51 protein-coding genes, 3 tRNA genes, 3 rRNA genes and 1 pseudogene (2 of these 58 cut by a window edge) are annotated in these 57,671 nt (G+C 48.4%); 36 read left to right on the top strand and 22 right to left on the bottom strand.

Annotated features, from left to right (window positions below; translation table 11 throughout):
- The 4 genes from FAH67_RS06740 to FAH67_RS06725 all read right to left on the bottom strand — a co-directional run.
- Nucleotides 1-745, bottom strand: the 5' portion of a protein-coding gene (locus FAH67_RS06740; RefSeq protein ID WP_003679357.1) for a TolC family protein. 638 nt of this gene lie to the left of the window's left edge; only the first 745 of its 1,383 coding nucleotides appear in the window; the start codon lies at nt 743-745; its stop codon lies off the left edge, out of view.
- 75 nt (nt 746-820) lie between these two features.
- Nucleotides 821-1,111 carry a helix-hairpin-helix domain-containing protein gene (locus FAH67_RS06735; protein WP_003679355.1) on the bottom strand — a complete coding sequence of 97 codons (291 nt, stop codon included), beginning with the start codon at nt 1,109-1,111 and terminating at the stop codon, nt 821-823.
- A gap of 37 nt (nt 1,112-1,148) precedes the next feature.
- On the bottom strand, nt 1,149-3,086 hold the full coding sequence (locus tag FAH67_RS06730; RefSeq protein ID WP_003679353.1) for a MacB family efflux pump subunit: 1,938 nt from the start codon (nt 3,084-3,086) through the stop codon (nt 1,149-1,151).
- Between the two features lie 81 nt (nt 3,087-3,167).
- On the bottom strand, nt 3,168-4,349 hold the full coding sequence (locus tag FAH67_RS06725; protein ID WP_003679351.1) for an efflux RND transporter periplasmic adaptor subunit: 1,182 nt from the start codon (nt 4,347-4,349) through the stop codon (nt 3,168-3,170).
- Between the two features lie 290 nt (nt 4,350-4,639).
- Here FAH67_RS06725 and FAH67_RS06720 point away from each other — a divergent pair, with 290 nt between their 5' ends.
- On the top strand, nt 4,640-5,062 hold the full coding sequence (locus FAH67_RS06720) for a type IV pilin protein (protein WP_003679349.1): 423 nt from the start codon (nt 4,640-4,642) through the stop codon (nt 5,060-5,062).
- A 117-nt stretch (nt 5,063-5,179) separates the two neighbouring features.
- On the opposite strand, the gene nusB is transcribed toward FAH67_RS06720, so the two are convergent.
- The 3 genes from nusB to FAH67_RS06705 form a co-directional block, all read right to left on the bottom strand.
- Nucleotides 5,180-5,608 carry a transcription antitermination factor NusB gene (nusB, locus tag FAH67_RS06715; RefSeq protein WP_003679347.1) on the bottom strand — a complete coding sequence of 143 codons (429 nt, stop codon included), beginning with the start codon at nt 5,606-5,608 and terminating at the stop codon, nt 5,180-5,182.
- Between the two features lie 121 nt (nt 5,609-5,729).
- Nucleotides 5,730-6,209, bottom strand: coding sequence for a 6,7-dimethyl-8-ribityllumazine synthase (gene ribH / locus FAH67_RS06710; protein ID WP_003679346.1), 480 nt, complete (start codon nt 6,207-6,209; stop codon nt 5,730-5,732).
- Between the two features lie 93 nt (nt 6,210-6,302).
- The gene (locus FAH67_RS06705) at nt 6,303-6,626 is read right to left on the bottom strand and encodes a DUF2185 domain-containing protein (protein WP_003748560.1); all 324 of its coding nucleotides are present in this window, start codon (nt 6,624-6,626) and stop codon (nt 6,303-6,305) included.
- Between the two features lie 253 nt (nt 6,627-6,879).
- Here FAH67_RS06705 and rnc point away from each other — a divergent pair, with 253 nt between their 5' ends.
- Both rnc and era read left to right on the top strand, forming a co-directional pair.
- Nucleotides 6,880-7,599, top strand: a complete 720-nt coding sequence (gene rnc / locus FAH67_RS06700; RefSeq protein ID WP_003679344.1) for a ribonuclease III — start codon at nt 6,880-6,882, stop codon at nt 7,597-7,599.
- Between the two features lie 64 nt (nt 7,600-7,663).
- Nucleotides 7,664-8,593, top strand: coding sequence for a GTPase Era (gene era / locus FAH67_RS06695; RefSeq protein ID WP_003679342.1), 930 nt, complete (start codon nt 7,664-7,666; stop codon nt 8,591-8,593).
- 56 nt (nt 8,594-8,649) lie between these two features.
- Here era and coaBC read toward each other — a convergent pair whose 3' ends face one another.
- On the bottom strand, nt 8,650-9,828 hold the full coding sequence (gene coaBC, locus FAH67_RS06690; RefSeq protein WP_039863525.1) for a bifunctional phosphopantothenoylcysteine decarboxylase/phosphopantothenate--cysteine ligase CoaBC: 1,179 nt from the start codon (nt 9,826-9,828) through the stop codon (nt 8,650-8,652).
- A gap of 45 nt (nt 9,829-9,873) precedes the next feature.
- On the bottom strand, nt 9,874-11,103 hold the full coding sequence (locus FAH67_RS06685) for a tetratricopeptide repeat protein (protein WP_003679338.1): 1,230 nt from the start codon (nt 11,101-11,103) through the stop codon (nt 9,874-9,876).
- Between the two features lie 525 nt (nt 11,104-11,628).
- On the opposite strand from FAH67_RS06685, the gene FAH67_RS06675 reads away from it, so the two are divergent.
- The 12 genes from FAH67_RS06675 to apaG all read left to right on the top strand — a co-directional run bounded on the left by FAH67_RS06675 (nt 11,629) and on the right by apaG (nt 22,958).
- A 16S ribosomal RNA gene (locus tag FAH67_RS06675) occupies nt 11,629-13,169 on the top strand.
- Nucleotides 13,170-13,274: 105 nt separating this feature from the next.
- A tRNA-Ile gene (locus FAH67_RS06670) sits at nt 13,275-13,351 on the top strand.
- A 5-nt stretch (nt 13,352-13,356) separates the two neighbouring features.
- Nucleotides 13,357-13,432, top strand: a tRNA-Ala gene (locus FAH67_RS06665).
- A gap of 348 nt (nt 13,433-13,780) precedes the next feature.
- Nucleotides 13,781-16,669: ribosomal RNA gene (locus FAH67_RS06660) — 23S ribosomal RNA — on the top strand.
- A gap of 96 nt (nt 16,670-16,765) precedes the next feature.
- Nucleotides 16,766-16,879: ribosomal RNA gene (gene rrf / locus FAH67_RS06655) — 5S ribosomal RNA — on the top strand.
- The 16S, 23S and 5S rRNA genes sit together here with 2 tRNA genes alongside, the layout of an rRNA operon.
- A gap of 300 nt (nt 16,880-17,179) precedes the next feature.
- Nucleotides 17,180-17,467 carry a ComEA family DNA-binding protein gene (locus FAH67_RS06650; RefSeq protein WP_039863774.1) on the top strand — a complete coding sequence of 96 codons (288 nt, stop codon included), beginning with the start codon at nt 17,180-17,182 and terminating at the stop codon, nt 17,465-17,467.
- A gap of 433 nt (nt 17,468-17,900) precedes the next feature.
- Nucleotides 17,901-18,749, top strand: coding sequence for a presqualene diphosphate synthase HpnD (gene hpnD, locus FAH67_RS06640; RefSeq protein WP_003682586.1), 849 nt, complete (start codon nt 17,901-17,903; stop codon nt 18,747-18,749).
- Nucleotides 18,746-20,053 (top strand): hydroxysqualene dehydroxylase HpnE, encoded by a 1,308-nt coding sequence (gene hpnE / locus FAH67_RS06635; protein ID WP_003682584.1) that lies wholly within the window; start codon nt 18,746-18,748, stop codon nt 20,051-20,053. Before hpnD ends, hpnE begins: the two co-directional genes overlap by 4 nt.
- A gap of 95 nt (nt 20,054-20,148) precedes the next feature.
- A complete protein-coding gene (locus FAH67_RS06630; RefSeq protein ID WP_003682583.1) occupies nt 20,149-20,868 on the top strand; it encodes an SDR family oxidoreductase in 720 nt (239 codons plus the stop codon).
- A 187-nt stretch (nt 20,869-21,055) separates the two neighbouring features.
- The gene (gene thiL / locus FAH67_RS06625) at nt 21,056-22,012 is read left to right on the top strand and encodes a thiamine-phosphate kinase (RefSeq protein WP_003682580.1); all 957 of its coding nucleotides are present in this window, start codon (nt 21,056-21,058) and stop codon (nt 22,010-22,012) included.
- Nucleotides 22,005-22,493, top strand: coding sequence for a phosphatidylglycerophosphatase A family protein (locus FAH67_RS06620; protein WP_039864429.1), 489 nt, complete (start codon nt 22,005-22,007; stop codon nt 22,491-22,493). The genes thiL and FAH67_RS06620 overlap by 8 nt, the downstream gene beginning before the upstream one ends.
- Before the next feature lie 96 nt (nt 22,494-22,589).
- Entirely contained in the window at nt 22,590-22,958 is a 369-nt protein-coding gene (gene apaG / locus FAH67_RS06615) for a Co2+/Mg2+ efflux protein ApaG (protein WP_003682575.1), read from the top strand.
- Nucleotides 22,959-23,024: 66 nt separating this feature from the next.
- On the opposite strand, the gene FAH67_RS06610 is transcribed toward apaG, so the two are convergent.
- The 4 genes from FAH67_RS06610 to FAH67_RS12395 are packed head-to-tail and all read right to left on the bottom strand — an operon-like array spanning nt 23,025 to nt 24,147.
- A complete protein-coding gene (locus FAH67_RS06610) occupies nt 23,025-23,210 on the bottom strand; it encodes a DUF2288 family protein (RefSeq protein ID WP_003682573.1) in 186 nt (61 codons plus the stop codon).
- Between the two features lie 24 nt (nt 23,211-23,234).
- Complete coding sequence (locus tag FAH67_RS06605; protein ID WP_003682572.1) at nt 23,235-23,594, bottom strand: hypothetical protein; 360 nt, start codon at nt 23,592-23,594, stop codon at nt 23,235-23,237.
- Nucleotides 23,591-23,995, bottom strand: coding sequence for a hypothetical protein (locus tag FAH67_RS06600; RefSeq protein WP_112890836.1), 405 nt, complete (start codon nt 23,993-23,995; stop codon nt 23,591-23,593). Before FAH67_RS06600 ends, FAH67_RS06605 begins: the two co-directional genes overlap by 4 nt.
- On the bottom strand, nt 23,932-24,147 hold the full coding sequence (locus FAH67_RS12395; protein ID WP_232500838.1) for a DUF2288 family protein: 216 nt from the start codon (nt 24,145-24,147) through the stop codon (nt 23,932-23,934). Before FAH67_RS12395 ends, FAH67_RS06600 begins: the two co-directional genes overlap by 64 nt.
- Nucleotides 24,148-24,417: 270 nt before the next feature.
- On the opposite strand from FAH67_RS12395, the gene FAH67_RS06590 reads away from it, so the two are divergent.
- From FAH67_RS06590 to FAH67_RS06575, 4 genes are all read left to right on the top strand, one after another.
- Nucleotides 24,418-25,143, top strand: a complete 726-nt coding sequence (locus tag FAH67_RS06590; RefSeq protein ID WP_003682566.1) for a metal ABC transporter ATP-binding protein — start codon at nt 24,418-24,420, stop codon at nt 25,141-25,143.
- A gap of 76 nt (nt 25,144-25,219) precedes the next feature.
- The gene (locus FAH67_RS06585) at nt 25,220-26,095 is read left to right on the top strand and encodes a metal ABC transporter permease (RefSeq protein ID WP_003682564.1); all 876 of its coding nucleotides are present in this window, start codon (nt 25,220-25,222) and stop codon (nt 26,093-26,095) included.
- Nucleotides 26,096-26,174: 79 nt separating this feature from the next.
- Nucleotides 26,175-27,080 (top strand): metal ABC transporter solute-binding protein, Zn/Mn family, encoded by a 906-nt coding sequence (locus FAH67_RS06580; RefSeq protein WP_049336292.1) that lies wholly within the window; start codon nt 26,175-26,177, stop codon nt 27,078-27,080.
- Between the two features lie 267 nt (nt 27,081-27,347).
- Nucleotides 27,348-28,685: a sodium-dependent transporter gene (locus FAH67_RS06575; protein ID WP_003682559.1), complete on the top strand. Its 1,338-nt coding sequence runs from the start codon at nt 27,348-27,350 to the stop codon at nt 28,683-28,685.
- Between the two features lie 129 nt (nt 28,686-28,814).
- Here FAH67_RS06575 and FAH67_RS06570 read toward each other — a convergent pair whose 3' ends face one another.
- On the bottom strand, nt 28,815-30,935 hold the full coding sequence (locus FAH67_RS06570) for a TonB-dependent receptor domain-containing protein (RefSeq protein WP_039864418.1): 2,121 nt from the start codon (nt 30,933-30,935) through the stop codon (nt 28,815-28,817).
- 427 nt (nt 30,936-31,362) lie between these two features.
- Here FAH67_RS06570 and FAH67_RS06565 point away from each other — a divergent pair, with 427 nt between their 5' ends.
- Nucleotides 31,363-32,136, top strand: a complete 774-nt coding sequence (locus FAH67_RS06565; protein WP_115287612.1) for a FadR/GntR family transcriptional regulator — start codon at nt 31,363-31,365, stop codon at nt 32,134-32,136.
- A gap of 109 nt (nt 32,137-32,245) precedes the next feature.
- On the top strand, nt 32,246-33,439 hold the full coding sequence (locus tag FAH67_RS06560) for an amino acid aminotransferase (RefSeq protein ID WP_039864416.1): 1,194 nt from the start codon (nt 32,246-32,248) through the stop codon (nt 33,437-33,439).
- Between the two features lie 91 nt (nt 33,440-33,530).
- Here FAH67_RS06560 and FAH67_RS06555 read toward each other — a convergent pair.
- A tRNA-Arg gene (locus FAH67_RS06555) sits at nt 33,531-33,606 on the bottom strand.
- Nucleotides 33,607-33,891: 285 nt separating this feature from the next.
- Between FAH67_RS06555 and FAH67_RS06550 the strand changes: the two genes are divergently transcribed.
- Nucleotides 33,892-34,749: a c-type cytochrome gene (locus FAH67_RS06550; protein WP_003682548.1), complete on the top strand. Its 858-nt coding sequence runs from the start codon at nt 33,892-33,894 to the stop codon at nt 34,747-34,749.
- 199 nt (nt 34,750-34,948) lie between these two features.
- On the top strand, nt 34,949-36,286 hold the full coding sequence (glmM, locus tag FAH67_RS06545) for a phosphoglucosamine mutase (protein ID WP_003682546.1): 1,338 nt from the start codon (nt 34,949-34,951) through the stop codon (nt 36,284-36,286).
- A gap of 77 nt (nt 36,287-36,363) precedes the next feature.
- Here the strand turns inward: glmM and lolA are convergent, their stop codons facing one another.
- On the bottom strand, nt 36,364-36,984 hold the full coding sequence (lolA, locus tag FAH67_RS06540) for an outer membrane lipoprotein periplasmic chaperone LolA (protein ID WP_003682545.1): 621 nt from the start codon (nt 36,982-36,984) through the stop codon (nt 36,364-36,366).
- Between the two features lie 289 nt (nt 36,985-37,273).
- Between lolA and FAH67_RS06535 the strand changes: the two genes are divergently transcribed.
- The 4 genes from FAH67_RS06535 to FAH67_RS06520 all read left to right on the top strand — a co-directional run bounded on the left by FAH67_RS06535 (nt 37,274) and on the right by FAH67_RS06520 (nt 41,077).
- A complete protein-coding gene (locus tag FAH67_RS06535; protein WP_003682543.1) occupies nt 37,274-38,104 on the top strand; it encodes a ferritin-like domain-containing protein in 831 nt (276 codons plus the stop codon).
- A gap of 15 nt (nt 38,105-38,119) precedes the next feature.
- Nucleotides 38,120-39,064 (top strand): cation diffusion facilitator family transporter, encoded by a 945-nt coding sequence (locus FAH67_RS06530; RefSeq protein WP_003682541.1) that lies wholly within the window; start codon nt 38,120-38,122, stop codon nt 39,062-39,064.
- Between the two features lie 69 nt (nt 39,065-39,133).
- Nucleotides 39,134-39,784 carry an HAD family hydrolase gene (locus FAH67_RS06525; protein WP_003682539.1) on the top strand — a complete coding sequence of 217 codons (651 nt, stop codon included), beginning with the start codon at nt 39,134-39,136 and terminating at the stop codon, nt 39,782-39,784.
- 99 nt (nt 39,785-39,883) lie between these two features.
- A complete protein-coding gene (locus FAH67_RS06520; protein ID WP_003682537.1) occupies nt 39,884-41,077 on the top strand; it encodes an amino acid aminotransferase in 1,194 nt (397 codons plus the stop codon).
- Between the two features lie 63 nt (nt 41,078-41,140).
- Here the strand turns inward: FAH67_RS06520 and FAH67_RS06515 are convergent, their stop codons facing one another.
- On the bottom strand, nt 41,141-41,554 hold the full coding sequence (locus FAH67_RS06515; protein WP_003682536.1) for a YqaA family protein: 414 nt from the start codon (nt 41,552-41,554) through the stop codon (nt 41,141-41,143).
- Nucleotides 41,555-41,862: 308 nt separating this feature from the next.
- Between FAH67_RS06515 and FAH67_RS06510 the strand changes: the two genes are divergently transcribed.
- The 4 genes from FAH67_RS06510 (at nt 41,863) to nth (ending at nt 46,089) form a co-directional block, all read left to right on the top strand.
- Nucleotides 41,863-43,050 (top strand): sugar MFS transporter, encoded by a 1,188-nt coding sequence (locus tag FAH67_RS06510; RefSeq protein WP_232500839.1) that lies wholly within the window; start codon nt 41,863-41,865, stop codon nt 43,048-43,050.
- A gap of 89 nt (nt 43,051-43,139) precedes the next feature.
- Nucleotides 43,140-43,763: an alpha/beta fold hydrolase gene (locus tag FAH67_RS06505; protein WP_003682529.1), complete on the top strand. Its 624-nt coding sequence runs from the start codon at nt 43,140-43,142 to the stop codon at nt 43,761-43,763.
- A 180-nt stretch (nt 43,764-43,943) separates the two neighbouring features.
- Nucleotides 43,944-45,323, top strand: coding sequence for a Na+/H+ antiporter NhaC (nhaC, locus tag FAH67_RS06495; protein WP_039864415.1), 1,380 nt, complete (start codon nt 43,944-43,946; stop codon nt 45,321-45,323).
- Between the two features lie 136 nt (nt 45,324-45,459).
- On the top strand, nt 45,460-46,089 hold the full coding sequence (gene nth, locus FAH67_RS06490) for an endonuclease III (protein ID WP_003682524.1): 630 nt from the start codon (nt 45,460-45,462) through the stop codon (nt 46,087-46,089).
- A 57-nt stretch (nt 46,090-46,146) separates the two neighbouring features.
- Here nth and putA read toward each other — a convergent pair whose 3' ends face one another.
- The 5 genes and pseudogenes from putA to FAH67_RS11820 all read right to left on the bottom strand — a co-directional run bounded on the left by putA (nt 46,147) and on the right by FAH67_RS11820 (nt 53,087).
- Nucleotides 46,147-49,755 (bottom strand): bifunctional proline dehydrogenase/L-glutamate gamma-semialdehyde dehydrogenase PutA, encoded by a 3,609-nt coding sequence (gene putA / locus FAH67_RS06485; protein ID WP_003682523.1) that lies wholly within the window; start codon nt 49,753-49,755, stop codon nt 46,147-46,149.
- A gap of 224 nt (nt 49,756-49,979) precedes the next feature.
- On the bottom strand, nt 49,980-51,506 hold the full coding sequence (putP, locus tag FAH67_RS06480; protein ID WP_039864413.1) for a sodium/proline symporter PutP: 1,527 nt from the start codon (nt 51,504-51,506) through the stop codon (nt 49,980-49,982).
- A gap of 456 nt (nt 51,507-51,962) precedes the next feature.
- Nucleotides 51,963-52,304, bottom strand: a pseudogene (locus tag FAH67_RS06475) (formate/nitrite transporter family protein); the annotation flags it as partial.
- Between the two features lie 19 nt (nt 52,305-52,323).
- Entirely contained in the window at nt 52,324-52,806 is a 483-nt protein-coding gene (locus tag FAH67_RS11825; protein WP_112890822.1) for a transposase, read from the bottom strand.
- Between the two features lie 17 nt (nt 52,807-52,823).
- Entirely contained in the window at nt 52,824-53,087 is a 264-nt protein-coding gene (locus FAH67_RS11820; protein ID WP_112890679.1) for a transposase, read from the bottom strand.
- Nucleotides 53,088-53,338: 251 nt separating this feature from the next.
- Between FAH67_RS11820 and mafA the strand changes: the two genes are divergently transcribed.
- The 5 genes from mafA to FAH67_RS06435 form a co-directional block, all read left to right on the top strand.
- Entirely contained in the window at nt 53,339-54,280 is a 942-nt protein-coding gene (gene mafA, locus FAH67_RS06455) for an adhesin MafA (protein WP_003680267.1), read from the top strand.
- Nucleotides 54,281-54,283: 3 nt separating this feature from the next.
- The gene (gene mafB / locus FAH67_RS06450) at nt 54,284-56,074 is read left to right on the top strand and encodes a polymorphic toxin MafB class 1 (RefSeq protein ID WP_039863798.1); all 1,791 of its coding nucleotides are present in this window, start codon (nt 54,284-54,286) and stop codon (nt 56,072-56,074) included.
- 9 nt (nt 56,075-56,083) lie between these two features.
- Nucleotides 56,084-56,311, top strand: coding sequence for a hypothetical protein (locus FAH67_RS06445; protein ID WP_002236686.1), 228 nt, complete (start codon nt 56,084-56,086; stop codon nt 56,309-56,311).
- 126 nt (nt 56,312-56,437) lie between these two features.
- On the top strand, nt 56,438-56,980 hold the full coding sequence (locus FAH67_RS06440) for a suppressor of fused domain protein (protein WP_003680261.1): 543 nt from the start codon (nt 56,438-56,440) through the stop codon (nt 56,978-56,980).
- A gap of 134 nt (nt 56,981-57,114) precedes the next feature.
- Nucleotides 57,115-57,671: the 5' portion of an HINT domain-containing protein gene (locus tag FAH67_RS06435; protein ID WP_003680259.1), read on the top strand. Its footprint extends 73 nt past the window's final position; only the first 557 of its 630 coding nucleotides appear in the window; its start codon is at nt 57,115-57,117; its stop codon lies off the right edge, out of view.

Below are 57,671 nucleotides of genomic sequence, written 5' to 3'. Positions count from 1 at the left end.
TTAAATTCAACAAATTACGCAAAACCTGTTTTTGCGTATCCAAATTGTTTTGCAAAGACAACAGGCTGTTTTCTGCGTTCAACAATGACTGTTTGGCTTGGGTCGGCTGGCTGGAGTCGGCACGGCCGTAGCGAAACTTGGTATTCGCAATGAGGTTGATTTCCTGATATTGCTTCAGCGATTTTTTTGCCAACTCGATGGCTTCGTTCAGATAGGCGATATTGAAATACGCATCGGCGACATTATTAATCAAAGTCAGGCGTGTATTGGCCATGTCTTCATGCGTGGCTTGGTATTCCCATACCTGCGCATCGGCAGTGGCACTGAGTTTGCGCCACAAATCCAATTCGTAGCTCAAACCGAGCTGGCTGCTGAAGGTATTGCCGTGGCTGCCGGTTTTCAGGTTTTTAGAAGCGTTCGCGCCCAACGAGCCGCTGAACGAAGGCACCAAATCCGCACCCAAAATATTGGCTTGGTACAAAGCCTTGTTGACGCTGATGGCGGCTTGTTTCAAATCGACATTGTTCGCCAACGCCTGCTCCATCAGCGTATTAAGCTGCTGGCTTTGGTAGATTTCCCACCAGTTGCCGTTTACATCGTAGCGGTCGGCAGTTTCCGCCGCACTCATGACTTGGCCGGTCGCTTCCAGCGTCAGGTTTGGATTGGCTTTAGGTGCGGCGCACGCACTTAGGGCAAGGGCGAGCGACAGGGATAATGCCGTCTGAAAAAAAGGTTTTTTCTGCATATCGTATCTTTCGGTTTAAGGTTTCAGACGACCTGAAAGGTAGCGAGGTCGTCTGAACAATCTCATCGGCTGCGTTTATTTATCGGCTAAAAACGCTTTTCTCTGTTCCGTAAAATGCCACCACGGCTTCGGTTCGTTCCCCTGCATAAAATCAACCAGTGACAGAAAAATATCGATCATGCAGGGATCGTGTCGGGTTGAGGTCAGGCTGCACAGGCGGTCGTACATTTCGTAAGCGTCCCGCCCCGCCAAATCCTGCGGCTGCGTAATGCCGAGCAAAGCCAAATCCTCTGCCACGGCTTTGCCGACATTGGGCAGGTCGGTCAGCGTGTTCAACTTGTTTCGTTGTACTTTGTCGGGACTCATGTTTTAGCCTTTGGTTTGGAAGCCGTCTGAAACATAATCAATCCTGAGCCAGCGCATCAATCGGGTTGAGCTTGGAAGCTTTATTGGCAGGCATAAAGCCAAACGCGACGCCGATGGCGGTGGAGCAGACCACTGCGCCGATGACGGAAGTCATGGAAATGCTCATCGGGAAGTCGGTGACAAAGTAGTTGAACACCAGGCTGATGCTTGCGGACAACAATACGCCTGACAGGCCGCCAATGATACAGATTAAAACGGCCTCAATCAGGAACTGTTGCAAAATATTGTTGCGGCGTGCGCCGATTGCCATACGGACGCCGATTTCTTTGGTACGCTCGGTAACGGAGACCAGCATGATGTTCATCACGCCGATACCGCCGACCACCAAAGAGATGACCGCGATGGAAGAAATCAGCAGCGTCATGGTGCCGGTTGTGCTTTCCACCATTTCTTTGATGCTGTCGCTGTTGTTCATAAAGAAATCTTCTGTACCGTGGCGTGCTTTCAGCAGCTCGGTCAGGCTTTTTTCGGCAACTTGCGTGTTGGCATCGTCTTTGATTTTGACAACGATGGAATTGGTATGGCTCTCGCCGGTAATTTGGTGCATAACCGTTGTGTACGGCGACCAAAGCATCAGCGAGTCGGAATTGCCGAACGAGTTGTCATCCTTTTTCATAATGCCGATGACGGTTAGCGGGCGTTTTTTGAAGAGGATGGTTTTGCCTAAAGGATTGACGCCTTCGCCGAAGAGTTTGGTTTTGGTGTTTTGGTCGATGACGACGACTTGGGCATCGGTTTTTACATCGTCATCATCAAACAGACGGCCTTCTTCCAATTTCAAACCGCGCACGTCGAAATATTGTTCGCCTACGCCGTAAAGCGAGGCGGTCAGGTCGGTGTTGCGGTAGGTCAAGGTACCGCCGGAGTTGGTTTGAGGGGTGGCGGAGGCGACGTAGCTTTGTTGGCTGATGGCTTTTGCGTCATTAATCGTCAGCGTTTTGATCCGTCCGCTGCGGCGGTCGCCAAAACCACGGCCGGGGAAGATGCTGATGGTGTTTGTGCCCATCGAGTTGATGTCTTCCAAGATTTTTTGTTGCGAGCCATTACCCAATGCCACTACCGATACCACCGAAGCGATACCGATGATAATCCCCAGCATGGTCAGCAGCGAACGCATTTTGTGCGCCATAATCGCCTGTACCGACATTTTGAATGCTTCCATAAATTGATCGTAATAAAACGACCAGGAAGCTTTTTCTTTAATCCTCTCCACTTTGCTTGGCGGGATGTCGGGATTTTTAGACGTATCCGAAATAATCTGACCGTCGCGGATTTCGATGACGCGGTTTGCGTTTGCCGCAATGCCCGGATCGTGGGTGACCATAATCACGGTATGTCCGTCTTCGTGCAGCTTATGGATGATTTCCATCACGTTTTTACCGCTGGCGGTATCCAATGCGCCGGTCGGCTCGTCGGCAAAGATGATTTCGCCGCCGTTCATCAACGCGCGGGCAATCGAAACGCGCTGTTGCTGACCGCCGGAAAGTTCGCTGGGTTTGTTGCCTTCTTTATTTTGCAAACCCAAATCGCCCAACAGTTTTTTCGCACGTTCCGCGCGCTCTTTACTGTCCATGCCCATATATACGGCAGGCAGGGCGACGTTGTCTCGGGCGGTCAGCGAGCTTAACAGGTTGTAACGCTGGAAAATAAAGCCGAAACGCTCACGGCGCAAAGCCGCCAGCTCATCCGGCTGCATTTGCGATGTTTCGATGCCGTCGATTTGATAAGAGCCGGAAGTGGCGGTATCCAGACAGCCCAAGATATTCATCAGCGTAGATTTACCTGAACCGGACTGACCGATAATCGCCACAAAGTCGCCTTTCTCAATAGATAGGCTGACATCTTTCAATACATGCACACGGTTTTCACCGTTACCGAAAAAACGGTTGATATTCTTACATTCGATTAAACTCATAATCTTTCCGGGCGAAAAATAGAAATACAGGAACTAAGGCCGTCTGAAACACAGCCAAATCTTTCAGACGGCCTTAATCAATCAGCGAGGAGGGCCGCCGCCCATCATCGCGCGTTCGCTGCTCTTATTCTTTTCATCTGCGCTCATTTCAGAAACGATCACTTTTTCGCCTTCTTTCAAGCCGCTTTTGATTTCGGTATTCATGCTGTCTTTCAAACCGACGGTTACTTCGCGTTCTACCGCTTTATTGTCTGCACCCAAAATGCTGACATAGGTTTTGCCGTTATGCTTTTTCACGGTCAGCGTCGGTACCAGTAAGACATTCTTCACGCCGTTGATTTCGATCGTGTTTTGAGTGGTCATACCGATAGAAAGTTTGCCGTCATTATTCGGCACCAGTGCGCGGGCATAGTAGTAAATTGCATTGGAAGTCGTGTCCGTGCTGCTGGTGTAGCTGCCCAAAGACATGGTGGTCAGGCCGGGATCGACGCTGTCTAATTTCGCTTTAATCGGGGTGTCCGGCTCGGACAAAATGGTGAACGAAATATCCTGACCGGCTTTGACTTTCGTGATGTCGCCCTCGGCAATCTGCATTTTGTTTAACATGGTTTCCAGATTGGCCAGTTGGATAATGGTCGGCGTAGATTGCGCCGCATTGACGGATTGGCCTTCTTCAACAGGAATGGCGACTACGGTGCCGTCCATGGTGGCGGTAATCCGCGTGTGGCCCAGTTCGGATTCGGCTGTATTGATGGAGATTTTTGATTGTTTGATGGCGGCCTTCAGTTCGGCGACATTGGCTTTGGCTGCGGCTAAAGAGTCTTGTGCAGATTCCAAGTCTTCTTTGGAAGTTGCTTGTTCTTTCCATAAGGCAAGTTCGCGTTTATATTTTTTCTCCGCACTGGAAAGCGCGATTTCGGCAGAAACCAATTTTGCCTGATAGGTTTCCAGTTTGGATTTTTCAGTATTTAAGGTATTGATCTGATTGGTTGAGTTGATTTCCGCAATCAAATCGCCTTTTTTCACTTGCTGGCCCAGTTTTACATATAGTTTTTTAATCTGACCTGAAGCTTCCGCGCCTACGGATACCAAATTGGAAGGCGAGATTTCGCCGGTTGCCGACACGGTTTGACGAATATCGCCGCGTTTGACCACTTCTGTAATAAAAGAAGACTGAGGCTCAGGCTTCATCAAAGACCAGCCGCCGAAAGCCGCAGCTACGATAACAGCCGTACCGGCCGCCCACTTGAAAACTTTAGACATATAAAAGGAACCAATTCAATAAAATAACGTTGCAGACAAGCAACAAATGTATTGATAGAAACAAAAAAAACAACTGGATTTTACTGTAAAGAGCAAGGCCAACCAAGAGACGGTCGGCTCAAATTGAAGTTTAACTTATTGAAATAAAAAATAAAGGGTAGTAAACATTTTTCAGAACTTGCACCTCATTTACATAAATTCCCAAACTCCCTCCGAATCTGAACATTTAAGTCGCAAGAAAACTACTATAATATCCACGTCTTATTCTAATTATTCATGACATAAATACAATGAAACACCAACAAGGCTTCACGCTTATCGAGCTGCTGATAGTCGTTGTGATTGCAGCTATTCTCGCTACCATCGCATATCCGTCTTATCAAAACTACATCCGCCAAACGCGCCTTGCCGCCGTCCGCACGCAGATGCTTTATAACGCCCAACAGCTCGAACGCTACTACACTCAAAAAAGGACATTTAAGGATTTTCCTGCTAAAAATTTACAGCAGAATCAATATTTTGATATTGATTTTTCCGAAGGTACGGCTTCTATGCCTAATCCTTCCGATTCAGGTTATATTTTGAAGGCAGAGCCTAACAAAGAAACCAACGCAAATGAAACCTGTACGGTTTATTACAACGACAGCGGTATCATCTGGGCAAACAGCGACAAGCAAAACTGTCCCGGTTATGAAATGCCAAAATCAAAATAAATCGAAATATAAAAGGCCGTCTGAAATTCAGACGGCCTTTTTAATGGTTTGGCTGTATAAGCAGATTAGCCTAAACAGGGCGAAGATCAGTAATTTTGACCTGATGTGAAGCCCATCTTAGCCTTTGCGGCGCGGTTCGTCAGGGCGGATGCGGGAAGCCAGTTGGTCGAGGATGCCGTTGACGAATTTATGGCCATCGGTGCCGCCGAAAGTTTTGGTGACTTCGATGGCTTCGTTGATGATGACAGGGTAGGGGGTCTCAGGCATGGTGCTCAATTCATGACAGGCAACCAGCAAAACGGCGCGTTCGATAGGACTAAGGTCTTTCTCGTCGCGGTCGAGCAGGGGGCTGATTTTTTCCATGTATTCTGCGGCATGTGTTTGTGCGCCGAAAAACAGTTTGTTGAACAGCTCTTCATCCATATTGGATGTTTGAGACAGTTCGTGGATGTTTTTGGCGATTTCGGGAGCGGCAGTTTTGTTGATGCCTGCTTGATAAATGGCTTGTACGGCAAGCTCGCGTGCGCGGCGGCGTGGGCTTTTCATGGGTATTCCTTGTGAAGAGAGTGCCGATGGTTGTCGGCTGAATATTGAATGATTCAGACGGCCTCAATGTCATGATTGAGAGGCCGTCTGAAAATATGCGGTATTCAATACGGGGAGAAGCTTATTCTTCGTCGTCTTCGTATTGTTCTGACAAAAGATGGTTGACCAAGTTGGCACATTCTACGGCAACTTTGGCGGCATCGGAGGCTTTTTCTTCGATACGCGCAACGGCTTGTTCGTCGTTTTCAGTCGTCAGGATGGCGTTGGCGATAGGGATGTTGTAGTCAAGGGCAACGCGGCTGACACCTGAGCCGGACTCATTGGATACCAATTCAAAGTGGTAGGTTTCGCCACGAATCACAACGCCGATGGCGATCAGGGCATCGAATTGTTCGGATGAAGCGAGGTTCATCAGCGCGATAGGTACTTCAAGCGCGCCGGGAACGGTGGCAAGCGTGATGTTGTCTTCGGATACGCCCAATTCTTTTAAGGTGCGGCAGCAAACTTTGACCATTTCGCTGCCGATTTCGTTGGTAAAACGGGCTTGAACGATGCCGATGCGCAAGTTGGTGCCATCGAGGCGTGGTTCGATAATGTTCATGATGATTCCTTCAATATTTGTGAAATAGGGATTCGGCTCGGTTTCAGACGGCCTTGTTATAGGGAATGCCGTCTGAAACGAAATGGGGATGGGTTATTCTTGCGGCTGCCAATCGGCAACGGCTTGGAACTCGCCGTCTTCGTTCAATTCCCACGCACTGCCTTCTGCCTGAGTCAGCAGGGGCGCGATGTCGGGATTGTCTGCGGTAATGGCGGAGAGGCTGACAATGCTGAAGTTGTCGGGATTATCGGTGTATTCGTCGGTTTCGTCGCCGCTGAAAATACGCCAGCCGCTGTCGTTTTCAAATACGGGGGCTTCGCGGTAGAGGAAGCCGACGGGCTCGCCTTGTTCGGCGACGGTGTTGGTGACGATGCAGCGGTCGAGCGCTGCGGCCAATGCTTGGGCAAATTTGTTCATGGAGTTGACAAAGAGATGATTTGGCATGATTTTACACGATTCGCCGCTTTTCCGCACGGATGTGTGCAGGGGCGGTTTGATGGTACAATGTCGGCGAGTGCCGTCAGGTTTGAACATGACGGCTTTTGATTGTTTATCGGCTTGAGGGACGCAAGAAACAATGAGCCAAAATAAAAAAGTTGCCGATGTAGCCTTTTTATTTTGTTTCACTGCGGATGAGGCGTGCTTTCCGGCTGTTTTTTGAAAGTATGGAATGAAACCTGATTTGCTCAAAAAGCAGGCGCATCGATCGATTCAAAAGCGTCTAGGCTATGAGTTCCGCAATATGGAGCTGCTTCAGCAGGCTTTGACCCACCGCAGCTACAATGCCAAACACAATGAGCGTTTTGAATTTGTCGGCGATTCGATTTTGAACTATTCCGTGGCGCGGATGTTGTTTGACGCGTTTCCGAAATTGTCGGAAGGCGAGTTGTCGCGGATGCGCGCGGCTTTGGTAAATGAAGGCGTGTTGGCTGAAATCGCGTTGGAAATGAATGTCGGCGACGGTTTGTATTTGGGTGCCGGCGAGTTGAAGAGCGGCGGTTTCAGACGGCCTTCGATTTTGGCCGACGCGATGGAAGCGATGTTTGCGGCGGTCAGCTTTGACGCTGATTTTTCTGCGGCGGAAAAAGTGGTTCGCCATTTGTTTGCGGAACGCGTGAAACGTGCGGATTTGAATATCGGCAAGAAAGACAGTAAAACCGCTTTGCAGGAAGCCTTGCAGGCACGCCGCTTCGCCCTGCCGAAATACCGAATCGAAGAGCAGGCGGAGCAGACGGCTGATGCGATGTTTGTGATTTCCTGCGATTTGGGTGAACTTGGTTTCATCTGCAATGCACGCGGCAGCAGTCGGAAAGTGGCCGAGCAAAAAGCGGCATGTGAAGCCTTAGAATGGTTGGAACAGAAGTTTCCTTTGAAAAAAGCTAAAAAATAATATTTCAGACGGCCTTTGAGAAAATGCAAAGGCCGTCTGAAACAATCAAGAAAGTCATATATAAATGGATATCGAAACCTTTTTACAAAACGAGTCGCAACATCCGACGGATTATCGTTGTGGCTTTGTGGCCATCGTGGGTCGCCCGAATGTCGGCAAATCCACGTTGATGAACCATTTAATCGGTCAGAAAATCAGTATTACCAGTAAAAAAGCACAAACCACGCGCAACCGTGTCACCGGTATTTACACCGACGACACGGCGCAATTTGTGTTTGTCGATACGCCGGGTTTTCAAACCAATCACCGCAATGCCTTGAATGACCGTCTTAATCAAAACGTAACCGAAGCGTTGAGCGGCGTGGACGTGGTGGTTTTTGTGGTGGAAGCCATGCGCTTTACCGATGCCGACCGCGTGGTACTGAAGCAGTTGCCTAAGCATACGCCTGTGGTATTGGTGGTCAATAAAATCGATAAAGATAAAGCCAAAGACAAATTTGCGCTTGAGGCTTTTATCAATGAAGTACGCCAAGAGTTTGAATTTACCGCCAGCGAGGCAGTCAGCGCGAAACATGGCCTGCGTATTGCCAATCTGTTGGAACTGCTCAAGCCTTATCTGCCGGAAAGTATCCCGATGTATCCGGAAGATATGGTGACGGATAAATCCAGCCGATTCCTGGCGATGGAAATTGTGCGTGAAAAACTGTTCCGCTATTTGGGCGAAGAACTACCGTATGCGATGAATGTTGAAGTGGAGCAGTTTGAGGAAGAGGAAAGCGGACTGTTCCGCATTTATATCGCGGTGTTGGTCGATAAAGACAGCCAAAAGGCGATTTTGATTGGCAAGGGTGGGGAGAAATTGAAGAAAATTTCTACTGAAGCCCGCCTTGATATGGAAAAATTATTTGATACCAAAGTCTTTTTGAAGATTTGGGTGAAAGTGAAATCCGGTTGGGCAGACGATATTCGTTTCCTGCGCGAATTGGGTTTGTGATTTGATGTGTTTGAACAAAGGCCGTCTGAAAAATTTTCAGACGGCCTTTTGTTTGATTAAGCCAACAATTCAGCCAGGCGTTTGACGATTTCATCCGCTGCTTGGCGTTTGGATGTTTCCGGAAATGAGGTTTCGGCAAGGTCATCAATAATGGTGATTTGATTGGTTGGCTTGCCCATGGAAACGGAAACTTGGTTGGCCACCAGCATCGGTACGTTTTTGCGCAAACGTTTTGTCCGAGCAAATTCCAAAACCTGATGGCTTTCCGCAGCAAAGCCGACGCAGAATGGTGGAGAAGGCAGGGTGGCAACGGATGCGAGAATGTCCGGATTTTCCGTCAGTTCGATAACTGGCGGCTGATTGCCGTTTTTCTTCAGTTTCTCATTGCTGCTGTTTTTGACTTTATAGTCTGCAACGGCTGCAACGGAAATAAAGACATCTTGCTCATGGATATGGCGGTGAACTGCCTGATACATGGCTTCTGCGCTGATAGCCTGTTCGGAATGAGCCAAGCCTGCTGGCAAGGCTGTCTGAATTTGACCGTAAATCAGCGTGACTTTTGCTCCGGCAGCACGGCACGCACGCGCTAAAGCCATGCCCATTTGTCCGCTGGAAATATTGGTAATGCCGCGAACAGGATCGATGGTTTCAAACGTTGCGCCGGCTGTAATCAGAACTTTTTTGCTACTCAGTAGCTTGGGTGTCCATAAATCTTCTAGCAAATCTGCCAGATCGACCGCTTCGACCATTCTGCCTGTGCCTGTTTCGCCGCAAGCCTGTTCGCCACTGTTGGGGTAAAACACGGTAATGCCGTCTGAAACCAGTTGCTCAATATTGCGCAGGTTGGCAGGGTTGTTCCACATTTCGACATTCATTGCAGGTGCAACGGCCAAAGGACATTTTCTGGCTGCGGCCAAAGTAGTCAGCAGGTTGTCTGCCGATCCGTTGGCAATTTTGGCGATCGTATTGGCAGTGGCTGGCGCAATAAGAAATGCGTCGGCTTCACGCGTCAGGTTGATGTGCGCCATGCCGTTATTGGAAGCACCTGAATAGGTATCCGATAAAACAGGGTTGCCGGTTAAAGCTTGGAAAGTCAGTGGGGAGACAAATTCTGTCGCAGAATTCGTCATTACCACCGATACAGAATGTCCTTGCTTTTTCAGTAGTCTGACCAGTTCGCAAGATTTATACGCCGCAATACCGCCGGTAATGCCGAGGAGAATGTGTTTGCTCATAAATAATGGGTTCATTAAATGAGGTATATTAGGAATCAAATCAAATTAGATTTGTTCAATGTTGATTCTGGCCAGTTTTGCTTTAATCGCATTGCCATATCTCTTCGGCAAAAATGCTGAAACCGCCCCGTTTTTCACTTCAGTCACATAACTGCAGACTTTCAATTCAGGAACAACATTGAGCGAGTAGTCCGGATTGACCAAAGGCGAAGCACTGGAGTACAGCGTCCATCTTGCCAGACTGCTGTCTTCATAATCAGTTGTTGCGTTAAAGCTGGTGACCCCTTCGCTGAAAGTGATTTGATAATTAGGGTAGAACTCGCCGGGAATTTCGTGTGCATTACAGAAATTAAATAATCTGTCATGTGCAAACAGGTTCTGACGGATATAGGCCCACAACTCTTTTTCTAGAAAATCTTGGTCGGCAAAATGTCTGGAAGGGTAGCCCTCGTCGACAAAGTTTTGAATTCTTTCCTGCATATCTGGGACTGCACCCGCTTTAGCGCCCCACATACCTGCAAGAATTAGGGCGGTATGCGAGCCTGAGTCGCGAATAGTGTGGAATAGGGTACCACTTTTTATCCATTCGGATACGGCCGCTGCATCACGATAGCAAATGATAGAATCTGCATCACGGAAAATAACGTATTCAACCTCGGGATCATTAATGGCAAGAAAGCGCCACATCGTACCCGGCCAGTTATCCAATGGAGCGCCGACCTTAATTACTTCTGCACCATTATTTCTGAATCGTTGAATAGCTTCAGCCGATACAGAATCATCGACATAAAAACGACATGTCCAACCGGGGAAAAGCACAGGCGTAAGCTGGGTATTTAAGACAGCAGGCTCAATATATTTGGAATTATTGCCAAATAAAGAAAAGGAGATAATCCGTTTGCCGTTTTTTGGAGTTGGTGTTGGAATGATTTCATGTTCTAGGCCTGGGATGGCTTTGTCTTTTAGAACCAAAGCCTGATGACCGTAAAACCCGGTTTTTTCCCAATTATCTAGAGCGCCATAAGCATGTGCAAGTAAATCCAAAGCAGGAATATAGGTACTATCCAGCTCTAGCGTTTTCATTTCAGCCTCAATGGCTTTTTCCCATTTCAATTGCTTCAGATAGGCATAAGCAACTTTATGATGAAATTCTGCAGATTGGGGATTGAGAAGGCAAAGAATCTCAGCGCGTTTTAGCGCTTCCTCGTAATTTTCCTCTTCGATAAAAGAGTGATATGCTTGTTCAAATTTTTGTTGAATCTTTTCGTTACTCATAACGGGGACTATTCTAAATTTATGATTGTTTTATTGGAGAAAGTAGAGATTGTAAGAGTAGATAGGGCTAAAGCTCCAGTAATATAAGGATATAGAGTGTTTGAATGTGGCAAATAAGAGTAAAGCCGCAGGACTATTTATCTTAGGATGTCTGTTTTATCTATCGAACGATAAAATCTAATAAATTTTAAATTATTTAAATACAGATAGTTGTGAAAAAATTTTAATTTTTTTTGAAATTGGGTGTTGACTGGTTTTGTTTGGAGGCGTATAGTTCGGTTCTTCGCTGCTGACGCGGTGAAGAAAATGAAGCAGACAGTATAACACAGTTAGTTAGAATTATCGATAATTTTAGTTGACATTTGCTAAATATACTGTATAATTCGATTCGCTCTTTAAAAAACAGATTACCGATAAGTGTGAGTGCATTAGGCCTCACACTGTTTGAAAGACAGACAAGATGATGTTTTAGACATTGTCCTGTCGGTTTCTTTGAAGCAGACCAGAAGTTATAAGTTAGAGATTGAACATAAGAGTTTGATCCTGGCTCAGATTGAACGCTGGCGGCATGCTTTACACATGCAAGTCGGACGGCAGCACAGAGAAGCTTGCTTCTTGGGTGGCGAGTGGCGAACGGGTGAGTAATATATCGGAACGTACCGAGTAATGGGGGATAACTAATCGAAAGATTAGCTAATACCGCATATTCTCTGAGGAGGAAAGCAGGGGACCTTCGGGCCTTGCGTTATTCGAGCGGCCGATATCTGATTAGTTAGTTGGTGGGGTAAAGGCCTACCAAGGCGACGATCAGTAGCGGGTCTGAGAGGATGATCCGCCACACTGGGACTGAGACACGGCCCAGACTCCTACGGGAGGCAGCAGTGGGGAATTTTGGACAATGGGCGCAAGCCTGATCCAGCCATGCCGCGTGTCTGAAGAAGGCCTTCGGGTTGTAAAGGACTTTTGTCAGGGAAGAAAAGGCTGTTGCTAATATCGACAGCTGATGACGGTACCTGAAGAATAAGCACCGGCTAACTACGTGCCAGCAGCCGCGGTAATACGTAGGGTGCGAGCGTTAATCGGAATTACTGGGCGTAAAGCGAGCGCAGACGGTTACTTAAGCAGGATGTGAAATCCCCGGGCTCAACCCGGGAACTGCGTTCTGAACTGGGTAACTAGAGTGTGTCAGAGGGAGGTAGAATTCCACGTGTAGCAGTGAAATGCGTAGAGATGTGGAGGAATACCGATGGCGAAGGCAGCCTCCTGGGATAACACTGACGTTCATGCTCGAAAGCGTGGGTAGCAAACAGGATTAGATACCCTGGTAGTCCACGCCCTAAACGATGTCAATTAGCTGTTGGGCAACTTGATTGCTTAGTAGCGTAGCTAACGCGTGAAATTGACCGCCTGGGGAGTACGGTCGCAAGATTAAAACTCAAAGGAATTGACGGGGACCCGCACAAGCGGTGGATGATGTGGATTAATTCGATGCAACGCGAAGAACCTTACCTGGTCTTGACATGTACGGAATCCTCCAGAGACGGAGGAGTGCCTTCGGGAGCCGTAACACAGGTGCTGCATGGCTGTCGTCAGCTCGTGTCGTGAGATGTTGGGTTAAGTCCCGCAACGAGCGCAACCCTTGTCATTAGTTGCCATCATTTAGTTGGGCACTCTAATGAGACTGCCGGTGACAAGCCGGAGGAAGGTGGGGATGACGTCAAGTCCTCATGGCCCTTATGACCAGGGCTTCACACGTCATACAATGGTCGGTACAGAGGGTAGCCAAGCCGCGAGGTGGAGCCAATCTCACAAAACCGATCGTAGTCCGGATTGCACTCTGCAACTCGAGTGCATGAAGTCGGAATCGCTAGTAATCGCAGGTCAGCATACTGCGGTGAATACGTTCCCGGGTCTTGTACACACCGCCCGTCACACCATGGGAGTGGGGGATACCAGAAGTAGGTAGGGTAACCGCAAGGAGTCCGCTTACCACGGTATGCTTCATGACTGGGGTGAAGTCGTAACAAGGTAGCCGTAGGGGAACCTGCGGCTGGATCACCTCCTTTCTAGAGAAAGAAGAGGTCTGATGCATTCACACTTATCGGTAAACTGTAAAAGATGCGGAAGAGAAAAGCTTGAGTGAAGACAAGATTCGCTTAAGAAGAGAATCCGGGTTTGTAGCTCAGCTGGTTAGAGCACACGCTTGATAAGCGTGGGGTCGGAGGTTCAAGTCCTCCCAGACCCACCAAGAACGGGGGCATAGCTCAGTTGGTAGAGCACCTGCTTTGCAAGCAGGGGGTCATCGGTTCGATCCCGTTTGCCTCCACCAAGAACTTTACAAATCAAAGGAAGCCTGCTATACTTAGCAGCTTATTTTGATTTGCGAAGTGAAATATCGACGCATCGATCTTTAACAAATTGGAAAGCCGAAATCAACAAACAAAGACAATGAGTTTGTTTTGATTTTTTGTTCCTTGCAAAGGATAAAAAATCTCTCGTAAGAGAAAAGAAAACAAACACAGTATTTGGGTGATGATTGTATCGACTTAATCCTGAAACACAAAAGGCAGGATTAAGACATAACAAAGCAGTAAGCTTTATCAAAGTAGGAATTTCAAGTTTGCTTCCCTAGTCAACGGGTAGGTAAACGAAGTCAAAGAGGTTCTTGAAATGATAGAGTCAAGTGAATAAGTGCATCAGGTGGATGCCTTGGCGATGATAGGCGACGAAGGACGTGTAAGCCTGCGAAAAGCGTGGAGGAGCCGGCAATAAAGCTATGATCCCACGATGTCCGAATGGGGAAACCCACCTCTTAGGAGGTATCCTTATCTGAATACATAGGATAAGCGAAGCGAACCCGGAGAACTGAACCATCTAAGTACCCGGAGGAAAAGAAATCAACCGAGATTCCGCAAGTAGTGGCGAGCGAACGCGGAGGAGCCTGTACGTGATAACTGTCGAGATAGAAGAACAAGCTGGGAAGCTTGACCATAGTGGGTGATAGTCCCGTATTCGAAATCTCAATAGTGGTACTAAGCGTACGAAAAGTAGGGCGGGACACGTGAAATCCTGTCTGAATATGGGGGGACCATCCTCCAAGGCTAAATACTCATCATCGACCGATAGTGAACCAGTACCGTGAGGGAAAGGCGAAAAGAACCCCGGGAGGGGAGTGAAATAGAACCTGAAACCTGATGCATACAAACAGTGGGAGCACCCTTGTGGTGTGACTGCGTACCTTTTGTATAATGGGTCAACGACTTACATTCAGTAGCGAGCTTAACCGAATAGGGGAGGCGTAGGGAAACCGAGTCTTAATAGGGCGAACAGTTGCTGGGTGTAGACCCGAAACCGAGTGATCTATCCATGGCCAGGTTGAAGGTGCCGTAACAGGTACTGGAGGACCGAACCCACGCATGTTGCAAAATGCGGGGATGAGCTGTGGATAGGGGTGAAAGGCTAAACAAACTCGGAGATAGCTGGTTCTCCCCGAAAACTATTTAGGTAGTGCCTCGAGCAAGACACTGATGGGGGTAAAGCACTGTTATGGCTAGGGGGTTATTGCAACTTACCAACCCATGGCAAACTAAGAATACCATCAAGTGGTTCCTCGGGAGACAGACAGCGGGTGCTAACGTCCGTTGTCAAGAGGGAAACAACCCAGACCGCCAGCTAAGGTCCCAAATGATAGATTAAGTGGTAAACGAAGTGGGAAGGCCCAGACAGCCAGGATGTTGGCTTAGAAGCAGCCATCATTTAAAGAAAGCGTAATAGCTCACTGGTCGAGTCGTCCTGCGCGGAAGATGTAACGGGGCTCAAATCTATAACCGAAGCTGCGGATGCCAGTTTACTGGCATGGTAGGGGAGCGTTCTGTAGGCCGATGAAGGTGCATTGTAAAGTGTGCTGGAGGTATCAGAAGTGCGAATGTTGACATGAGTAGCGATAAAGCGGGTGAAAAGCCCGCTCGCCGAAAGCCCAAGGTTTCCTACGCAACGTTCATCGGCGTAGGGTGAGTCGGCCCCTAAGGCGAGGCAGAAATGCGTAGTCGATGGGAAACAGGTTAATATTCCTGTACTTGATTCAAATGCGATGTGGGGACGGAGAAGGTTAGGTTAGCAAGCTGTTGGAATAGCTTGTTTAAGCCGGTAGGTGGAAGACTTAGGCAAATCCGGGTCTTCTTAACACCGAGAAGTGATGACGAGTGTCTACGGACATGAAGTAACCGATACCACGCTTCCAGGAAAAGCCACTAAGCTTCAGTTTGAATTGAACCGTACCGCAAACCGACACAGGTGGGCAGGATGAGAATTCTAAGGCGCTTGAGAGAACTCAGGAGAAGGAACTCGGCAAATTGATACCGTAACTTCGGGAGAAGGTATGCCCTCTAAGGTTAAGGACTTGCTCCGTAAGCCCTGGAGGGTCGCAGAGAATAGGTGGCTGCGACTGTTTATTAAAAACACAGCACTCTGCTAACACGAAAGTGGACGTATAGGGTGTGACGCCTGCCCGGTGCTGGAAGGTTAATTGAAGATGTGCAAGCATCGGATCGAAGCCCCAGTAAACGGCGGCCGTAACTATAACGGTCCTAAGGTAGCGAAATTCCTTGTCGGGTAAGTTCCGACCCGCACGAATGGCGTAACGATGGCCACACTGTCTCCTCCTGAGACTCAGCGAAGTTGAAGTGGTTGTGAAGATGCAATCTACCCGCTGCTAGACGGAAAGACCCCGTGAACCTTTACTGTAGCTTTGCATTGGACTTTGAAGTCACTTGTGTAGGATAGGTGGGAGGCTTAGAAGCAGAGACGCCAGTCTCTGTGGAGCCGTCCTTGAAATACCACCCTGGTGTCTTTGAGGTTCTAACCCAGACCCGTAATCCGGGTCGGGGACCGTGCATGGTAGGCAGTTTGACTGGGGCGGTCTCCTCCCAAAGAGTAACGGAGGAGTTCGAAGGTTACCTAGGTCCGGTCGGAAATCGGACTGATAGTGCAATGGCAAAAGGTAGCTTAACTGCGAGACCGACAAGTCGAGCAGGTGCGAAAGCAGGACATAGTGATCCGGTGGTTCTGTATGGAAGGGCCATCGCTCAACGGATAAAAGGTACTCCGGGGATAACAGGCTGATTCCGCCCAAGAGTTCATATCGACGGCGGAGTTTGGCACCTCGATGTCGGCTCATCACATCCTGGGGCTGTAGTCGGTCCCAAGGGTATGGCTGTTCGCCATTTAAAGTGGTACGTGAGCTGGGTTTAAAACGTCGTGAGACAGTTTGGTCCCTATCTGCAGTGGGCGTTGGAAGTTTGACGGGGGCTGCTCCTAGTACGAGAGGACCGGAGTGGACGAACCTCTGGTGTACCGGTTGTAACGCCAGTTGCATAGCCGGGTAGCTAAGTTCGGAAGAGATAAGCGCTGAAAGCATCTAAGCGCGAAACTCGCCTGAAGATGAGACTTCCCTTGTGGTTTAACCACGCTAAAGAGTCGTTCGAGACCAGGACGTTGATAGGTGGGGTGTGGAAGCGCGGTAACGCGTGAAGCTAACCCATACTAATTGCTCGTGAGGCTTGACTCTATCATTTGAAGAACTTCAAGAGATAAAAGCTTACTGACTGATTCAGTCATCACCGAATATATTGATTAAGGCTTTACCGATTTGTAACAGTTTAAGTTTGGCGGCCATAGCGAGTTGGTCCCACGCCTTCCCATCCCGAACAGGACCGTGAAACGACTCAGCGCCGATGATAGTGTGGTTCTTCCATGTGAAAGTAGGTCACCGCCAAACACCCATTCCGAAGCCCCCGACTGATGTCGGGGGCTTTTTACATGCCTGTCGTTTCTGTCGGTTTGGTGATAGGGAGATTATGATTACCTTGTTGTTATTCTTAAACAAAAGTACCGAAGTTACGGTTAACCGTTTAGAATATTTGAAATCAAACGATATTTGCGTTAATATGTTGTAAGCATTTATGTGGGTATGAGCTGTTGCCCTATCTGCGTATGTGACAGTGTTTACAGAGTGGAATAAAACCATTCTGTAAACAGCATGACTGATTCAATCAAATATGTTATGGGAAAAAATCTGATGAAGAAATTTTTATTTGGTGCGTTTGCCGCCGTTTGTGCGGCGTTCTCTTTGGCTGCCGTGAACATCAATACTGCGTCTTCTGTCGAACTGGAGGCCTTGCCGGGTATCGGTCCGGCTAAGGCGAAATCGATTGTGGAATACCGTCAGAAGAACGGTGCGTTCAAATCGGTGGAGGAGCTGAAAAACGTGAAGGGCATCGGTGATGCGGTGCTGAACAAGTTGAAGGCGGAGGCGACGGTTTCTTCTGCTGCGCCTAAGGCCGCACAGCCTGCCGTGAAAAAATAAGTCTGACGGTTAACTGCCGTATGCCGCCCCGAGGCCGAACCGCTTGCCGGTTCGGGTTGACGGGCGGCTTTGTATGGGGCCGGCAATGAGAGCTTGGGCAAAGCGGGGCTTTACATTGGGTAAAAGGGATAAACGGATAGTCTCCTGTCGGATGGGGATATAAAAGATAAAGGGAATAAAGATATGTACTCAAAGGCATTTGACGGAATACGGAATGGGGTAACTGTGCAGAGGGGGTATTCCTTGATACAGCTGTTGGTGGTGATGCTGTTGGTTTCGATATTGGCGACGTAGAATATTAGGCCGTCTGAAAGATACTTAAGATTAGTTTTCAGACGGCCTTGTTGTAAGATGAGATTTGATATTGGCGTACTTTTTTAAATACAGATAAAATCCCTGCTAATTATTTATAACGATATTTTTAGGATACACAGTGCTTGCTTTGGATTATTGTCATCAAAAGGCTGCAGAAAGCCATTCCAGTTTTTTATCCGGCTTTCGTTTTTTATCGGTAGAAAAAAGAAATGCGATCACTGTTTTATATGCTTTTTGTCGCGAACTAGATGATGTGGTTGATGGCTGTACCGATCCAAATGTAGCTCAGATAACGTTGAATTGGTGGCGCAGTGATTTGGAGAAAGTCTTTAACAATGAGATGCCTGAGCATCCCGTTCATCAAGCTTTAAAAGATATTCGGGCAAATTTTGACTTGCCGAAGAATGAATTTGAAGCTTTGATTGATGGCATGCAGATGGATTTGGAGCAGGCTCGTTATGGTAGTTTTGATGAGTTAAAACTGTATTGCCACCGTGTTGCCGGGGTAGTGGGTTGTCTTATTGCGCGGATTTTAGGTTTTACCAATCCGAAAACTTTGGAATATGCGGACAAAATGGGTTTGGCTTTGCAGTTGACGAATATTATTCGCGATGTGGGCGAAGATGCGCGGCAGGGAAGAATTTATCTACCGATAGAGGAAATGCAGAAGTTTGACGTGCCTGCCAACGTCATTATGCAGTGCAAACCGACAGACAATTTTGTAAAATTGATGCAATTTCAAGTGAATAGGGCGCGTGAAACTTATCGTGAAGCGATGTCGCTTTTGCCGGCTGAGGATAAGAAATCGCAAAAAGTCGGCCTGATTATGGCGGCTATTTATTATGCGTTGTTGAATGAAATCGACCGTGATGGTGCGCAAAATGTTTTGATTTATAAAATTGCGATTCCTTCTCCCCGTAAAAAACGTATTGCTTTGAAAACTTGGCTGTTTGGATTTAAACCATGAATACTAAGCGTCCAAAAATTGCTGTGATTGGTGCCGGTTGGGCAGGTTTGTCTGCGGCGGTTTCCCTGATTCATCGAGCCGATATTTCTTTGTTTGAGGCCGGGAGACAGGCTGGCGGTAGGGCGCGTGCCTTGTCCGGAAAAGATGATGGATTCAGCTTTTTGGATAATGGGCAGCATATCTTGTTGGGTGCGTATCATGGTGTTCAAACTTTAATGCAACATATTGGCGTTCAACCCGAGTCAGCCTTTTTACGCCAGCCTTTGCAATGGTACATCCATGAAGGATTGCAGTTTCAGACGGCCTCTCTGCCTGCGCCTTGGCATTTGCTTGTCGGTATCCTGCGTGCGAAAAATCTTTCTTTTTCATTGAAAATCAAATTGCTGTCGGATATGTCGGCATTGCAACGTTGGGCAGCTCATCATAAAACCGATTTGACGGTTGCAAAGTGGTTGAGAACACGAAATGTTCCCCGCAGCTTACTTGGGCAATTTTGGCAACCTTTGGTTTGGGGGGCTTTAAATACGCCGTTAGAACAGGCATCGTTGCGCATCTTATGTAATGTATTGAATGATGGCTTGTGGTCTGAAAAGGAGAACAGCGATTATCTTTTGCCTAAGCAGGATTTAGGGCGGATCGTAGCCGAGCCGGCTTTGGATTTTCTGCACAAACATGGTGCAAAGATACATCTTGAAACTCGTGTTTCCCATTTAAACCATCATATTGATGGCCGAATTGAAATCAATGGTGAAGTATTTGATGCGGTGATTCTGGCTGTTGCGCCATATCATGTTGACGCGCTTTTGCCTGAAGATACGCCTGACTATATTCAGACGGCCTATCAATCGTTGCACTATCATGCGATTACCACGGTTTATTTGCGTTATGCCCAAACAGTCAAACTGCCTGCACCTTTAACCGGGTTTTCTGATGGTACGGCGCAATGGGTGTTACATCGGGGGGCGTTGGGCTTGCCGGATAATGAAGTTGCAGTCGTCATCAGCGTTTCCGATTGTACCGAGGCTTGGAAGGATAAAGATTTGGCCGAGAACATTCATGCGGACATTAAGCGGATTTGTCCGGATTTGGATAAGCCTGAAGCCGTACGCATTATTACGGAAAAACGAGCGACTACGGCGGCAACGGTTGATTTTGTACAACCTGATTTCTCATGGCTGCACCATCGCCGTATTTATCCGGCCGGCGACTATCTCCATCCGCGCTATCCGGCAACATTGGAGGCTGCGGTTCAGTCAGGCTTTGCCGCGGCTGAAAAGCTGATGCTGGATTTGCGGTTTGAATAAACTGAGGCCATCTGAATGTTCAGACGGCCTTTTTGACTTTACAAAACTTACCAAGCCGATACAATATCCGAAACCATAAAGTTCAAGGAAAAGCCATGACGACATTAGCGAACAAAACCATCTTGATTACCGGTGCATCCCAAGGCTTGGGCGAGCAGGTTGCCAAAGCCTATGCGGCTGCCGGAGCGACTGTCATTTTGGTGGCGCGTCATCAAAAGCGTTTGGAAAAAGTATATGATGCCATTGTGGCTGCCGGCAGTCCTGAGCCGTTTGCCATCTGCTTTGATTTGATGAGCGCGGAGGAGAAAGAGTTTAAGCAATTCGCGGAAACTATTGATGAAGCAACCGGCGGAAAATTGGATGGCGTGGTGCATTGTGCCAGCTATTTCTATGCCTTGTCGCCATTGGACTTTCAAACCGTATCGGAATGGGTCAACCAATACCGCATCAATACCGTTGCGCCTATGGGCTTGACCCGTGCGCTGTTCCCATTGTTGAAGCAATCCGAAGACGCTTCTGTGATTTTTGTCGGCGAAAGCCACGGCGAGAAGCCGCAAGCCTATTGGGGCGGTTTTGGTGCCTCCAAAGCCGCGCTCAATTATTTGTGTAAAGTGGCCGCGGATGAGTGGGAACGTTTTGACAACCTGCGTGCCAATGTTTTGGTGCCGGGTGCCATCAATTCGCCGCAACGTATCAAATCGCATCCGGGCGAATCGAAAAGCGAACGTAAAAACTACGAAGATGTCCTGCCGCAATTTATTTGGTGGGCAAGCCAAGAGAGCAGGGGGCGGACAGGCGAAATCGTCTATCTGTAAATATACCTGTTCAGAGTGGTTTGAAAACATGAGGCCGTCTGAAATCTATATTTTCAGACGGTCTTTAACTTATTAAGTTTTATATCTAAATAATGTTGAAGTTTGATGTTTGACGTGTTAGCAGGCAAACATCAGGCTGGCACAAAATTAGATGTAGTAATCTAAGTTATAGTTGTATTGGATAAATATGACGGAATTTGACTTTATCAGACAATATTTGCAGCGACAAAAATCGGAAGGTCTGATTTTGGGCATAGGGGACGATGCCGCTATTATTCGCCCAAGTAACGGATTTGATTTATGTTTTAGCGCTGATATGTTGGTCAAAGGCAGACATTTTTTTGAAGATGTTTTGCCTGAAGATTTGGCATGGAAAATACTTGCAGTAAATTTATCCGATATGGCCGCTATGGGCGCCAAGCCCCGTTGGGTGTTGCTTAGTGCTGCGTTGCCTGAATTGAATCAAGATTGGCTCAAACGCTTTTGCGATAGCTTTTTTGCTTTGGCTGCGCGTTTTGATACGGTGTTGATTGGTGGCGATACCACCAAAGGCGATTTGGTCTTTAATGTAACGATAGTAGGTGAAGTTCCGACAGGGCGTACCCTGCGGCGTGATGCGGCTGAAGTCGGCGACGATATTTGGGTATCTGGTCAGTTGGGTTTGGCTGCCGCTGCTTTGAACAAACATCTGGGACATTATCAATTGCCGTCTGAAATCATGGCGGTTTGCGATGATAAATTGCTCCGTCCGGAACCGCGCGTTTCATTGGGTCAGGCATTGCTGCCGTTTGCCCATGCTGCGCAAGATGTTTCAGACGGCCTGGCTCAAGATGCGGGGCATATTTTGAAAGCCTCTGCTGTCGGAGCAGAAATATTTGCCGATTGTGTGCCGTCGTTGCCTGAATTGAAAAACGTTTTGTCGCGCGAACAATGGTTGTCGGCGGTATTGGCCGGCGGCGATGACTACGAACTGATTTTTACTGCCGCTCCAGAAGACAGGGAACGCGTTTGTCAGGCAGCGGAACAAAGTGGCGTACCGGTCGCCCAAATTGGTAAAATTACTGACTCAGGCCGTCTGAATATTTTGGATGCCGAAGGCGGCGTATTGGAACTGACTTCTTTAGGATTTGATCATTTTGGCTGAACGTAAACCTACTTTTTCTTGGCTGTTGCACAAACCATTGTGTTTTTTAGGATTCGGTTTCGGCAGCGGCTTGTCGCCGGTTGCGCCGGGTACGGCCGGAACGCTGGCAGCATTACCTCTGGCTTTTGTATTGTGCCTGTTGGGCATAGACGGCTGGATATTGCTTTTATTGTGTATCGCCTTGTTTTTTTGGGGTATCCGCATTTGCGGTTATACCGAGAGGGAATTGGGCATTCAGGATTACGGCGGTATCGTCTGGGATGAAATTGTCGCGATGCTGCTGGTGCTGTCGCTGATTCCGTTCAAATGGAGCTGGTGGCTGGCGGCTTTTGTTATTTTCCGCTTGTTTGATGCGTTGAAACCATGGCCGATCAAATGGTTTGACCGGCGGATTCATGGAGGTTTAGGCATTATGCTTGATGATTTGATTGCGGCTGTGATGACCTTGATGGTCTTGGGCCTGTTTTATTGGATCGCGTAATGCGTTTTAAGTGTTTCGACCCTTTGCAAAAATAGGGCGGACACGCCGGAATGATCCGGATTGAAATAAAATAAATACCATACGGGGTAAACAATTATGAATGAAATCGAGATTAACGTGGAGCCGCGTTATATGGCCGGTCAGAGCGACGTCTATCGCGACCGTTACGCCTTCAATTATCTGATCACCATCTGCAACCGCAGTGATGAAATCATTACTTTGCGTCAGCGTTTTTGGGAAATCACTGACGGACACGGTGAGACAGAGCAGGTCGGTCATGCCGGCTTGATTGAAGAGCAACCTGTTTTGTACCCGGGCGAAGCCTATGAGTACAACAGCGGTTCGCAAATCAGCACGCCTTGGGGCAGTATCGAAGGCGCGTATGAGTTTGAAGACAGCATCGGCAAACGTTTCGTTATCGGGGTGCCGAAGCTTGAATTTAAAGCAGGCTTTACGTTGCAATAGGCCGTCTGAAAAATGAAAAACCGGAACATGGGAAATGTTCCGGTTTTGTTTTTTCAGACGGCCTTATCAGTCTTTGCAAGGCTGTACCAATACCCACGGTGCCACGACAACCGCCCACATTTCCTGCTTATCCGCTAAAAATATGCGCGCCATATCATCGCTGATGGCACCAAATTTGCCTTGTTCCATCCATTGTTTCAATGGCGCGGCTTCATCTTCGGCAACATGACGGGCGACGGCAATCAAATCCAAATCGGGCGCAACATAGAAAGCAGCCTAGTCGTGCTGGCATTGCTCGTAGATTTTATTTTCGGGATAGATATCTTTGCCCGAACGGTACCAGTCTTTCTTGCGCACGCAGGCATCGGCTCTTGACGTACCGCCGCCAATCGGGTCATAGCCGCAGGAAAACATATCGTCGAGCTTTCGCTGTCCATACAGATTCATCTGCCGCAGCATTTCATCACGCTTGGCTCTGCTGGCTTCCGGTGGAGTTTTTTTAGCAGGATAAATTTTGTCTTCGTTGCACAGTTTCCACCTGGCCGACGCATCGGGCGGCACACGGAAGCCGCTGCCGACGTTCAGGCAGCCTGAAAGCAGGACGCAGAGCATAAGGGGCAGTATCGGTTTGTTCATTTGGGGTCTCCTGATTGGGGATGATTGGGATTGGTACGGTGGTTTTGCTGTTCGAGCAAATCATAAACGCTGATACGGTGAATGGTATTAATATCATTTCCTTTTTCGCCTTTTTCTTTTGTCCGGTAACCGTCATCGACACATTGCTCTGTGCCCAGTCCCGTGCAGTTGTGGGAAGAGGATTTGCCAACAAAGATGTCCACAATCGTCCGTATCCAGCCTCTATTTTGGGTATTGGTATCGATGGTGGATCGATTACGCTCTACCCAAGTGCCGACGATATCGCGGGCGGCGATTTCTGTGCCGATAGAGCGGTTTTTATTGCTTTCGTTCCGCTCTAAGCCTTGCAGATGGCTGAGGCGGCGGTCTGATTTTTGCAAATTGGCGGCCGCGCCGAGCATATCGATATCCAAATTCGGATATTCGCCCGCTTTGTTTTCGTGTTCCAATTTGCGCAGACGGCGGCACCGCGTGCGAAGTGGGATTGCAGCTCTTCCCATGAAATGCGGGCAGTTTCGGTATTTAGTTTTTCGTTTAAGAGTGGAATAGACATAGGACAATCATCAAATAAAAAATGGATTGTAACCGATATTCGGCCTTTTGCCCGATGCCGTCTGAAAACGAAAGAAATTTACAGGGTTAACGTTATACAGTATCATTTTAATGTTTTAATTTTCTTTCAGACGGCCTGTTGTCCGTATTCGGGCAAGGGCGGTTTTAGGCTTATGAATTCTGTATTGTTGACCGGATTGCTGCAAAGGCTGCTGATTGCGCTTGTCGCATTGGCGGCGTTGTGGGCTGTATATTTTTGGGCGGTATTGCCATGAGTATCGTGGTGGAGAATCTGACGGTCAGCTATCAGCGCAGGCCGGTGGTGCACCATGTCGATATGGCGTTTGAAGATGGAAAGATGTGGACGATTTTCGGACCAAACGGCGCGGGCAAATCGACCTTGCTCAAAGCCATTATGGGCTTGCAGAAGACGGATACGGGCAGTGTGCGCTATGAAAATATGGCGCGCAAGGACATTGCTTATCTGCCGCAGCAGTCGGACATTGACCGCAGCCAGCCGATGACGGTGTTTGAACTGGCGGCGATGGGGCTGTGGTATGAAATCGGCTTTTTCGGACGCGTGAACGCGGAGCAGAAAAAGCGCGTAATGGCGGCTTTGGAACGCGTGGAAATGCAGGATTTTGCCACGCGCCAAATTGCGCACTTGTCCAATGGCCAGTTCCAACGCGTATTGTTTGCGCGGATGCTGGTGCAGGATGCCAAATTTTTGTTGCTGGACGAACCATTTAACGCGGTGGATGCGCGGACGACTTATGCGCTGTTGGAAGTTTTGCGCCAATGCCATCAGGACGGTCAGGCTGTGATTGCCGTGTTGCATGATTACGAGCAGGTAAGGGCATATTTTGCCAACACGCTGCTTTTGGCGCGTGAAAAAGTGACTGCCGGTGCGACGGAAAATGTGTTGACCGATGAATTTTTGGCACAGGCAAACCGAATGATGCAGAAACAGGAAGCGGCCGATTGGTGCGCGGTTTAATGGGCAAGGCCGTCTGAAAGTAAGTGTTTTTCAGACGGCCTAAGGCTTTCAGAGATTAATAAAAAAGCGATAAAACATGGATTTATATGATTTGGTCGTTGCGCCGTTCGCCGAATTTGACTTTATGCGCTATGCCTTGGTGTCGATTTTCTGCCTGGCATTGAGTGCGGCGCCTGTCGGTGTGTTTTTGGTAATGCGCCGCATGAGTTTGGTGGGCGATGCCTTGAGCCATGCGGTTTTGCCCGGTGCGGCCATTGGCTATATGTTTGCCGGTTTGAGTTTGCCTGCGATGAGTGTCGGCGGTTTTGCGGCCGGTTTGCTAATGGCTTTGTTGGCCGGTTTGGTCAGCCGGTTTACTTCATTGAAAGAAGACGCGAACTTTGCTGCATTTTATTTGAGCAGCCTTGCCATCGGCGTGGTTTTGGTCAGCAAAAACGGCAGCAGCGTCGATTTGCTGCATTTGCTGTTTGGCTCGGTGTTGGCGGTCGATATTCCGGCTTTGCAGCTGATTGCCGTTTCTGCGAGTGTTACTATTTTGCTGATGGCGGTTATGTTCCGCCCTCTGGTGTTGGAAAGCATAGACCCTTTGTTCCTCAAGGCTGTCGGCGGTAAGGGCGGCTTTTGGCATGTGTTGTTTTTGGTGCTGGTCGTGATGAATCTGGTTGCCGGTTTTCAGGCATTGGGTACGTTGATGTCGGTCGGCTTGATGATGTTGCCGGCGATTACCGCCAGACTGTGGGCGAAAAGCATGGGTTGGCTGATGATTTTGTCTGTCGCATTGGCTTTGCTTTGCGGCTTGGCAGGACTGTTGTTTTCCTACCATATCGAAATCCCGTCAGGCCCTGCGATTATTTTATGCTGCGGCACGCTTTACCTGATTTCCGTCGTGTTCGGTTTGGAAGGCGGCATTTTGGCAAAATGGCTGCGCCGCAAGAAACACCGCACGGCATGATTTTTCAGTCGGCCGCTTGAATAATCAGGCGGTCTGTCTTATGATGATGTTAATGTTACGTTATATCACTGGAGAGAATATGAAACATTGGAAACTCGGCATTGTTGCCGCATTATTGACCGGTGCCGCTTATGCAGCTCCTTTGCCTGTTGTGACCAGCTTCAGCATTTTGGGCGATGTGGCCAAACAGATTGGTGGAGACCGTGTGGCCGTACAAAGCTTGGTGGGCGCAAACCAAGACAGCCATGCCTACCACATGACCAGTGGCGACATCAAAAAAATCCGCAGTGCCAAATTGGTATTGCTCAACGGCTTGGGCTTGGAAGCCGCAGATGTACAGCGCGCAGTAAAACAGAGCAAAGTTCCTTTTGCCGAAGCGACCAAAGGCATTCAGGCTTTGAAAGCAGAAGAGGGCGGTCATCATCATGACCACGATCACGAAGGCCATCATCACGATCACGGCGAGTTTGACCCGCACGTTTGGACCGACCCCGTCCTGATGGGTACTTATGCGCAAAACGTTGCCAATGCGCTGATTCAAGCCGACCCTGAAGGCAAAACCTACTATCAGCAACGTTTGGGCAACTATCAAATGCAGCTGAAAAAACTGCACAGTGATGCGCAGGCTGCCTTTAATGCCGTACCTGCCGCCAAGCGTAAAGTCTTGACCGGGCATGATGCGTTCTCTTACATGGGCAAACGCTACAATATTGAATTCATCGCCCCTCAAGGCGTGAGCAGCGAAGCCGAGCCGTCTGCCAAACAAGTGGCTTCCATCATCCGCCAAATCAAACGCGAGGGCATTAAGGCGGTCTTTACTGAAAACATCAAAGACACGCGCATGATTGACCGTATTGCTAAAGAAACCGGCGTCAATGTCAGCGGACGTTTGTATTCAGATGCATTGGGTGGCGCACCGGCCAACAGCTACATCGGCATGTACCGCTACAATGTCAAAGTTTTGACCGATGCCATGAAAAAATAAAGCGGCTTAAGGATAAAGGCCGTCTGAAACCTTAAAAACGAGGTTTCAGACGGCCTTTTATATGCTTATTTTTAAAATAAACCGTCAAATTTAAAATATAAAAATAAAATTTATGCTATTAAAAGTTTAATTATCAGAAATTCATGCCAATTTGCTTGGTAAGTACGCACCATCCGTGCGAATTGCTTATCGGCTGTCCGCAAGCTACTCACGGCTTGACTTCACCCTGTTACAATTCGGCATCTTCACGTTTCTTAATATTACATTATGAGCAACCATTCATCTTGGTCATCCAAAATCGGCTTTGTGCTTGCTGCGGCAGGCTCGGCCATCGGTTTGGGTGCAATTTGGAAATTCCCTTATACGGCCGGTACAAACGGCGGCGCTGTATTTTTTCTTTTATTTTTAATTTTCACTATTTTGGTGGCCTTGCCGGTTCAATTGGCCGAGTTTTACATCGGCCGCACGGGCGGTAAAAACGCCATCGACTCCTTCAAAGTATTGCGCCCCGGTTCGCAGTGGCCGTGGGTTGGCCGCATGGGCGTGGCCGCTTGTTTTATTTTGCTGTCGTTTTACAGCGTGGTCGGCGGCTGGGTATTGAACTATGTGGTACACAGCTTTACCGGCGAAATTCATGCCGGTGCAGACTTTGAAGCCTTGTTTGGTAAAACGATTTCTTCGCCGTTTGGCTCGCTGTTTTACCAAGGATTGTTTATGCTGATTACCATTTGGGTGGTCAAAGGCGGCGTTTCAGACGGCATTGAAAAGGCAAACCGCGTGTTGATGCCGGGTTTGTTTATCCTCTTTATTGCATTGGCTATCCGTTCGCTGACTTTGCCCGGCGCAATGGACGGCGTGGCATTTTTGTTGAAACCGGATTGGTCGTATTTGAAGCCCGGCACGATGCTGACTGCTTTGGGTCAGGCGTTTTTTGCCTTGAGTATCGGCGTGTCCGCGATGATTACCTATGCTTCGTATTTGGGTAAGGATCAAGATATGTTCCGCTCCGGTCATATGATTATGTGGATGAACCTGTTTGTGTCGCTGCTGGCCGGTTTGGTGATTTTCCCTGCGGTATTTGCCTTCGGTTTTGAACCCGGTCAAGGCCCAGGTTTGATTTTTGTCGTGTTGCCTGCGGTTTTCATGAAAATGCCGATGGGTACGTATTTGTTTGCTGTGTTTATGCTGTTGGTTGTCTTTGCGACGCTGACTTCCGCGTTTTCAATGTTGGAAACTGTCATCGCCGCAACCATCCGCCAAGACGAGAAAAAGCGCAGCAGCCATGCTTGGACAATCGGTATTGCGATTTTTGTGGTCGGTATTCCTTCAGCGCTGTCTTTCGGCGTATGGAGCGATTTTAAAATTTTCGGCAAAACCATTTTTGATTTATGGGATTTTATTATTTCTGCCGTCATCATGCCGATTGGCGCGTTAAGCGTTGCCGTGTTTACAGCATGGATTCAGGACAAACAGTCTGTCCTGCGTGATGCGGGCATGGGCAGTACCATTCCGAGACAGTTGCTTTGCTTGTGGCTGGGCGTGTTGCGCTATCTTGCGCCGATTGCGATTATTGTCGTGTTCATCAACTCTTTGGGTTTGATTTAATTCGATAGTGAACAAACAGTCCGGCGTTGCATTGCTTCGCCGGACTGTTTGTTTAAAAAACATCATTAAAAATATTAAGGCCGTCTGAAAATTTTTCAGACGGCCTTTATTAGACGCGTTAAATACGCATTAGAACTTGGCTTGCAGTCTTAACCAGGCGGTGCGGCCGGGTTCGTTCACGCGGGTGGTTTTGATGCCGGCGGCAGGATCGACAAATCCTCCGCTCCTGCTGACGAATTCGGCATAGGTTTTGTTAAAGACGTTGTCCACGCCGCCTTGCAATGTGGCGTATTTGTTGAATTTCCAGCCGGCATTGACGGAAAGCACGCCGAAGCCTGCGGATGCGCCGATGTCTTGACCGACGATATTGCCTTGGCCTTTGCTGAAGCGGTTTTGTTTGGCAACGACTTTCCACAATGCACCTGCGCTGAATTTGCCGTTGTCGAAGGCAAGGGTGCTGTTCCATTCGAGCGGCGGCGTTTGTGCCAAAGGTTTGCCATCGGTACGGTTTTTACCGTAGGTATAGGCTAGGTTGCCGGATACGCTCCAATTAGGAGCGAATTCCCATTTCACTTCAATTTCGCCGCCTAGACGGATGGCGTCGATATTGCGTGCGCTTAAGTCTGGGCCATGATGATGGCTGGCGTGTCCGCCTGCTGCCGGTGTCGTCGGAGTATGGCTGCCGGCGGGCACGCCTGTTGCCGGTGCCGTCGGAGTGGGTCCTGTGTGGTGGTGTCCCATGTGATGGCTAGGTGCCGACGCGCTGCCGGCGGTATGATGCGTCATCGGTTTTGGTTCGACTATGATGAAATCGTCAACCTTGCCTGCAAATACAGAGGCGGAGACGTGCCAATTTCCGCTGTTCCAAATCAGCCCTGCATCAAGTTGGCGGTTGGTTTCTTTTCGGAGTCGGAGGTTTTCCGATTTTTTGCGTTCCCAGTAGTCGGGCGCACGCTGGGCGATGCCTAAACCTGCGTAGTATTTGGTATTGCCCGCAGTTTGCTCGAAACGGAAGAAGCCGGAAGTCAAAGGATATTTGGTTTTTTTGAGGGGATCGGAGTCTGCCTTGGTTTCGTATGTGCCTGTTACTTGGTCATGACGGAAGCCGGCAATCAATTTTTGTGCATCGTTACGTTGCCAAGCCGCTTCGGCAAAGCCGCCCAGTTGGTCAAAGCTTTGGGTAGGCTTGAAAGGAATCGAAGCGTAGTTTTCATCGCCGTTGCGTTCGGTATGGCGGTCGCGCATATAGTCGATGCCGGTTTGAAGGTTGACGTTGTCCCAATCGAAAGTGGCTTTCAGATTGCCGGTATCGGTGCGGCGTTTGGGGTTAATGGCTATCTTGCCCCTCATACCGACGGGGCGCAGGCTGTAGGTGTCCATCACGTGGTCGATTTCGCTGGAGCCGTAGCGTGCTTCGATTTCGCTCAACCACGGTGTGATATTGCGTTGGCTGATGCGGACGTTCCATGCGTCGCGGTCGAATTTGCTACCGTCCATCCCACGGTCGGCGTAGGCGGCTTTACCGCGGCTGCGTTCGTATGTGCCGGCGATGGTGGTGTTTTCGGTCGGGGTAACGCCCAACTGAACCATTTGGCTGTCGCGTTTGAAGTTGGAATGTACGCGGTTGCCTGCTCCGTCTTTATAGTCGTCGGATTCGTTGTGTGAGACATTGAGGCGGGCATAACCGTATTTGCCGCCCGCACCTGCTTCAAAGGAGGCATCGCGTCTGCCGCTGCTGCCCAATGTGGTGCTGCCGTTGAAGGAGTAGGGTTGTTCGTGGAAGGTCGGATCTTTACGGACGAAATGAACCGAACCGCTGATCAAACCCATGCCTTGGGTAACGGTTTGAGGACCTTTGGTAACGACAACTTCGTCAAAGGTGCTGGGGTGGATGTAGGAAGTGGGCGGGTCCATGCGGTTTGAACAGCCGCCGTAAACGAACTGGTCGTCTGCGTTGATGGCAAGGCGCGAGCCGCCCAAACCTCGGAACAATGGATCGCCCGAGCTGCCGCCTTTGCGGATGATGCTCATGTTGGGGACGGATTGCAGCAAATCCGCGCCGTCGCCTGCCGGTAGGGGCTGGAGGGTGGCTTTAGGATTGAATTTGACTGTGTTGGCTTTTTGCTGCTGTGTTCCGGTAACTGTTACAGGGGAAAGGGTAACTGTTTCTTCAGGTACAGGGTCAGTGTCTGCCCATGCTTGAGATACGGCTAAGACAATAGGCAAGATAAGTAATGGTGGGTATTTCATGTGGTTTCTCTCTATCATTAAGTGTTATATATAGTAATACCTAAGTAGTATATATAAAGTTTGGTAAAATTAAAACATACTGTTTTTAACTTATATCAATATTTATCATTTTATCTGCATGTTTTGCCGGTTTGTGATTTGGTTATACCAGTGATGACAAAATTTGATTTTTTTAAGCAGTTAATGAAAAACACCAATACGGTTTCAAACTTGATTATTGGGAATTTCATTAATTTAATTATTTAACTAAAAGCAAGAAGATATTTGGTATAGAAAGCGTCATTTGCTTATGATTTTCTATTGATGTTACGATTTGATAACATTTCTTGACGGAAAAATAGGGGATTGATTAGAATGAGCGGCTAATTGGTCAATCCAATTTATGGCCGTCTGAATAAAACTGTCCTTCAATCATCAGGAATACAACATGACGAAATTGGTTCGTCCGCAAAAAATCAGCGATCAGGTTTTAGCCGTTTTGGAAGAACGTATCGCTACCGGCATTTATGAAGAAGGCAGTAAATTGCCTCCCGAACGTACGCTTGCGGAAGAATTCGGTGTATCGCGTCCGTCGGTCAGGGTGGCATTGAATATCTTGCTTGCCAAGCAGGTTTTGGACGCGCGGCAGGGCGATGGCTATTATGTTTCCGTCAAGCCGCAGCAGGATTTTTTACAAAGCTGGCAGGAGTTGCTCGGCAAACATACCAATTGGGAAACAGACGTATTCGATTTCAGCTGCCACATTGAAGGCTGTATGGCGGCGCTGGCCGCCGAAAGACGGACTGATGCCGATTTGAAACGCATTGACTTCTGGCGGAAGAAGTTCGAGACGGCTTGTGAAAGCGGAAATTTGGAGCATCAAGCCGAAGCAGATGTCAGCTTCCATCAAACCATTGCCGATGCCGCACACAATATCCTATTCAGCCACCTTTCCAGTAGTCTGCTCAAAATGCTTTATCAGCAAACACGCAGTGGCATTATCTATATCCATCAAACCGAAGACCCGCGCCCGACACTGATTGCCCAGCACCGCGCTATTTTTGAAGCCGTTGCCCAGGCCAAGCCGGCGGAGGCTGCTGAAGCGGCCAAGCTGCATTTGAATTATGTCGCGCGTCGCATTTTGCAGGACAGGGAATATCAAAGCCGCAGCGAGCATGCGGATGTATTGGCAAAAAATGATTTGAAACGGGTAGATTGGTAGCGTTTAAAAATAATCAGGCCGTCTGAATTTTTCAGACGGCCTGATTTTGCAAATAAAGACTTTTAGTGCCACAATCTTCATCATTCTGTCTGAAAACAAAGGAAGCACCATGTACCGTCATGTCGAGTATTATCCGGGCGACCCGATTTTGAGTTTGGTTGAAACCTTCAAACGCGACGAGCGTCCTGAAAAAGTCAATTTGAGCATAGGCATTTATTTTGATGATGAAGGCAAAATGCCGGTTTTGGAATCTGTCCGCCGGGCAGAGGCAGTGCGTGCGGCCGTACCGCGACCATCTCCTTATCTGCCGATGGAAGGTTTGGACACTTATCGAAGCGCGGTTCAGCGTTTGTTGTTTGGCAACGATAATCCGGCATTGGCAGAAGGACGCATTGCGACCGTACAGACTTTAGGCGGCTCGGGGGCGTTGAAAGTCGGTGCCGACTTTTTGCACCGTTGGTTCCCTGATGCAAAAGCCTATGTCAGCGATCCGACGTGGGACAACCATAAAGGCATTTTTGAAGGCGCAGGTTTTGAGGTGGGGACGTACCCTTATTACAACCCTGAAACCGTCGGCGTGAAATTTGAAGAAATGACTGCGTTTTTCAAAACATTGCCGGAAAACAGCGTCTTGATCTTGCACCCATGCTGTCAAAACCCGACCGGCGTAGATATGTCGCAAGCGCAATGGGATGAGGTATTGGACATCATCAAAACGCACAAGCTGATTCCGTTTATGGATATTGCCTATCAAGGTTTCGGTGAGGATTTGGACAGCGATGCGTATGCGATCCGTAAAGCCGTCGAAATGGGTCTGCCTTTGTTTGTCAGCAACTCTTTCTCGAAAAACCTGTCGCTGTACGGCGAGCGCGTCGGCGGTTTGAGCGTAGTGTGTCCCAATAAGGAAGAAGCAGAGCTGGTGTTCGGACAGTTGAAATTTACCGTCCGCCGCATTTATTCCAGCCCTGCCGCGCATGGTGCATACATCGCTTCTGATGTGATGAACAGCGATGATTTGCGCGCTTTGTGGGAAAACGAAGTTTACGCCATGCGCGACCGCATCCGTGCCATGCGTCAGAAACTTTATGATGTTTTGACGGCCAAAATCCCCAATCGCGATTTCAGCTATTTCATCAAACAGCGCGGCATGTTCAGCTATACAGGCCTGACCGTAGAGCAGGTACACCGCCTGCGCGACGAGTTTGCCGTTTATCTGCTTGATTCGGGCAGGATGTGTGTGGCCGGTTTGAATGCATCGAATATCGATTATGTGGCCGAGGCATTTGCCAAAGTGTTGCAATAGCCGTTTAATCTGAAATTGAATGTAGTTTTATTTGAAGTAAATCAAAAGGCCGTCTGAAAAATTTTCATCTTTCAGACGGCCTATTTATAATTGGCGCACCCAACAGGGATCGAACCTGTGACCTCCAGCTTCGGAAACTGACACTCTTCCAACTGAGCTATGGGTGCGGAAGCCGTAAGGTTAACGCATATTGGCTTTATTGGCAAAGTTTATCTTGAAAGTGTCTGAAAGTGGCATTGGAGGCCACTTTTTTGCATGGCTGGAATAATCAATTAACTACAAAGGTTTACAGATTTCAGACGGCCTTTTTGAGGATTTTTGTGTATCTTTTTCTCAAGATGGATTGGAAAGCCTTTGCGAATTCAGTATAATCCAGCAAAATATTGTTAATTGCGTTTAACACATAAACTATAACTTACAGCACAACCTAACCTAACGGCGAGGCCTACCAAATGAAACAACTCCGCGACCACAAAGCCCAAGGCTCTGCATTGTTCACCCTTGTGAGCGGTATCGTTATTGTTATTGCAGTGATTTTCTTCCTGATCAAATTGGCGGGAAGCGGTTCATTCGGCGATGTTAACGAAACAACCGAAGCTGCGACTCAAACCCGTATCCAGCCAGTCGGCCAACTCAAAATGGGCGACGGCATCCCTGTCGGCGAACGTCAAGGCGACCAGATTTTCAACAAAATCTGTATCCAATGTCACGCGGCGGACAGTATCGTTCCTAACGTACCTAAGTTTGAAAATAAAGGCGATTGGGCTCCTCGTATCGCCCAAGGCTTTGATACTTTGTTCCAACACGCTTTGAACGGTTTCAACGCCATGCCTGCCAAAGGTGGTGCGGCTGATTTGACCGATCAAGAATTGAAACGCGTAATTACTTATATGGCCAACAAAGCCGGCGGTACTTTCCCTGATCCTGATGCTGCGGCTTCTGCCGATGCTGCTGCTTCCGGCGAAGCTGCTTCAGCTCCTGCTGCTGAGGGTGCGGCTCCTGCCGATGCTCCTAAAGCAGATGCTGCCAAAGCTGAAGACAAAGGCGCGGCTGCCAGCGGTGCGGACGGTAAAAAAGTTTACGAAGCCACCTGCCAAGCATGTCACGGTGGTGCGGTTTCCGGTATTCCTGCCGTAGGTAAAAAAGAAGACTGGGCTCCTCGTATCAAACAAGGTAAAGACACCCTGCACAAACATGCAATCGAAGGCTTTAACGCCATGCCTGCCAAAGGCGGTAACGGCAGCCTGAGCGACGATGAAGTGAAAGCTGCAGTTGATTACATGGCTAATCAATCTGGTGCTAAATTCTAAGATTTGACTTTAAATCTCGAATAGAAAGCGCATTCTGCATAGGATGCGCTTTTTTCGTGCAGGAATGCCTGATCTTGCTATAATACGGAAGTAGTAGATTGTGGTTTGTCTGAAAGATTCAGACGGCCTTCAAACACAATATTCTTTTAAAGAAGTTTAACTATATTCACATACGACAAAACAATCACGGAGTTATCTCATGGCAAAAAAATATTTCGGTACTGACGGTGTACGCGGCGAAGTCGGTCAATTCCCTATCAATCCTGATTTTGTCTTGAAATTAGGTTATGCGGCAGGCCAGGTTTTGGTACAGCACAAAGGTGAAATTAAACCGACCGTATTAATCGGCAAAGACACGCGTATTTCAGGCTATATGTTGGAAGCCGCGCTGATTGCCGGCTTTACCGCCGCCGGTGTCAATGTTATTCAAACCGGCCCTCTGCCAACCCCGGGCGTAGCATATCTGACCCGTGCTTTGCGTTTGTCTGCAGGTGTGATGATTTCTGCTTCCCATAACGTTTATTCCGATAACGGCATTAAATTCTTTGCCGAAGGTGGTGTGAAGCTGAGCGATGAAATCGAGTTGGAAATCGAAGCCAAAATCGATGAAGAAATGAAAGCCCAGCCGTCTAGCCGTTTGGGCCGTGCTCGCCGGATTAATGGTGCGGATGACCGCTATATCGAGTTTTGTAAATCCACTTTCCCAAGCTATTTGGACTTGCGCGGTCTGAAATTGGTGGTCGATACCGCCAATGGCGCAGGCTATGCAGTTGCGCCTAAAGTATTCCACGAATTGGGTGCGCAAGTGGTCAGTATCGGTGATGATCCAAACGGCTACAACATCAATGAGAAATGTGGTGCGACCCATCCGAAAGCTTTGCAAGCGGCTGTGTTGCAAAATGAAGCCGATTACGGCATTGCCTTGGACGGCGATGGCGACCGTTTGATGATGGTTGACCGCAATGGCAAAGTATATGACGGCGACAGCCTGATTTATGTGATTGCCAAAGCACGCGCGCACGAAGGCGTGGAAATCGGCGGCGTGGTGGGTACAGTGATGACCAATATGGCGATGGAAATTGCTTTGAAAGAGCAGGGCGTTGATTTCTGCCGCGCCAAAGTGGGCGACCGCTATGTGTTGGAACAGCTCCACCAACGCGGTTGGCTGATTGGCGGCGAAGCCAGCGGCCATATTTTGTGCATGGACAAACACAATACCGGCGACGGCATCATTTCCGCGCTGCAAGTTTTGGCGGCATTGCAAACCTTGAATCAAGACCTTGCCACCGTTTGCGCCGATTGGCAGCCGTATCCGCAAACCATGATCAACGTCCGCATCAAAAAAGGCCAAAACTGGCAGGATGCTTCCAAAGAGGCTTTGGCTGAAGTGGAAAAAGAACTCGAAGGCAAAGGCCGCGTAGTCTTGCGTGCGTCCGGTACCGAGCCTGTCGTGCGCGTGATGGTGGAAGCCAAGCAGGCAGACTGGGCGAAAAAAGGCGCAGAAAAAATTGCCGCTGCCATTCAAGGTCAAAAGTAACAGTGTGTTTGATGTTGAATTGAACTAAATAAAAGGCCGTCTGTTGTTCAGACGGCCTTTGTGTTTCAGTTGAAATCTTAGTTGCTCAAAACATCAACGCCTTTAGGAGGGGTAAATTTGAACATACCGCTGGAAAGGTTAGGCTTGGTGTTCAAACCGCTGAAGCTGATGCTGGTTTGGTTGCCGAAGCTGTCTTTCAGCTGCATGGCGGCGAGGTTGTCGCCTTTAAAGCCGATGCGGATGTATTGGTAGCCGGCGTTGTTTTTCTTAGGCGTAGCCAAAACGTAGTCGATACCGTTGGCAGAACCGTCTTCTTTCAGCGTGTAGCTGCTGTCCAATGCGGTTTTGTTGGAGAGAATGGCAGCAGGGCTGTCGCCGATGGTTTGGTCTTGTGAGGACTTAGTTACTTGTGCCAAATCTACGTCATAGAGCCAAATGGTTTTGCCGTCGCCAACAATAGTTTGTTTGTAGGGTTTGGTGTATTCCCATTTGAACAAGCCCGGGCGCAGGATTTTGAATGTACCGTGTGTGGTTTGGGTTTTCTTTTTGCTGTGAACGGTTTGGCTGAAGTTGCCGCTGATACCGTCAGCGTCATTATTGAATTTTTTCAGGGCGTCCACTGCGCCGGCTTGTGCAAAGCCGATGGCTGAAGAAAGCAGCGCGGCAGCGGTTAGAGTGAACAGTCGGGTAGTTTTCATGTTTTGGTTCCTTGTTCGGAGAGATGGGTTCAGTATAGACGTTATGGTGTAACAGGCAAGGGGCTGAATGGAGGGTTTAATTTGTGTAAATATGAAAAATCCAATCAAGTGACTGAAATAATTTCATTTCTTCAGACGGCCTGTATTTAGTTTTGACGTTTTTTTAATGAAGCACACAATGGTTTGGTGTGGTATTTAATGTCATTTTACGGAAAGCGTGAAATTATAGTCTTTCTGTTTGCTTTTTAAAACGGTTATAATATTTGTCTTTTTAAAACAATGGTTTTGTATGTATCTGAATCCTTATCCTTTATTGGAACAGGCTTTGCTGTCGGACAATCCGGATGAAAAGGGAAGGTTGACGCAGGCCTTGTTTGCGCAGTTGGGCGAGGCGGAAGGTTTGACTATTGAGGAGTCAAAACCTGTGGATTGCCGTTTTGCAGGCCATCCGCTGTGTCCTCGTTTGGTTGTGCCTTCGGAAGTTACGCCGCGTAAGATGAATACGGTCGAAGGCTATGCGGCCATGTTGCACGCGATTGCACACATTGAGTTTAATGCGATTAATCTGGCTTTGGATGCGGCGTATCGTTTTCGCAATATGCCGTTTCAGTTTGTACGCGATTGGGTAAGGGTGGCGAAAGAAGAAGTGTTTCACTTCGGCTTGATGCGTGGCCGTCTGAACAGCTTGGGCTACGATTACGGTGATTTTGAAGCGCATGGGCATTTGTGGGATATGGCGTATAAAACCGCTTACGATCCCTTGTTGCGCATGGCTTTGGTGCCGCGGGTATTGGAAGCGCGCGGTTTGGATGTTACGCCGGGTATTCGTGCAAAAGTGGCGCAGCGTGGCGATATGGAAACCTGCGATGTGTTGGATATTATTTATCGCGATGAAGTGGGGCATGTCGCCATCGGCAATCATTGGTATCAGCATCTTTGCCGTGAACGCGGTTTGGAACCGGTTGCCTTGTTCCGCAGCCTGATTGCGCGTTACGATATGTTTATCTTCCGCGGCTACGTCAATATCGAAGCACGGGAACGCGCAGGATTCAGCCGTTTCGAGCTGGATATGTTGGAAGATTTTGAGAAAAGTTTGAAACAGGATAAAAAGGCCGTCTGAAACGGTAAAATCATCATGGCACATCATCACGATCATTCGCACGCGCATACGCATACCGCCAATAAGCAGGTATTGCGTATTTCCTTTTTCGTCATTGCCGGATTTATGCTGGTTGAGGCGGTCGGCGGTTGGCTGACCAACTCTTTGGCCCTGCTTTCCGATGCGGGACATATGTTCAGCGATGCGTTTTCGCTGGGTGTGGCATTGTGGGCATTTAAACTTGGCGAGAAACAGACCACGCTGCAAAAAACATTTGGCTATAAGCGTTTTGAAATTTTGACGGCGATGTTTAACGGATTGTCGCTGGTGTTGATTGCGGCGATGATTTTTTATGAAGCAGTCAAACGATTGTTTTATCCGCCGGAAATTTTGACGGGCGGCATGTTGGTGGTCAGTATTATCGGTTTGTTGGTCAACATCGGTGTCGCCGTTTATATGTTGAAAAATGGCGATACTGAAGAAAACGTCAATATGCGCGGCGCGTATCTGCATGTAATCAGCGATTTATTCGGCTCGATAGGGGCGATTGTCGCAGCGGTACTGATGATGGCGTATGGCTGGCAATGGGCGGATACGGTTGCCAGCGTATTGGTGGCGGCTTTGGTAGGGCGCAGCGGCTGGAAGCTGTTTAAACAGACTTTGCACATTTTGATGGAAGGCGCGCCGGAAAACATCCATACCGATGAGTTGCTCAGCGTTATCCGCAATATGGAAGGCGTAAAATCCGTTCACGACTTGCATGTTTGGACGATTACCAGCAATATCCACGTTTTGTCCTGCCATATTGTTGTAGATGGCGACATGACGGTTGCAGAGTCCGAACAAATCGCCTACCGCATCGAACATGAATTGGCGCATCACAACATCGGGCATTGTACGATTCAGATTGAAAGCGAACAGCATCCGCATAAAGATGAAGTTTTGTGTTCGCAGGAAATGCACGAACACCATCACCATTAACCATATTCAGGCCGTCTGAAACTTGTTGGATTGTTCAGACGGCCTTCTAAAATCATCAAAGGAACACTTATGACCCAAGCCGTATTATTCGACCTTGACGGCACGCTTGCCGATACCGCACTTGATTTGGGTGGCGCACTCAACATGGTATTGCGCCGACACGGTTTGCCGGAAAAAAGCATGGATGAAATCCGTCCGCAGGCCAGCCACGGTGCGAGCGGTTTGCTCAAACTGGGTGCAGGCATTACTTCCGATCATCCGGACTATATGCAATGGCGCAAAGAGTTTTTGGACGAATACAGCCGCTGCTATGCCGACCAAACCATCTTGTTCGACGGCGTAAACGAAATGTTGGAAGCCTTAGTTCAACGCGGTATCCGATGGGGCATTATTACCAACAAGCCTATGCGTTTTACCGATGTCCTCGTGCCTAAGCTCGGGTTTACCGTGCCTCCCGCCGTGATTGTCAGCGGCGATACTTGCGATGAACCCAAGCCCAGCGTGAAGCCTATGTTTTATGCGTGCGAACAGATTGGCGTTGAGGCGCAGCGATGTTTTTATGTCGGCGATGCCGAGCGCGATATGCAGGCAGGAAAAAATGCAGGCATGACGACCGTGCTTGCTGATTGGGGCTATATTTCTGCCGAAGACCAAACCGAAAACTGGCTTGCCGATTTTCGTATTGTCACGCCTTTGGATTTGTTGGCAATCTTGCGTTAAAACCCTGTAATAATCCGTTTTCAGACGGCCTGAAACGGCGTAAAATCGTACTAAGTTTGTATTTTTTCAACCGTTTTACTACTTGTAAAGAGAAAAATCATGTTCTTCAAGCATATCGAAGCTGCTCCTGCTGATCCGATTTTAGGTTTGGGCGAGGCGTTTAAAGCCGAAACCCGTCCGGAGAAAGTCAATCTCGGTATCGGCATTTATAAAGACGCATCCGGCGCGACGCCTATTGTCAAAGCCGTCAAAGAGGCTGAAAAACGCCTGTTGGAAAGCGAAACAACCAAAAATTACCTGACTATCGACGGCGTTGCCGACTACAACGAGCAAACCCAAATCCTGCTGTTCGGCAAAGACCACGAAATCATCGCCAGCCGTCGCGCCAAAACAGCGCAAAGCCTTGGCGGTACAGGCGCATTGCGTATTGCCGTCGAGTTTGCCAAACGTCAGTTGGACGCACAAACCATCTGGATTTCCAATCCGACCTGGCCTAACCACAACGCCATCGCCAAAGCGGTCGGCATCCAAGACAAACCTTACCGCTACTATGATGCCGCCAAACACGGTTTGGATTGGGACGGTATGATTGAAGACTTGGGCCGGGCGCAAAAAGGCGACATCGTCCTGCTGCACGGCTGCTGCCACAACCCTACCGGCATCGACCCTACGCCCGAACAATGGGAAACTTTGGCAAAACTTTCTGCCGAAAAAGGCTGGCTGCCGCTGTTTGACTTTGCCTACCAAGGCTTCGGTAACGGTTTGGAAGAAGATGCCTACGGCTTGCGCGTGTTCTTGAAACACAATACAGAATTGCTGATTGCCAGCTCTTATTCCAAAAACTTCGGTATGTACAACGAGCGCGTCGGCGCGTTCACTTTGGTGGCCGAAGATGAAGAAACCGCCGCCCGCGCCCACAGCCAAGTCAAAACCATCATCCGCACCTTGTATTCCAACCCGGCTTCACACGGCGCAAACACCATTGCGCTGGTGTTGAAAAATGATGATTTGAAAGCACAATGGATTGCCGAACTCGATGAAATGCGCGGCCGCATCAAAGCCATGCGCCAAAAATTTGTTGAGTTGCTCAAAGCCAAAGGCGCAACCCAAGACTTTGATTTCATTATCGAACAAAACGGTATGTTCTCTTTCAGCGGCTTGACTCCCGAACAAGTTGACCGTTTGAAAAACGAGTTTGCCATTTATGCCGTCCGCTCCGGCCGCATTAATGTTGCAGGCATTACCGATGATAACATCGACTACCTGTGCGAGAGCATTGTGAAAGTCTTGTAATTGTCGAATTAAAGGCAAAAGGCCGTCTGAATCATTCAGACGGCTTTTATTTTTTGGTTGTGCTTATCCGGCAACTGCGCTCATTCCCCAATAAATCATGGCATAGCGCAGCAGTTTGCCTGCAATCAGAATGATGGCGCAATGCAAAGCATTGAGCCTGAGCCAGCCTGCGGCAAGGGGGAGGGCATCACCGATAATCGGCAGCCATGCAAATAATAGCGGCCAAATTCCCCATCGTTTTATACGTGCCAATACTTTTTCAGACGGCCTTTTCTTGGCCGGAAACATTCTGCCCATGTAATACGAAACCATACTGCCCAAGCCATTTGCCAAACCGGCGCACAAACATCCACCAAGGGCATGTTGCGGATATTGGTACACAAATGCGGCGTATGCCGCCTCGGATGTACCCGGAAGAAGTGTAGCTGAAGTGAAGGCAGAAGCAATCAGGGCAAGGTAAGCGTAAAGAAGGGGCATGTTTTGAGTTACATCAAGTGATATTGTAAAAAATAAATAGTAGGATTTGAAAGTGGATTATGCCCATATTTCAAAATTATTAGAATATAAAACTAATATTATTGGGTTTTTTAAAATTAAACGGCGAAAAGGCAATATAGTCAGATGTCAGAAAATAGTTTTCAAAGTGATGAAATATCAGTATGATACCGTCGGCTGTTAATGGGTGTTAAGCTTAATGAACTGCTTCAAGCTCATTTTTTAGCGAGTCTTAACAAAACGAAAGACAAATCATGTCTGCGCATTCATAACAAAATCATACTCCTGCACTGGTCGTCCTGACCACACTCTTCTTCATGATGGGTTTCATTACCTGCATGAACGATATTTTGATTCCGCATCTGCAGAAAATTTTCACGCTAACCAATGTTCAGGCGATGCTGGTTCAGTTCTGCTTCTTTACCGCCTATGCCATCATGTCGATTCCGATGGGGCATCTCGTCGGTAAAATCGGCTATAAAAATGGCGTCATCGGCGGCTTCTTGCTGACCGCCGTCGGATGCTTGTTGTTTTATCCTGCTGCGGGCAGCCAATCTTACCCGACTTTCTTGGGCGCGCTCTTCATTCTTGCTTCGGGCGTCACCCTGTTGCAGGTTGCGGGTAATCCGTATGTAACCCTGTTGGCGAAACCGGGCAAAGAATCTGCAACGCTGACTTTGGTGCAGGCATTCAATTCATTGGGTACGACTATTGCTCCGAAAATCGGTGCATTCCTGATTTTGGCTGATGCGACACAAACTGTCAGCAAAGCCGAGCAAATTTCTTCTGTTCAAATTCCATATTTGGGTTTGGCCGGTTTGCTGATTATTTTGGCTGTGTTTGTCAAAATGATTCGTCTGCCTGATGCAAACAAAATTGCTGAAGAAGAGAGCGAACACAACCATGATGGCAAACACAGCGTATGGCAATACCGTCATTTGGTTTTGGGTGCGGCCGGTATTTTCTGTTACGTTGGTGCTGAAGTATCTATCGGTTCTTTGTTGGTCAGCGTGTTGGGTTACCTGAAAGGTATGGACCACTCGTCTGCCGCAAAATATCTGTCGTTCTACTGGGGCGGCGCGATGGTTGGCCGCTTCTTAGGCTCTGCCATCATGGCAAAAATTGCGCCTAACCGCTATTTGGCATTTAACGCTACCGCTGCTGTTGCCCTGTTGGGCGTTGCTATGTTGGCAGGTAAAGCCAGTGCAGATATTGCGATGTGGGCATTGTTGGCCATCGGCTTCTTCAATTCCATCATGTTCCCAACGATTTTCTCTTTGGCAACCAAAGGTCTGGGCCGATTCACCAGCAGCGCTTCCGGCGTATTGTGTACTGCGATTGTCGGCGGTGCGATTGTGCCTGTGGTACAAGGTTGGGCTGCGGATACTTACGGTCTGATGATTTCTTTCGTTGTATCAGCGATTTGTTACGTATACATTGTCTTCTTTGCTATAAAAGGCTATAAAGCTGACGAATAATTCATCATGATGAAAGGCCGTCTGAAACTCTAAGTTTCAGGCGGCCTTTTTACTTTGTGGCATAATGATTTAAATGACAGGAGGAAAAAATGGCCAAAATCATTTTGCTGCATGGCTTGCACATGCATTCATGGGTAATGAAACCGCTGGCGTATTTGCTGGAACAAGAAGGTTTTGAAGTGGCGCTGTTCGATTATTACAGTGTTTTGCATTCGATGAACCGACATGTTGAAGATTTGGCGCGATGGATTGATGAGAACCATGCTGATGAAACGCTGCACTTTGTCGGCCATAGTTTGGGCGGGTTGGTCTTACGCAATTTTGCGGCGGCATATCCGGATAAAGTCAGCGGCCGTATCGTTACCATGGGTACGCCGCACCAAGGTAGCCGTGCCGCGCAACGTGTGTTCAATATGGGTTTGCAAAAACCGGTATTGGGCGGCTCGTATAAAGGCGCATTGGACGGCGGTATGCCGGAATTGCCAAAGGGTGTTGAGTTGGGCAGTATTGCCGGCAATAAACCGTATGGGCTGGGCCGTGTTTTAGGTTTGCATGGTGAACATGATGGTACGGTTTTGGTCAGCGAAACGCATTGTCCGAATATGCGCGATCATGTCGTTTTGCCTGTCAGCCATAGCGGTATGCTGTTTAACCGTAAAACGGTCAAGCAGGTGGGGGCATTTTTGCATGATGGACGTTTTAAAAAGCAATAAAATTCCATTTATTTTCATTTAAAAATATTTAATTTTAATAATTCGATATATTTTAAAGAAAGTGTCGCAGTTTCACTGAAGCTGTTTTTATAAAATAACAGGCAGGCCGTCTGAAAATCGGGTTTCAGACGGCCTGTTATGCTAAAATCTGTTAAATACTTATTAAAAAGGCAAAGAACAATGTTTGCTTTCAAATCCTTACTGAATATGCCGCGCTTTGAGGCCATCGCTGTGGCCTTGGCTTTGGTGGCGGCAATGGGTTATACGATTATTTCGCTTGAATGGCTACCGCATATGTCGATTGTGACGGCGATTGTGGTCTTGCTGTTGTACGGTTTGATGCGCGGCTTGAAATATCAAGACATGCAAAACGGTATGATAGGCGCGGTCGGGCAGGGCATGGGCGCGATTTATCTGTTTTTCTTTATCGGCCTGATGGTCAGCGCGCTGATGATGAGCGGTGCGATTCCGACGCTGATGTATTACGGTTTCGGATTGATTTCGCCGACTTATTTTTATCTCTCGGCGTTTGCGCTCTGCTCGATCATCGGTATTTCCATCGGCAGCAGTTTGACGACTTGTGCGACTGTCGGGGTGGCATTTATGGGTATGGCGGCTGCGTTTCATGCCAATATGGCGATGACGGCAGGTGCGATTGTGTCGGGGGCGTTCTTTGGCGATAAAATGTCGCCACTTTCCGATACGACCGGTATTTCCGCTTCGATTGTCGGCATTGATTTGTTCGAGCACATCAAAAACATGATGTACACCACTGTGCCTGCATGGTTGATCAGTGCGGCGTTGATGTTGTGGCTCTTGCCCAATGTTGCCGCGCATGACATGAACAGTGTCGAAGCTTTCCGCGCGCAATTGGAAGCAACCGGTTTGGTTCATGCTTACTCACTGATTCCGTTTGCCTTGTTGGTTGTCCTTGCCCTGATGCGCGTGAATGCTATTGTGGCCATGTTGTTTACCGTTATAGTGGCGCTGATTGTGACTTACTTCCACAGTACGCCTGATTTGAAACAGCTGGGCGCGTGGTTTTACAGCGGATACAAACTTGAAGGCGAAGCATTTAAAGACATTGCCCGTTTGATTTCTCGCGGCGGCTTGGAAAGCATGTTCTTTACGCAAACCATCGTGATACTCGGCATGAGCTTGGGCGGTCTGTTGTTCAGCATAGGTGTGATTCCGTCTTTGCTGGAAGCCATTCATGCGTTCCTGACCAATGCCGGACGCGCTACTTTCAGCGTGGCCATGACATCGGTCGGTGTCAACTTCCTGATTGGTGAGCAATATTTGAGTATCCTGCTTTCCGGCGAAACCTTTAAGCCGGTTTATGACAAGCTTGGTCTGCATTCGCGCAATCTTGCCCGTACGCTTGAAGATGCGGGTACGGTCATCAACCCATTGGTGCCTTGGAGCGTCTGCGGCGTATTTATCAGCCATGCCTTGGGCGTGCCTGTTTGGGAATACCTGCCTTATGCCTTCTTCTGCTACTTGAGCTTGGCTCTGACGCTGGTGTTCGGCTGGACAGGGCTGACTTTGAGTAAGAAGTAAACCGCATTAAAATAGCAATGCTTTTATGAAACAAGGCCGTCTGAAAACAATTTCAGACGGCCTTGTTTTACTTGAAGTAGCCGTATTAACATGATTTCACTATAATTGCTGCGCCAATAAAAAAATAATCTAAACAATGAACAAACAAATCCGCCAAGAAATTTTCGAGCGTTTCCGCGCTGCCAATCCTCATCCGACTACCGAGTTGAATTTCAGCTCGCCGTTTGAGCTGCTGATTGCCGTGTTATTGTCTGCACAAGCGACTGATGTCGGTGTGAACAAAGCGACTGCCAAACTCTTTCCCATTGCCAATACGCCGCAAGCCATGTTGGATTTGGGGCTGGACGGCGTAATGGAATACACCAAAACCATAGGCCTTTACAAAACCAAGTCCAAGCACATCATGCAGACTTGCCGTATTCTGCTGGAGAAATACAACGGCGAAGTACCTGCCGACCGAGAGGCTTTGGAATCTTTGCCCGGCGTTGGCCGTAAAACCGCCAATGTGGTGCTGAATACTGCATTCGGGCAACCTGTTATGGCGGTCGATACCCATATTTTCCGTGTTTCCAACCGTACTAAAATCGCTCCGGGCAAGGATGTGCGCGAGGTCGAAGACAAATTGATGCGCTTTATTCCCAAAGAATTTTTGATGGATGCCCATCACTGGTTGATTTTGCATGGCCGCTATACGTGCAAGGCTTTAAAACCGCAATGCAGCAAATGTTTGATTAACGATTTGTGCGAATATCCGGCAAAAATGTAAATAAAAACATAAGAAAAAGGCCGTCTGAATTTCAGACGGCCTTTGATTTGGCTACGATTAGTCGGCAACTGCCATCAGGCTGGCATTACCACCGGCAGCGGTAGTATTGATACTGCAAGAGATTTCTTCAAATACTTGCAGGATGTCCAGACCTTGTTCGGAAGGCAGAATGCGGATGAGCGCACCGTCGCGGCCGGCTAACTCTTGTTTGCGCTCGCTGCTCAAAGGCTCGATGGCGGCAACATGGCTGATGCCTGCTTTTTCAGGTTTGCTGTTGACTTGCAGCAAACCGTCTAAATCGGCAGAGTAGGCAGCCAGTGGGCTGTTTGGCTCAACAACGGTTTGAATGCCTGCGGCAGCCAGCTCGGTCAGAGCAGAGAAGGCTTGCAACAGAGTACCGCCGTGTACCCAAACGTGTTTCGGAGAGCGCCAGCTCAATGAGTTGCGTTCGCCGGTCGGGCCGACCAATACGGTTTCGGCTTTGCGCAGCGTGCGAACTCGTGCGTGACCCAAAGCTGCGGCTGCAGTTTTCTTCTCTTCTGCATTAAACGGCAGTTTGTGAACCAAAGTTTCCAAACGTTTGAGCGCGTCTTCGTCTGCTTGGCCAATACGGCTGAGGGTTGGTGCAACCCATTCAGGAGTACGAACCAAACGTTGCAGATAGAATGGACCGCCCGCTTTAGGACCGGTACCGGACAAGCCGTGACCGCCGAAAGGTTGTACGCCGACAACAGCACCGACGATGTTGCGGTTGACGTAGATGTTACCGGCTTCGATGCGGTCGCGGATGTGTTCGACAGTACCTTCGATACGGCTGTGTACACCGCTGGTCAAAGCATAGCCTTTAGCGTTGATTTGGTCGATGAGTTGATCCAATTCGCTGGCGCGGTAGCGGACAACGTGCAATACAGGGCCGAACACTTCGCGTTGCAACTCGTTCAAGTTGTTCAATTCAAACAGGATTGGACGAACGAAAGTAGAGTTGTTGCTATCAACGTCGGCAGCAGTTTTGACTTCGTGGTAAGCCTTCGCTACGCCTTTCATTCGGTTGATGTGGGCCAACAGGTTTTGTTGGGCTTCAGCATCGATGACAGGGCCGATGTCTGTGGTCAATTGGGTCGGTTTGCCGACAACCAATTCGTCCATTGCGCCTTTGATGATGTTGACCATTTTATCGGCAACATCTTCTTGAACGCATAAGATACGCAGAGCGGAACAACGTTGGCCTGCGCTGTCGAAGGCAGAGTTCAAAACGTCGAGGCAGACTTGTTCCGGCAGGGCGGTAGAGTCCACAATCATCGCGTTTTGACCACCGGTCTCGGCAATCAGGACAGGGTTGTCGTCGCGTTTGGACAGTGCTTTGTTAATCAGACGCGCTACTTCGGTAGAACCGGTGAAGATCACGCCGCCGATGCGGGCATCGCCGGTCAGGGCAGAGCCGACATTACCTGCGCCGAGTACGAGTTGCAGCGCAGAAGTCGGAATACCGGCTTGATGCATCAGGGAAACGGCGTAAGTAGCAATCAGGCTGGTTTGTTCGGCAGGTTTGGCGATAACGGTGTTACCGGCAGCCAATGCAGAAACCACTTCGCCGGTAAAGATGGCCAATGGGAAGTTCCATGGGCTGATGGCAACGATTGCGCCGACAGCTTTGGCATCTTTAGGCAGGGTGTTTTCAGATTCGTTGGCATAGTAGCGACAGAAGTCAACGGCTTCGCGTACTTCGGCAACAGCGTTGTTCAAGGTTTTACCGGCTTCGCGGACGGCCAGCATCATCAATGCAGGCGTGTGTTGTTCCAACAGGTCGGCAAAACGGCGCAGGCAGTCGGCGCGTTCTGAAGCAGGTTTGGCGCTCCACTCAGGCAGGGCGGCAACGGCTGCACCAATCGCTTCTTGAGCCAATGCTGCATCGGCAAAGCTGACGGTACCGACAACATCGTTGTGGTCTGCAGGGTTGCGGACAGGTTGCGCTTCGACTACGTTACGCGCTTCGCCATTGACGATGGAAGCGGCGTGGAAGTCTTCGGAAGAAGCTTGGTTGAGTTTTTCTTGCAGGTTTTGCAATACGGTTTCGTTGCTGAAATCTACGCCTTGAGAGTTCAGGCGGTCTTTGCCATACAAATCGCGCGGCAGAGGCAATGCCGGATGCAGGTGGATGCCTTGTTCGGCGATGGTGTCGAATGGGCTCTTAATCAGGCGGTCGATGCTGATGTTTTCGTCAACGATTTGGTTCACGAAAGAAGAGTTCGCACCGTTTTCCAACAGGCGGCGTACCAAGTAGGCAAGCAGGGTTTCGTGTGTGCCGACTGGGGCATACACGCGTACGCGGCGGCCTAAGTTTTGCGGGCCGACTACTTGGTCATATAGGGTTTCGCCCATGCCGTGCAGACATTGGTGTTCAAAGTCTTTGCCTTTACCCATTTGGTAGATTGCGCCCAAAGTATAAGCATTGTGGGTAGCAAATTGTGGGAACACGGCATCTTGCGCATCCAAGAGTTTGCGTGCGCAGGCGAGGTAGGAGATGTCAGTGTGGACTTTACGGGTGTAAGTCGGATAGCCTTCCATGCCGTCTACTTGGGCCCATTTTACTTCGCTGTCCCAGTATGCGCCTTTAACCAAACGGATCATCAGTTTTTGGTTGTTGCGGCGTGCCAGGTCGATCAGATAGTCGATAACGAATGGGCAACGTTTTTGGTAGGCCTGAACAACGAAACCGATACCTTTGTAGCCGGCCAAGTCAGGGTCGGAAACCAAAGCTTCCATCAAGTCCAAAGACAATTCGAGACGGTTGGCTTCTTCGGCGTCGATGTTGATACCGATATCGTATTTTTTACCCAAAAGGAACAATTCTTTCAGGCGTGGCAACAGTTCGCTCATAACGCGTTCGTGTTGGGCGCGTGAGTAGCGAGGATGGATGGCGGAAAGTTTAACGGAAATACCGTTGCCTTCGTAAACGCCTTGGCCTGCGGCATCTTTACCGATGGCGTGAATGGCTTGAACGTAGTCGTTGTAGTAGCGGTTGGCATCTTCTTCGGTGTATGCGGCTTCACCCAACATATCGAAAGAGAAGCGGTAGCCCATTTTCTCGCGCTCTTTACCGTTTTGCAGCGCTTCTTCAATGGTTTGGCCGGTTACGAACTGTTTGCCCAGCAGGCGCATTGCATAGTTCACCCCTTGACGGATCAGAGGCGCGCCACCTTTGCTGATTATGCGGCTCAGGGCAGAACCCATGTTTTTTTCAGAAGTGTTGGTGGTCAGTTTGCCGGTAATCAACAAACCCCATGCAGCCGCATTAACGAAGAGGGAAGGGCTGTTGTTCAAGTGGCTTTTCCAGTTGCCTTCGGAGATTTTGTCGGCAATCAGGCGGTCGCGGGTTGCATTGTCCGGAATACGCAGCAGGGCTTCGGCCAGACACATCAGTGCAACACCTTCTTCACTGGAGAGAGAGAATTCGTGCATCAAGGCATCTACGCCGCTTGCTTTGGTGCGGCTGGAGCGGACTTGAGTAACCAAACGACGGGCAAGCTCGGAGGCGGCATTGCGCTCTTCGTCGGTCATCTGTGCACGTTGCAACATATCCTGAACGGCCTCGATTTCATCGCGGCGGTAGGCATCAGTTACAGCTTGACGCAGAGGAGTTTGTGTTGGAAAAGCGAAGTTAAACATTATTTATGTTCTCCAAAGGTTTTTTTCATGGTTTCAGACGGCCTGAATTAAGACTGCTAAAACAGGCATTCTGAAGGATAGTAATATCGTAATAAAATTATGATGCGGATACAAGATGTATCCGCATAAATTGCTGTTTTTTCTGATAAGGCTCAGATTATTTTGAAACAGTTTATTTCGTAAAGACGGCCTGCACGGAATCATGCAGGCCGTCTGAAAACGTCTTATTTAGAGGAGCGGTATTCTGCGTCTGCTTTTTCGAAACGTTCTTGCAATTCGCGTGAAGGTTTTTTGTCGATCAGGGAGACCAAAACAATCACGAGGGTACAAGCGATGAAGCCGGGAACGATTTCATATACGGTAGTGAAGCCTGTTTCTTGTGCAGCCAGAGCAGGTTTTTTGATCCACTCAGCCCAAACAACCACAGTCAGCGCACCAACAATCATGCCGGAGAGTGCACCGTAGGCAGTAATGCGTTTCCACAAAACAGACAGGATAACAACCGGACCGAATGCGGCACCAAAGCCGGCCCATGCGTAAGCTACCAAGCCCAATACTTTACTGTTAGGGTCAGAAGCAATCAGGATAGAAATCACGGCAATCGCCAATACCATCAGACGGCCAATCCATACCAATTCAGCTTGTTGGGCGTTTTTACGCAGGAAGCCTTTGTAGAAGTCTTCGGTAATCGCGCTGGAGCAAACCAACAATTGGCAAGACAGGGTAGACATTACGGCAGCAAGAATCGCGCTCAAGATGATACCGGCAATCCAAGGGTTGAAAAGCAGGGTAGCCAAAGCGATGAAGATACGTTCGTGGTTGCCGTTCATTGAAGCGACTTGGTCAGGGTTTGCTCCAAAATATGCAATGCCAAAATAACCGACAGCCACAGCACCGGCCATACACAGAACCATCCAAGTCATACCGATACGGCGTGCAGAAACCAAAGATTTAGCGCTTTCAGCAGCCATGAAACGGGCCAAAATGTGTGGTTGGCCGAAATAGCCCAAGCCCCAAGCGGCAGTAGAGATAATGCCGATGAAAGTAGTACCGGCAAACAGGCTGCCGTATTCTTTACCGGTAGAAGCGGCAACTTGTTGGATGGCAGCATTCATTTGATCTGCGCCGCCCAAACCCAAGTACACCATTACAGGAGTCAGTACCAATGCAAAAATCATCAAAGAAGCTTGCAGGGTATCGGTCCAGCTTACTGCCAAGAAACCGCCCAAGAAAGTGTAGGCGATGGTCGCGCCGGCACCCAGCCACATGGCTTGAGTGTAAGACATACCGTGGAACAGGCTTTGGAACAGGGTAGCACCGGCTACGATGCCTGAAGCACAGTAAATAGTGAAGAAGAACAAGATAATCAGTGCAGAAACCACTTTCATCAAGTGACCGCCGGCACCGAAGCGGTGGAAGAAGTAATCGGGAAGCGTCAGCGCGTTGTTGGCGTATTCGGTATGTACGCGCAGACGGCCTGCAACCAAAAGCCAGTTGAGGTATGCACCCACAATCAGACCAATGGCGATCCAAGCTTCATTCAAACCGCTCAGGTAGATAGCACCTGGCAAGCCCATCAAAAGCCAACCTGACATATCGGAAGCACCGGCAGACATCGCGGTCACGAACGGACCCAAGCTGCGGCCGCCAAGAATGTAGTCGTCGAAGTTTCGTGTTGAAAAATAGGCGGCGAGGCCGATCAGTAATACGGCGACCAAATAGATCGCGAAAGTGATATACATGGGATTCATGTACTTATTCCTCATCTAACTTATAAATACGGGTTTTGAAATTGCAAACAATTCGTACCCAAACTTTTTTCTAATAAAAATACAGCTTAAAAATCCTGTTTTTCACGAGAGAGTCAGGATAAATTATTTTCAAATACAATAGGATATGTAACCAATCCCTATTAAATTGTAAATAATTGAATTCAGAATACAGTAAATTTTTTGTTTTGCAAAGCACGGAACACGGGCTTTATGAAAAATCGTAGTGCTTTTGAGGGGGAGTCATTTGAAAACAAAAGATTGCAAAAATTATCTTAAATTGGAGAAAAGGAAAGACAATGAAACTATCTTTCCTATAAATGAAACGTTACGCAGAGAAAAAGCGTAATTATACGACACGAAACGAGCTGTTCAGACGGCCTGATAACGGAACTACCCCATATTTCTGATGAATACGAGGTAGCGAGTCAGCTTGAACTAAATAGAAAAATCATCTTTTAACAAATGCTTATAAGCGAAGAGATAGAAAGCGGCAACAAAAGACGATCCGCCGAGGACATTGCCTAAGAAGACGGGAATCATATTGTAGAAAAATTGACCCCAGCTGACATTTGCGCCCGCCCAAATACCGGCCGGAATGATGAACATATTGGCAACAAAGTGTTGGAAACCGATTAACACGAAGATCATGACCGGAAACCAAGTTGCCAAAATGCGGCCTGAAGTATGGCGTGAGCCGAAATAGAACCAAATACCCATACACACCATCCAGTTACATGCGATAGCGGAAACGAATGCATGGCCAAAGTCCATATTAAGAACCTGTATTCACAAACAACTATTTGATAAATTTTAATATTTGTGAAATATACCCTAGTTTGACAAAATTTTCAGCAGATAAATTCGTCTGCTCAAAATCTTTTGCCAAACGTTGAGACCAACCCAACCATGCAAACGTTCGTTCTACAATCCAACGTTTGGGCAGAATATGCCAAGAAATATCTTGAATTTTCTTTGAAATCTCAACAGTTAAACCCAATTGCTCCGATACTTCGCGCTCAAATGTATTCCGATAACCTGCGTCTGCACAGAAACCTTTTAAACCCGGATAGGTCTCAAACGCTTTTTTTGCTACAAAAATACCTGCTTTTGTGTCATGGATATTGGCTGCATGAACCACAACAGACAATAGGTTACCCAACGTATCAACAGCTATATGTCGCTTACGGCCTTTGATTTTTTTACCTCCGTCAAAACCTTTATCATGTGCGCCGGAAGCTGTTTTGACACTTTGCGAATCAATAATGGCATAAGTCGGCATCGCTTGTTTTTGATGGATTAAACGTTTTTTTGAACCAATGCCGAAAGAATCCTATCCCATAAGCCTGATTGGTTGGCTCTGCGATAGAAACTCCATACGGTTGGATAAGGTGGAAAATCATTGGGCAGCATACGCCATTGGCAACCTGTTTTGGTAATGTACAAAACGGCATTCACTAATTCACGTTTATCCCATTTGTAGTGGCGTAGCCGGTTAAAATGCGGCTCAATCGCTTGCCATTGGGCATCTGTTAAGTCTGTTGGGTAGGATTTTCCAGTCATAAAGATATTTTATTATTTTTGTGAATACAGGTTCTAACACTCGGGAATGGTGTCCACCAAAATCCGTAAGGATTGTCAAAAGACGTGGGTGAAATCATCGGCAAAATTTTGGATTGAGGCTGTCAAACAGAAAAAAACAATGCCGTCTGAAAGCCCGTTCCGCTTTTCAGACGGCATTTTTGCCCCTTTCGTTTACAAATCCTTAAAATCCCTTTACACTCACACCTGTTCAAAATAAAACAAACCCTGCTATGAAAATCCTGTTCCTCCTCATCCCCCTCATCCTCACCGCCTGCGGCACACTGACCGGCATTCCCGCCCACGGCGGCGGCAAACGCTTTGCCGTCGAACAAGAACTCGTCGCCGCATCGTCCCGCGCCGCCGTCAAAGAAATGGACTTGTCCGCCCTGAAAGGACGCAAAGCCGCCCTTTACGTCTCCGTTATGGGCGACCAAGGTTCGGGCAACATAAGCGGCGGACGCTATTCCATCGACGCACTGATTCGCGGCGGCTACCAAAACAACCCCGACAGCGCTACCCGATACAGCTATCCCACCTACGATACTACTGCCACTACCAAAGCCGACGCGCTCTCCAGCGTTACCACTTCCACATCGGTCTTAAACGCCCCCGCCGCCGCCCTGACTAGAAACAGCGGACGCAAAGGCGAACGCTCCGCCGGACTGTCCGTCAACGGTACGGGCGACTACCGCAACGAAACCCTGATTACCAATCCCCGCGACGTTTCTTTCCTGACCAACCTCATTCAAACCGTCTTCTACCTGCGCGGCATCGAGGTCGTACCGCCCGAATACGCCGACACCGACGTATTCGTAACCGTCGACGTATTCGGTACCGTCCGCAGCCGTACCGAACTGCACCTCTACAACGCCGAAACCCTTAAAGCCCAGACCAAGCTCGAATATTTCGCCGTTGACCGCGACAGCCGGAAACTGCTGATTGCCCCTAAAACCGCCGCCTACGAATCCCAATACCAAGAACAATACGCCCTTTGGACCGGCCCTTACAAAGTCAGCAAAACCGTCAAAGCTTCAGACCGCCTGATGGTCGATTTCTCCGACATCACCCCCTACGGCGACACGACCGCCCAAAACCGTCCCGACTTCAAACAAAACAACGGCAAAAACCCCGATGTCGGCAACGAAGTCATCCGCCGCCGCAAAGGAGGATAAACCGTGAAACCGCTGCGAAGACTGACAAACCTCCTTGCCGCCTGCGCCCTCGCGGCGGCCGCACTCATACAGCCCGCCCTCGCGGCGGACTTGGCGCAAGACCCGTTCATTACCGATAACGCCCAACGGCAGCACTACGAACCCGGCGGCAAATACCACCTCTTCGGCGACCCGCGCGGCAGTGTTTCCGACCGCACCGGTCAAATCAACGTCATCCAAGACTATACTCACCAGATGGGCAACCTGCTCATCCAACAGGCGGCAATCCAAGGCAATCTTGGTTACACCGTCCGCTTTTCCGGACACGGATACGAAGAACACGCCCCCTTCGACAACCACGCCGCCGACAGCGCAAGCAAAGAACAAGGCAGCGTTGACGACGGCTTTACCGTATACCGGCTCAACTGGGAAGGACACGAACATCATCCCGCCGATGCCTACGACGGCCCGAAGGGCGGCAATTACCCCAAACCTACGGGGGCACGCGACGAATACACCTATAACGTTAACGGCGTAGCCCGCAGCATCAAACTCAATCCGACCGACACCCGCGACGTCAGACAACGCATATCCGACAATTACAGCAACCTCGGCAGCAATTTCTCCGACCGCGCCTATGAAGCCAACAGAAAAATGTTCGAGCACAATGCCAAGCTCGACCGCTGGGGCAACAGCATGGAGTTTATCAACGGCGTTGCCGCCGGTGCGCTCAACCCCTTTATCAGCGCAAGCGAAGCCTTGGGCATAGGTGACATACTGTACGGAGCAGGCTATGCCGTAGACAAAACAACGATGTACGGCATCTCCCCCCTGTCGGCGAACAGCAAACTGACCGCCATCGGCGGCTTGGGCAGCGCGGCGGGCTTTGAAAAAAATACGCGCGAAGCCGTTGACCGGTGGATATGGGAAAACCCCAATGCCGCCGAAACCGTTGAAGCCGTCTTCAACGTTGCCGCCGCAGCCAAAGTTGCGAAGCTGGCAAAGGCGGCAAAACCGGGGAAGGCTGCGGTTAGTGGGGATTTTTCAAAATCCTACACCTGCTCCTTCCACGGCAACACCTTGGTTAAAACGGCAGACGGCTACAAAGCTATTGCCCGTATCCGGGTCGGCGACCGCGTCTTCTCCAAGGACGAGGCAAGCGGAGAAACTGGATACAAACCCGTTACCGCCCAATACGGCAATCCGTATCAGGAAACCATTTACATTAAAGTTTCAGACGACATCGGCAACAGCCAAACCCTGATTTCCAACCGCATCCACCCATTTTATTCGGACGGCAAATGGGTTAAAGCAGAGGATTTGAAAGCGGGAAACAGGTTGTCGTCTGAAAGCGGCGCGGAACAGACGGTTCAAAGCATTACCGTCAAACAGCAGCCGCTCAAAGCCTACAACCTGACCGTCGCCGATTGGCATACTTACTTTGTCAAAGGCGATAAGGCGGAAACGGAAGGAGTTTGGGTTCATAATGATTGTCCGTATGGAAAATCTCCAAGAAAAATTAATGCTGTTATCAATGAAACCAATACTCAAAGAGGTAATATAACAAGTAAGCATACTTTATCTTCTGATGAAGCCTTAGATGCTGGAATTAAATACTTAGGCTCCGAATATAAAGAAATTGGTAAATCAGGTAGCGGCGTTTATCGGAACAAAGCAGGCACAAGGCAATTTAGAATTGATAACAACTCTTTAGAGGGGAATCATGCGCCAAATGTACCGCATATCCATTTGGAAAGGATAGACTCGAATAAGAAAAAACCACTAACAAATAACCATATTCCCATTAAAGATTAGGGGATGTCTATGGAAATAAAATTCAATACTTTGGGGGTTATCCTGAATGGGGTCAATCCTGAAGAAAAATTCATAAAAATTATTGATGACCAGGAAAATACCGGTGGATTTCTGATACTGTTATCTTCAAATGACAAATTCTCATCATTTGACAGTTACGATGACTGGGTCGAAAACTTAGAAATATTAAAAGAATACCTGCAAGAATCTCATTGGATAATAAAGTGGGTCGGATAGTCGGCAAACGTAGTCCGTCTGAAACACTTTTACTTTTCAGACGGACTTTCTATCAATGGGAACAAGGCGTTTTGTCTCAATCTGGTCTATGATTATTCGATACAGTGATGGGAAGCTAAGAAAAATATGATTAATCATATTGAAAAATATATAGGCACTATTTCTCATGGCTCGAAAAGCGATTCGGGAAGTCAGTACAAATTAAATATCGCAGCTATTCCCTCTTCCCCTAACAGGGATTTAAAAACTTATATTACTTTAGGGTTAAGCAAACATGATCTGAATTATAAAAGCAGATTTGAAATACTTTTTGTATGTTCTTTAAAATATGATGAAAATCAGATTTTTCCATTTTTAAGATGGTTGGCGGAAACCATCATTGAGAACAAAAAAATTCTTCTTCGAGGGCAGGTTATTTATTTGCCTAGAAGCATTGCTGATTCAACAAAAATGGACGCACTGTATGTTTCCGCCCCATTTTATTTCAACGATGATTTTCAGGTCTGTTATGGCGAACACTACAATATTGTTTTCCCTTTGCTTGTCCCCTTGTATAAACAGGAAGCAGAATTGGTGGAAAAAAAGGGTTGGAATGCTTTTGAGCAGTTCTTGCTGGATAATGAAGTTGGCAACCTTTCGGATATGAATAGGAAACCGTTTGTTTGGTAAGGGCTTTCTTAAATTTGATTAAAGGTCGTCTGAAACCGTGTTTAACTTTCAGACAACCTTTCCTTCATTTGAAACAGGATATTGAGAACTGAGTTTTTCAAAAATCCTACACCTGCTCCTTCCACGGCAGCACTTTGGTCAAAACGGCGGACGGCTACAAAGCCATCGCACATATCCAAACTGGGGAGTACGTCTTTGCCAAAGATGAAGCAAGCGGAAAAACGGGATACAAACCCGTTACCGCCCGATACGGCAATCCGTATCGGGAAACCGTTTACATTAAAGTTTCAGACGGCATCGGTAACAGCCAAACCCTGATTTCCAACCGCATCCACCCGTTTTATTCGGACGGCAAATGGATTAAGGCGGAAGATTTAAAAGCGGGAATCAGGCTGTTATCCGAAAGCGGCAGAACCCAAACCGTCCGCAACATCGTTGTCAAACCAAAACCGCTCAAAGCCTACAATCTGACCGTTGCCGACTGGCATACTTACTTTGTCAAAGGCGATAAGGCGGAAACGGAAGGGGTTTGGGTTCATAATGCGTGTCCGCCAAAAAGAACAGGAAGCTCCAAGAATGAAAAACATGGAGATGGCGGTCGAAGTCAAATATCAGCGGAATCACGAATTGCTGAATTAGAAAATAAAATTATTCCCGGAATGTCCAAAAATGAACGCTTAAAGATTGAGCG

The sequence above is a fragment of the Neisseria flavescens genome, assembly GCF_005221285.1.
Taxonomy (GTDB): Bacteria; Pseudomonadota; Gammaproteobacteria; order Burkholderiales; family Neisseriaceae; genus Neisseria; species Neisseria flavescens.
This window is presented reverse-complemented; position numbering and strand designations above follow the sequence as displayed.

Bases quoted from the DNA above. Each gene is read 5' to 3' on its own strand.
- FAH67_RS06735 (WP_003679355.1), bottom strand. From the start codon at position 1,111: ATGAGTCCCGACAAAGTACAACGAAACAAGTTGAACACGCTGACCGAC.
- FAH67_RS06730 (WP_003679353.1), bottom strand. From the start codon at position 3,086: ATGAGTTTAATCGAATGTAAGAATATCAACCGTTTTTTCGGTAACGGT.
- FAH67_RS06725 (WP_003679351.1), bottom strand. From the start codon at position 4,349: ATGTCTAAAGTTTTCAAGTGGGCGGCCGGTACGGCTGTTATCGTAGCT.
- FAH67_RS06720 (WP_003679349.1), top strand. From the start codon at position 4,640: ATGAAACACCAACAAGGCTTCACGCTTATCGAGCTGCTGATAGTCGTT.
- nusB (WP_003679347.1), bottom strand. From the start codon at position 5,608: ATGAAAAGCCCACGCCGCCGCGCACGCGAGCTTGCCGTACAAGCCATT.
- ribH (WP_003679346.1), bottom strand. From the start codon at position 6,209: ATGAACATTATCGAACCACGCCTCGATGGCACCAACTTGCGCATCGGC.
- FAH67_RS06705 (WP_003748560.1), bottom strand. From the start codon at position 6,626: ATGAACAAATTTGCCCAAGCATTGGCCGCAGCGCTCGACCGCTGCATC.
- rnc (WP_003679344.1), top strand. From the start codon at position 6,880: ATGAAACCTGATTTGCTCAAAAAGCAGGCGCATCGATCGATTCAAAAG.
- era (WP_003679342.1), top strand. From the start codon at position 7,664: ATGGATATCGAAACCTTTTTACAAAACGAGTCGCAACATCCGACGGAT.
- coaBC (WP_039863525.1), bottom strand. From the start codon at position 9,828: ATGAGCAAACACATTCTCCTCGGCATTACCGGCGGTATTGCGGCGTAT.
- FAH67_RS06685 (WP_003679338.1), bottom strand. From the start codon at position 11,103: ATGAGTAACGAAAAGATTCAACAAAAATTTGAACAAGCATATCACTCT.
- FAH67_RS06650 (WP_039863774.1), top strand. From the start codon at position 17,180: ATGAAGAAATTTTTATTTGGTGCGTTTGCCGCCGTTTGTGCGGCGTTC.
- hpnE (WP_003682584.1), top strand. From the start codon at position 18,746: ATGAATACTAAGCGTCCAAAAATTGCTGTGATTGGTGCCGGTTGGGCA.
- FAH67_RS06630 (WP_003682583.1), top strand. From the start codon at position 20,149: ATGACGACATTAGCGAACAAAACCATCTTGATTACCGGTGCATCCCAA.
- thiL (WP_003682580.1), top strand. From the start codon at position 21,056: ATGACGGAATTTGACTTTATCAGACAATATTTGCAGCGACAAAAATCG.
- apaG (WP_003682575.1), top strand. From the start codon at position 22,590: ATGAATGAAATCGAGATTAACGTGGAGCCGCGTTATATGGCCGGTCAG.
- FAH67_RS06605 (WP_003682572.1), bottom strand. From the start codon at position 23,594: ATGAACAAACCGATACTGCCCCTTATGCTCTGCGTCCTGCTTTCAGGC.
- FAH67_RS06600 (WP_112890836.1), bottom strand. From the start codon at position 23,995: ATGCTCGGCGCGGCCGCCAATTTGCAAAAATCAGACCGCCGCCTCAGC.
- FAH67_RS12395 (WP_232500838.1), bottom strand. From the start codon at position 24,147: ATGTCTATTCCACTCTTAAACGAAAAACTAAATACCGAAACTGCCCGC.
- FAH67_RS06590 (WP_003682566.1), top strand. From the start codon at position 24,418: ATGAGTATCGTGGTGGAGAATCTGACGGTCAGCTATCAGCGCAGGCCG.
- FAH67_RS06585 (WP_003682564.1), top strand. From the start codon at position 25,220: ATGGATTTATATGATTTGGTCGTTGCGCCGTTCGCCGAATTTGACTTT.
- FAH67_RS06580 (WP_049336292.1), top strand. From the start codon at position 26,175: ATGAAACATTGGAAACTCGGCATTGTTGCCGCATTATTGACCGGTGCC.
- FAH67_RS06575 (WP_003682559.1), top strand. From the start codon at position 27,348: ATGAGCAACCATTCATCTTGGTCATCCAAAATCGGCTTTGTGCTTGCT.
- FAH67_RS06570 (WP_039864418.1), bottom strand. From the start codon at position 30,935: ATGAAATACCCACCATTACTTATCTTGCCTATTGTCTTAGCCGTATCT.
- FAH67_RS06565 (WP_115287612.1), top strand. From the start codon at position 31,363: ATGACGAAATTGGTTCGTCCGCAAAAAATCAGCGATCAGGTTTTAGCC.
- FAH67_RS06560 (WP_039864416.1), top strand. From the start codon at position 32,246: ATGTACCGTCATGTCGAGTATTATCCGGGCGACCCGATTTTGAGTTTG.
- FAH67_RS06550 (WP_003682548.1), top strand. From the start codon at position 33,892: ATGAAACAACTCCGCGACCACAAAGCCCAAGGCTCTGCATTGTTCACC.
- glmM (WP_003682546.1), top strand. From the start codon at position 34,949: ATGGCAAAAAAATATTTCGGTACTGACGGTGTACGCGGCGAAGTCGGT.
- lolA (WP_003682545.1), bottom strand. From the start codon at position 36,984: ATGAAAACTACCCGACTGTTCACTCTAACCGCTGCCGCGCTGCTTTCT.
- FAH67_RS06535 (WP_003682543.1), top strand. From the start codon at position 37,274: ATGTATCTGAATCCTTATCCTTTATTGGAACAGGCTTTGCTGTCGGAC.
- FAH67_RS06530 (WP_003682541.1), top strand. From the start codon at position 38,120: ATGGCACATCATCACGATCATTCGCACGCGCATACGCATACCGCCAAT.
- FAH67_RS06525 (WP_003682539.1), top strand. From the start codon at position 39,134: ATGACCCAAGCCGTATTATTCGACCTTGACGGCACGCTTGCCGATACC.
- FAH67_RS06520 (WP_003682537.1), top strand. From the start codon at position 39,884: ATGTTCTTCAAGCATATCGAAGCTGCTCCTGCTGATCCGATTTTAGGT.
- FAH67_RS06515 (WP_003682536.1), bottom strand. From the start codon at position 41,554: ATGCCCCTTCTTTACGCTTACCTTGCCCTGATTGCTTCTGCCTTCACT.
- FAH67_RS06505 (WP_003682529.1), top strand. From the start codon at position 43,140: ATGGCCAAAATCATTTTGCTGCATGGCTTGCACATGCATTCATGGGTA.
- nhaC (WP_039864415.1), top strand. From the start codon at position 43,944: ATGTTTGCTTTCAAATCCTTACTGAATATGCCGCGCTTTGAGGCCATC.
- nth (WP_003682524.1), top strand. From the start codon at position 45,460: ATGAACAAACAAATCCGCCAAGAAATTTTCGAGCGTTTCCGCGCTGCC.
- putA (WP_003682523.1), bottom strand. From the start codon at position 49,755: ATGTTTAACTTCGCTTTTCCAACACAAACTCCTCTGCGTCAAGCTGTA.
- putP (WP_039864413.1), bottom strand. From the start codon at position 51,506: ATGAATCCCATGTATATCACTTTCGCGATCTATTTGGTCGCCGTATTA.
- FAH67_RS11825 (WP_112890822.1), bottom strand. From the start codon at position 52,806: ATGCCGACTTATGCCATTATTGATTCGCAAAGTGTCAAAACAGCTTCC.
- FAH67_RS11820 (WP_112890679.1), bottom strand. From the start codon at position 53,087: ATGACTGGAAAATCCTACCCAACAGACTTAACAGATGCCCAATGGCAA.
- mafA (WP_003680267.1), top strand. From the start codon at position 53,339: ATGAAAATCCTGTTCCTCCTCATCCCCCTCATCCTCACCGCCTGCGGC.
- FAH67_RS06445 (WP_002236686.1), top strand. From the start codon at position 56,084: ATGGAAATAAAATTCAATACTTTGGGGGTTATCCTGAATGGGGTCAAT.
- FAH67_RS06440 (WP_003680261.1), top strand. From the start codon at position 56,438: ATGATTAATCATATTGAAAAATATATAGGCACTATTTCTCATGGCTCG.